This window comes from Micromonospora sp. NPDC048170, from assembly GCF_040652795.1.
Taxonomy (GTDB): Bacteria; Actinomycetota; Actinomycetes; order Mycobacteriales; family Micromonosporaceae; genus Micromonospora.
On sequence record NZ_JBEZMR010000006.1, the window covers coordinates 170,785 to 228,455 of the forward strand.

43 protein-coding genes (1 of these 43 running past the window's edge) are annotated in these 57,671 nt (G+C 68.5%); 20 read left to right on the forward strand and 23 right to left on the reverse strand.

Going from position 1 to position 57,671, the window contains the following annotated elements:
* Positions 1 to 1,494: 1,494 nt before the first annotated feature.
* The 4 genes from AB0D32_RS12520 to AB0D32_RS12535 form a co-directional block, all read right to left on the reverse strand.
* Positions 1,495 to 2,376, reverse strand: a complete 882-nt coding sequence (locus tag AB0D32_RS12520) for a PfkB family carbohydrate kinase (protein ID WP_051611164.1) — start codon at positions 2,374 to 2,376, stop codon at positions 1,495 to 1,497.
* Positions 2,373 to 3,878 (reverse strand): helix-turn-helix transcriptional regulator, encoded by a 1,506-nt coding sequence (locus tag AB0D32_RS12525; protein ID WP_046569661.1) that lies wholly within the window; start codon positions 3,876 to 3,878, stop codon positions 2,373 to 2,375. The genes AB0D32_RS12520 and AB0D32_RS12525 overlap by 4 nt, the downstream gene beginning before the upstream one ends.
* A 305-nt stretch (positions 3,879 to 4,183) precedes the next feature.
* Positions 4,184 to 5,497 (reverse strand): reverse transcriptase family protein, encoded by a 1,314-nt coding sequence (locus tag AB0D32_RS12530; RefSeq protein WP_357088449.1) that lies wholly within the window; start codon positions 5,495 to 5,497, stop codon positions 4,184 to 4,186.
* Between the two features lie 398 nt (positions 5,498 to 5,895).
* On the reverse strand, positions 5,896 to 6,114 hold the full coding sequence (locus AB0D32_RS12535) for a hypothetical protein (RefSeq protein ID WP_357088451.1): 219 nt from the start codon (positions 6,112 to 6,114) through the stop codon (positions 5,896 to 5,898).
* Between the two features lie 99 nt (positions 6,115 to 6,213).
* Here AB0D32_RS12535 and AB0D32_RS12540 point away from each other — a divergent pair, with 99 nt between their 5' ends.
* Positions 6,214 to 6,702, forward strand: a complete 489-nt coding sequence (locus tag AB0D32_RS12540; protein WP_120723800.1) for a VOC family protein — start codon at positions 6,214 to 6,216, stop codon at positions 6,700 to 6,702.
* Here AB0D32_RS12540 and AB0D32_RS12545 read toward each other — a convergent pair.
* Genes AB0D32_RS12545 through AB0D32_RS12555 form a run of 3 tightly spaced genes read right to left on the reverse strand, consistent with a single transcriptional unit; the run spans position 6,699 to position 8,681 of the window.
* Positions 6,699 to 7,319, reverse strand: a complete 621-nt coding sequence (locus AB0D32_RS12545; protein WP_186832190.1) for a transposase — start codon at positions 7,317 to 7,319, stop codon at positions 6,699 to 6,701. The genes AB0D32_RS12540 and AB0D32_RS12545 overlap by 4 nt on opposite strands.
* Positions 7,283 to 7,774 (reverse strand): winged helix-turn-helix domain-containing protein, encoded by a 492-nt coding sequence (locus AB0D32_RS12550; RefSeq protein ID WP_186832191.1) that lies wholly within the window; start codon positions 7,772 to 7,774, stop codon positions 7,283 to 7,285. Before AB0D32_RS12550 ends, AB0D32_RS12545 begins: the two co-directional genes overlap by 37 nt.
* Positions 7,775 to 7,805: 31 nt before the next feature.
* On the reverse strand, positions 7,806 to 8,681 hold the full coding sequence (locus tag AB0D32_RS12555) for a hypothetical protein (protein WP_357088455.1): 876 nt from the start codon (positions 8,679 to 8,681) through the stop codon (positions 7,806 to 7,808).
* Between the two features lie 525 nt (positions 8,682 to 9,206).
* Between AB0D32_RS12555 and AB0D32_RS12560 the strand changes: the two genes are divergently transcribed.
* Genes AB0D32_RS12560 through AB0D32_RS12590 form a run of 7 tightly spaced genes read left to right on the forward strand, consistent with a single transcriptional unit; the run spans position 9,207 to position 14,626 of the window.
* A complete protein-coding gene (locus tag AB0D32_RS12560; protein ID WP_357088457.1) occupies positions 9,207 to 9,743 on the forward strand; it encodes an RNA polymerase sigma factor in 537 nt (178 codons plus the stop codon).
* Positions 9,740 to 10,525, forward strand: coding sequence for a zf-HC2 domain-containing protein (locus AB0D32_RS12565; RefSeq protein WP_357088460.1), 786 nt, complete (start codon positions 9,740 to 9,742; stop codon positions 10,523 to 10,525). Before AB0D32_RS12560 ends, AB0D32_RS12565 begins: the two co-directional genes overlap by 4 nt.
* Positions 10,522 to 11,277 carry an ABC transporter ATP-binding protein gene (locus AB0D32_RS12570; protein ID WP_357088462.1) on the forward strand — a complete coding sequence of 252 codons (756 nt, stop codon included), beginning with the start codon at positions 10,522 to 10,524 and terminating at the stop codon, positions 11,275 to 11,277. The genes AB0D32_RS12565 and AB0D32_RS12570 overlap by 4 nt, the downstream gene beginning before the upstream one ends.
* On the forward strand, positions 11,274 to 12,548 hold the full coding sequence (locus AB0D32_RS12575) for a hypothetical protein (protein WP_357088464.1): 1,275 nt from the start codon (positions 11,274 to 11,276) through the stop codon (positions 12,546 to 12,548). The genes AB0D32_RS12570 and AB0D32_RS12575 overlap by 4 nt, the downstream gene beginning before the upstream one ends.
* Positions 12,545 to 13,165, forward strand: coding sequence for a hypothetical protein (locus tag AB0D32_RS12580; RefSeq protein ID WP_357088466.1), 621 nt, complete (start codon positions 12,545 to 12,547; stop codon positions 13,163 to 13,165). Before AB0D32_RS12575 ends, AB0D32_RS12580 begins: the two co-directional genes overlap by 4 nt.
* Before the next feature lie 37 nt (positions 13,166 to 13,202).
* Positions 13,203 to 13,784, forward strand: coding sequence for an RNA polymerase sigma factor (locus AB0D32_RS12585; RefSeq protein WP_357088469.1), 582 nt, complete (start codon positions 13,203 to 13,205; stop codon positions 13,782 to 13,784).
* Positions 13,781 to 14,626 (forward strand): hypothetical protein, encoded by an 846-nt coding sequence (locus AB0D32_RS12590; RefSeq protein WP_357088471.1) that lies wholly within the window; start codon positions 13,781 to 13,783, stop codon positions 14,624 to 14,626. Before AB0D32_RS12585 ends, AB0D32_RS12590 begins: the two co-directional genes overlap by 4 nt.
* 40 nt (positions 14,627 to 14,666) lie before the next feature.
* Here AB0D32_RS12590 and AB0D32_RS12595 read toward each other — a convergent pair whose 3' ends face one another.
* Positions 14,667 to 14,924: a hypothetical protein gene (locus AB0D32_RS12595; protein ID WP_357088473.1), complete on the reverse strand. Its 258-nt coding sequence runs from the start codon at positions 14,922 to 14,924 to the stop codon at positions 14,667 to 14,669.
* A gap of 122 nt (positions 14,925 to 15,046) precedes the next feature.
* The gene (locus AB0D32_RS12600; RefSeq protein ID WP_357088476.1) at positions 15,047 to 15,226 is read right to left on the reverse strand and encodes a hypothetical protein; all 180 of its coding nucleotides are present in this window, start codon (positions 15,224 to 15,226) and stop codon (positions 15,047 to 15,049) included.
* A 460-nt stretch (positions 15,227 to 15,686) separates the two neighbouring features.
* Here AB0D32_RS12600 and AB0D32_RS12605 point away from each other — a divergent pair, with 460 nt between their 5' ends.
* The 8 genes from AB0D32_RS12605 to AB0D32_RS12640 all read left to right on the forward strand — a co-directional run bounded on the left by AB0D32_RS12605 (position 15,687) and on the right by AB0D32_RS12640 (position 27,539).
* Positions 15,687 to 16,889, forward strand: coding sequence for an IS110 family transposase (locus tag AB0D32_RS12605; protein WP_357088479.1), 1,203 nt, complete (start codon positions 15,687 to 15,689; stop codon positions 16,887 to 16,889).
* A 973-nt stretch (positions 16,890 to 17,862) separates the two neighbouring features.
* The gene (locus AB0D32_RS12610; protein ID WP_357088482.1) at positions 17,863 to 19,326 is read left to right on the forward strand and encodes a tetratricopeptide repeat protein; all 1,464 of its coding nucleotides are present in this window, start codon (positions 17,863 to 17,865) and stop codon (positions 19,324 to 19,326) included.
* A gap of 3 nt (positions 19,327 to 19,329) precedes the next feature.
* Positions 19,330 to 19,659, forward strand: a complete 330-nt coding sequence (locus AB0D32_RS12615) for a hypothetical protein (protein ID WP_357088485.1) — start codon at positions 19,330 to 19,332, stop codon at positions 19,657 to 19,659.
* A gap of 16 nt (positions 19,660 to 19,675) precedes the next feature.
* Complete coding sequence (locus tag AB0D32_RS12620) at positions 19,676 to 21,934, forward strand: CHAT domain-containing protein (protein WP_357088488.1); 2,259 nt, start codon at positions 19,676 to 19,678, stop codon at positions 21,932 to 21,934.
* A 739-nt stretch (positions 21,935 to 22,673) separates the two neighbouring features.
* Positions 22,674 to 23,369, forward strand: coding sequence for a HEPN domain-containing protein (locus AB0D32_RS12625; protein ID WP_357088491.1), 696 nt, complete (start codon positions 22,674 to 22,676; stop codon positions 23,367 to 23,369).
* 173 nt (positions 23,370 to 23,542) lie between these two features.
* A complete protein-coding gene (locus tag AB0D32_RS12630; RefSeq protein ID WP_357088494.1) occupies positions 23,543 to 24,901 on the forward strand; it encodes a hypothetical protein in 1,359 nt (452 codons plus the stop codon).
* Between the two features lie 379 nt (positions 24,902 to 25,280).
* Complete coding sequence (locus AB0D32_RS12635) at positions 25,281 to 26,429, forward strand: hypothetical protein (RefSeq protein WP_357088497.1); 1,149 nt, start codon at positions 25,281 to 25,283, stop codon at positions 26,427 to 26,429.
* Positions 26,430 to 26,438: 9 nt separating this feature from the next.
* Positions 26,439 to 27,539 carry a hypothetical protein gene (locus tag AB0D32_RS12640; protein ID WP_357088506.1) on the forward strand — a complete coding sequence of 367 codons (1,101 nt, stop codon included), beginning with the start codon at positions 26,439 to 26,441 and terminating at the stop codon, positions 27,537 to 27,539.
* Here the strand turns inward: AB0D32_RS12640 and AB0D32_RS12645 are convergent.
* From AB0D32_RS12645 to AB0D32_RS12660, 4 genes are all read right to left on the reverse strand, one after another.
* Positions 27,536 to 28,552 (reverse strand): hypothetical protein, encoded by a 1,017-nt coding sequence (locus tag AB0D32_RS12645; protein ID WP_357088509.1) that lies wholly within the window; start codon positions 28,550 to 28,552, stop codon positions 27,536 to 27,538. The two genes, AB0D32_RS12640 and AB0D32_RS12645, sit on opposite strands and share 4 nt — an antisense overlap.
* A 112-nt stretch (positions 28,553 to 28,664) precedes the next feature.
* Complete coding sequence (locus AB0D32_RS12650) at positions 28,665 to 29,618, reverse strand: hypothetical protein (protein WP_357088512.1); 954 nt, start codon at positions 29,616 to 29,618, stop codon at positions 28,665 to 28,667.
* A 297-nt stretch (positions 29,619 to 29,915) separates the two neighbouring features.
* Positions 29,916 to 35,249: a DUF3883 domain-containing protein gene (locus tag AB0D32_RS12655; protein ID WP_357088515.1), complete on the reverse strand. Its 5,334-nt coding sequence runs from the start codon at positions 35,247 to 35,249 to the stop codon at positions 29,916 to 29,918.
* Between the two features lie 24 nt (positions 35,250 to 35,273).
* Entirely contained in the window at positions 35,274 to 35,936 is a 663-nt protein-coding gene (locus AB0D32_RS12660) for a hypothetical protein (protein WP_357088518.1), read from the reverse strand.
* Between the two features lie 380 nt (positions 35,937 to 36,316).
* Between AB0D32_RS12660 and AB0D32_RS12665 the strand changes: the two genes are divergently transcribed.
* From AB0D32_RS12665 to AB0D32_RS12675, 3 genes are read left to right on the forward strand one after another with little or no spacing between them, the layout of a single operon-like run.
* Positions 36,317 to 37,357 (forward strand): hypothetical protein, encoded by a 1,041-nt coding sequence (locus tag AB0D32_RS12665; protein WP_357088520.1) that lies wholly within the window; start codon positions 36,317 to 36,319, stop codon positions 37,355 to 37,357.
* Positions 37,354 to 40,689 (forward strand): hypothetical protein, encoded by a 3,336-nt coding sequence (locus AB0D32_RS12670; RefSeq protein WP_357088524.1) that lies wholly within the window; start codon positions 37,354 to 37,356, stop codon positions 40,687 to 40,689. The genes AB0D32_RS12665 and AB0D32_RS12670 overlap by 4 nt, the downstream gene beginning before the upstream one ends.
* A complete protein-coding gene (locus AB0D32_RS12675; protein ID WP_357088527.1) occupies positions 40,686 to 43,373 on the forward strand; it encodes an RNaseH domain-containing protein in 2,688 nt (895 codons plus the stop codon). Before AB0D32_RS12670 ends, AB0D32_RS12675 begins: the two co-directional genes overlap by 4 nt.
* A 201-nt stretch (positions 43,374 to 43,574) precedes the next feature.
* On the opposite strand, the gene AB0D32_RS12680 is transcribed toward AB0D32_RS12675, so the two are convergent.
* The 3 genes from AB0D32_RS12680 to AB0D32_RS12690 all read right to left on the reverse strand — a co-directional run bounded on the left by AB0D32_RS12680 (position 43,575) and on the right by AB0D32_RS12690 (position 46,233).
* Positions 43,575 to 44,684: an XRE family transcriptional regulator gene (locus AB0D32_RS12680; protein WP_357088530.1), complete on the reverse strand. Its 1,110-nt coding sequence runs from the start codon at positions 44,682 to 44,684 to the stop codon at positions 43,575 to 43,577.
* Entirely contained in the window at positions 44,681 to 45,376 is a 696-nt protein-coding gene (locus AB0D32_RS12685; protein ID WP_357088533.1) for a hypothetical protein, read from the reverse strand. Before AB0D32_RS12685 ends, AB0D32_RS12680 begins: the two co-directional genes overlap by 4 nt.
* A 218-nt stretch (positions 45,377 to 45,594) precedes the next feature.
* On the reverse strand, positions 45,595 to 46,233 hold the full coding sequence (locus AB0D32_RS12690; RefSeq protein ID WP_357088537.1) for a hypothetical protein: 639 nt from the start codon (positions 46,231 to 46,233) through the stop codon (positions 45,595 to 45,597).
* 297 nt (positions 46,234 to 46,530) lie between these two features.
* Between AB0D32_RS12690 and AB0D32_RS12695 the strand changes: the two genes are divergently transcribed.
* A complete protein-coding gene (locus AB0D32_RS12695) occupies positions 46,531 to 46,977 on the forward strand; it encodes a very short patch repair endonuclease (RefSeq protein WP_357088589.1) in 447 nt (148 codons plus the stop codon).
* On the opposite strand, the gene AB0D32_RS12700 is transcribed toward AB0D32_RS12695, so the two are convergent.
* The 7 genes from AB0D32_RS12700 to AB0D32_RS12730 form a co-directional block, all read right to left on the reverse strand.
* The gene (locus AB0D32_RS12700; RefSeq protein ID WP_357088540.1) at positions 46,922 to 48,817 is read right to left on the reverse strand and encodes a DNA cytosine methyltransferase; all 1,896 of its coding nucleotides are present in this window, start codon (positions 48,815 to 48,817) and stop codon (positions 46,922 to 46,924) included. The two genes, AB0D32_RS12695 and AB0D32_RS12700, sit on opposite strands and share 56 nt — an antisense overlap.
* Positions 48,818 to 49,245: 428 nt before the next feature.
* Positions 49,246 to 50,001 (reverse strand): hypothetical protein, encoded by a 756-nt coding sequence (locus AB0D32_RS12705; RefSeq protein WP_357088543.1) that lies wholly within the window; start codon positions 49,999 to 50,001, stop codon positions 49,246 to 49,248.
* Positions 49,998 to 50,885 carry a hypothetical protein gene (locus tag AB0D32_RS12710; protein ID WP_357088545.1) on the reverse strand — a complete coding sequence of 296 codons (888 nt, stop codon included), beginning with the start codon at positions 50,883 to 50,885 and terminating at the stop codon, positions 49,998 to 50,000. Before AB0D32_RS12710 ends, AB0D32_RS12705 begins: the two co-directional genes overlap by 4 nt.
* Complete coding sequence (locus AB0D32_RS12715; RefSeq protein ID WP_357088549.1) at positions 50,882 to 52,870, reverse strand: hypothetical protein; 1,989 nt, start codon at positions 52,868 to 52,870, stop codon at positions 50,882 to 50,884. The genes AB0D32_RS12710 and AB0D32_RS12715 overlap by 4 nt, the downstream gene beginning before the upstream one ends.
* Positions 52,867 to 53,877 carry a PD-(D/E)XK motif protein gene (locus AB0D32_RS12720; RefSeq protein WP_357088551.1) on the reverse strand — a complete coding sequence of 337 codons (1,011 nt, stop codon included), beginning with the start codon at positions 53,875 to 53,877 and terminating at the stop codon, positions 52,867 to 52,869. Before AB0D32_RS12720 ends, AB0D32_RS12715 begins: the two co-directional genes overlap by 4 nt.
* Positions 53,874 to 56,588 (reverse strand): Z1 domain-containing protein, encoded by a 2,715-nt coding sequence (locus tag AB0D32_RS12725; protein WP_357088554.1) that lies wholly within the window; start codon positions 56,586 to 56,588, stop codon positions 53,874 to 53,876. The genes AB0D32_RS12720 and AB0D32_RS12725 overlap by 4 nt, the downstream gene beginning before the upstream one ends.
* Positions 56,589 to 57,167: 579 nt before the next feature.
* Positions 57,168 to 57,671, reverse strand: the 3' end of a protein-coding gene (locus tag AB0D32_RS12730) for a hypothetical protein (RefSeq protein ID WP_357088556.1). 1,401 nt of this gene lie beyond the right edge of the window; 504 of the gene's 1,905 nt are visible here — the last part of the coding sequence; its start codon lies off the right edge, out of view; it ends in the stop codon at positions 57,168 to 57,170.

Genomic DNA, 57,671 nt, shown 5'->3' on the forward strand with positions numbered 1-57,671 from the left:
GGCAACCCATGTAACCGCTGCGGCGATTGCGGCTACCAGTAGCCCGGATAGGGTTAGGGCGTGTCGAGCCGTTCGCTTCGAAGGCAGAAACTTTATCTCAATGGCGAATCGCCACCAGGTTGCGAAGAAATTCCCTTCCGTTGATCTTTCTGTTCGGTGATGCGCCCAGACGCGTGCCTTGTCCGACGGTTCGGACTCGATGGGGTCAGTGTGATCGGCCAGGTTGAGCTCTTGGTCAATCTGCTGGGACGGGCAACGCCCCTGGTTCACTGCATAACCCCAATCGTGCAAGCGAACAAGCTTCACTTCCTTCCTGCGTGTTGGATCGGGTGCGGTCGCTGTGCATAAAGACTGACCGACATGGGTCGTAGGACGAGACTCCTAGGCCCATTGTCATGGTCTCAACGTGCATCGCAAGACCCGTCGCACATGGTGTGCGATGTTCCAGCTTGGAGGGACGGTTGACTAGCAGCCCTGAACCCGTGAGTCTGTTGACGGGCGCCCATTGGTAACGCGAAGTGTCTTAAATTTTCCTGGGAACTGTCAGCAGCGATAAAGAGTACCGGGCATGGGAGAAGGGGATATATATGCCAGCGAAGGGGTCTGTTGAAGCGGGCAATGGCGGCGTTCCGAAACGGCGTGAGTCCGATGGCGGCATCACCCCTCCGGCAGTTGCGTCTGGAGGTGCGAGTGGGAGCAGCGGGCCGCTAACCCGTGTAACCGTCAATTTTACTCAAAGGTCAATGTTGGCGCTCGATAGTGCCGTCCGGAAGTCGGGAGATACCAGAACGGACACCATCAACCGCGCAATTCAAGTATATGATCTAGTGCAAGATGTCCTAAAGCGCGGCGATGGCCGAAGCCTGCTGATCAAGTATCCGAATGGCGAATGCGAGCGCCTGCTAATGATGTGACTAGCCGCTCGGCTCTTAACGTATTCGGGCAGATGTTGGACTTGAATGGCACCAATTCTTCCCAAGGGTAGAGCAGGAGCAGTCACCGCCGGGTATAGAAAGTAGGCAGGGCTGACCATCTCGCGGCGGCGGCCATTGGCGACACGGCTGCTGGGGAAAGTCCATTCCGTCTGTCCGTTGTAGTCGTGGCCGCGCGCAGCGCTGCATTATCCTGCCTTGGAGGCCCTCTTGCCGGCGAGACCCCTTGCGGCATCGTTGTAAACCCCTGTGCTCGTAATCGACGGAGCGTCGCTCGTCGACTTTGCCGGCTTCGTCTACGAGTTCTCGCAGCTGCTCTGTCACGCAACCCGAGCGGAAGCCTCGATGCCTTCAGCGACATCCTCTTCGAGCAGGACCCTGGGAGGCTGGCCGTTCTGCTGACCGCAGTCGGTGTGCCAGGCATGCCGCTGCCAGAGGCCTTGTCGGATACGCACTCGAGTTCGAACCGATCGTCCCTCGCGATCTTGTGGAGACTCGGATCAGTGCGGGCGTCTGGCAACCATGAAGGCCAGCGATGTCACCGTCGTCCCGACCTAGTCGCCTAGCGTCTGTCGACCTGCACGAAGGTTGTTGCGGCGGCGACGCCTTTGGCGACTGCGTGGGGTAGCGGCACGTTGTGAGCGAGTCGTGCGGCGAGGGTGCCGAGGAAGGCGTCACCGGCCCCGCTGGTGTTGATGGCCTTGACGTGTGATGCGGGGACGAGTGCGGTGTGGTCGGCATCGCTGTAGGCGGCGCCGCGAGCGCCAGCGGTCACCACCACCGCTCGTGGGCCCAGCTTGCGGAGTTCCTGCGCTGCGATCGACGGATTGGCATGGTGGCGGCCCAGTATCGCTGCCGCTTCGGCCTCGTTCGAAACGAACAGGTCGAGTGGGGCCAGGGCGGTCAGACCGAGCGAGGGATGTGGCACGAGGTTGCCGATGAGCGTCTCTGCGTGGTGATGCCGGAAGACGGCGTCAACGGCATCGGGCTGGAGATCGAGCTGGGTTACCACGATCGGAGCTCGTAGCTGCTGAAGTGCGTTGCGCACATGCTCGCTGGCGAGCTCAGTCTCTGTGGAGTGTGCGAGGACGATGTAGTTCTCGCCGTCGGGGGTGATCTCGATGATCGCGGTACCGGTCGGAGCCGATGGCACGACTTGAAGGAAGGACATGTCGATGGCCGCGTTGGTGAGGGCTCGGCTCAGGGAGGCGCCCCATTCGTCGTCGCCGACGTTGGTGATCAGGCTGGCGCGGACGCCCGCTTGTCGTGCGGCCAAAGCCTGGTTGAGGCTCTTGCCGCCCGGTGTGGTCGTCGCGGGTGACGAGGCGAACGTCGTCCGGCCAGCGACGGGCCGTTGGGGGATCCGCACGGTGATGTCGATGTTGGCGCGGCCGACGAAGGCGACATGCGGCGTACGGACCTGATCGGGTAGTTGGTGACTCATCCGCTGGTGGCCAGCTGGTCGAGGAGCTGTCGCACTTCCGGCTGGCTGGAGAAGGGTTCGAGTCGCCGGGCCAGGGTGGTGACGTTTCGGCGGACCCGAACCGAGCCCGTCGTGGTAGCCGTGGTCAACGCTTCAGCCGCGACGGTGGCGGCCTGGCCTGGTTCCGAAGCCGCCAGGTAGGCGTGCGCCGTGCGGGAGAGGTACACGCCCCGTTCGCGTCGGTAGCGGTCGGGCCACGTGTTGACGGCGTTGGTGAAGCTGTCGATGGCCCGACGCGGTTGGTTGAGGCGGAGCCATCCCTCGCCCTCCTGCGCCGCAAGGTACGGCCGGGTGCAGAACGAACCGAGGGCACTGCTTCCCCCGCTCGGCGGCCTGGCGGTCGCCACGAGTGTGTGGGCACGCTCGACCGCGGCCTGGAAAGCGGAGGCGTCCTGCGCGATGGCGCTGCCGTGCGCCTGCTGGATGGCGGCGAAGGCGTGCAGGAGCGGGGGCGTGTCGGGCAGGCGGGAAGCGGCACGGGCCAGCCCGACGACACAGTCCTCGTCCCCGGTTCCCACCATCCGCTGTGCCTTACGGGTCAGGACGTACGCCCAGAACTCCTGATCGTCGGCTTCCTGCGCCATGCTTCCCGCGCGGTCCAGCCAGCGGTCGCCCGCGGCCCGGTCGCCGAGATCGTCGCTGAGCCAACCCGCGAACTCGCTCCACCGTGCCTCGGTGCTGAGAAGCCGGTTACGAAGCTGTCCACGTGTCTGCCGACGCAGGGCGGCGATCAGCGCGATCTGCTGTTCGACGGTCGACAGGATGGTGAGGCCACCCAGCAGGTCGTCCGCTTGTACGAGGAGCGCGCGAAGCTCCGCGAAGTGATCGACAACGGCAGGGTCGACGGACCGTGGGTGAGAAACGCCTGTGGTGGTGACAACCGGCACGGCGGTGAGGCCAGCGGCCAGTTCCAGCAGAGCCCTCCGGCTTACCCGCAATGACATCGCCTGCCCATCGGACATGACCGCAAGCGTAACCGCGTCACCATCGTGAAAGTCCGTCTCACCTGCCACCGCGGCACCGGCGACCCGCGCGAGTGGTGCCGTCAGGCCGTTCGGACCACCGGCCGTCAGATCCGTGGCGGCGAGGTCGCGCAACGACTCCCGTGCCGGATCCGTCACCGGGACACCGTGAGTGCCAGCCGGTAGTGAGCGGTCCTCGACTTCGCCCCACCGCATGCGTTGTGCCGCTTCGACTTTCTCCTGATCAAGCTGCTGCTTCAGGCGCCGATAGTCGTCGTAGTCGGCCAGCAACTCTCCACCAGCGGCTAGGGCCGCTTCACAGCGCTGCCAGAAGATCCGGTCCGGGCATTGCTGCCCGCGCTCGACGCCCGCGATCGTGGTCCGGGAAACCGGCACCCGCCTCGCCAATGCCAACTGGGTCAGCCCACGCACGTTGCGCCAGGCGGCAAGCCTTGCACCCAGTGCCCGCTTCGCATCGTCTACCCGCTGCGGATCGATCATGACGCCCGTCCCTTCACAACCCCGTACGGACACGACGGCTGCATTGACGCAAAGCGACGTTACCGTAACCGATCTCCGCCAGAACCGGCCAGCGCCTCAACAACCCCGGCGCCGACGTCCTTGTCCGCGCCGAGCAACGTCTATCGGCGGGCGACCCGAGACCCGACTCCGGACCTTCGATGATGTGCGCGGTGTGTGCTCGAGAGCGGATCAGCAGACAGGCGTAAGTCCTGTTCAGAGCATGCTTCGGTCGGTCCGACGTGTCCTTGCCGAGATCCGGCGCGAAGCTGCCGCGCCGCGTCAGTCTACGGTGCCGCAAGAGCTTGGGCCAGCAGCGTGGCGAGTTTGGCCGCGCGTGCCGGATGTTGGTGGCTGACCCAGGTAACTCGTCCGATGAGGTATTGGGCGAAGTCGGGGTGGCCGGCCCGGTTCTGCCTGGCGAGGCCGGTGTGGGCGGCGTTGTGGAGGATGGCGCGGAGCTGGTCGTATTCGTCGCGGGGTGTGGCGGGGTGTTGGTTGACGACGAGTCCGGCGAGGAGTTGCCGGTCGGCTCGGCCACGGACGCGGGTCTTGGCCGGGTGAATCCGGAAGCCCTCGTCGCGGGCGATGTCGGTGACAGCGGCGAGCAGGTCGTGAATGCGTCGGATGGTGAGGTCGCCGGAGAAGGCGAGGTCGTCGGCGTACCGGGTGTAGGTGATCTCGAAGGCGTCGGCGAGGCCGGTGAGGCGTCGGTCGAGTCGGTAGGCGCACAGGTTGGCCAGTGCGGGTGAGGTGGGCGCGCCTTGGGGCAGGTGGCCGGTCCGCAGCGCGGCGAGCCGCGTCGCTCGGCGCGGTAGGTCGGCTGGTGCGCGGCGGAGGACAGGGTGCGGGGTGCGGGTGGTGCACAGTCCGGTAAGGGTGTGGGCAACGGGTTCGGGGTAGCCGGCGGTGCGGAACAGTCCGTAGACGCGGGTGGCGGGGACGTGGGTGAAGAAGGCGAGCAGGTCGATCCGGACGACCACCGGCTGCGCGGCGTGGGCGGCGGCGAAGGTGTGCGCGGAGCGGCCGGGGACGAAGCCGTGCGCGGCGGGGTGGACCGGAATGGGGCCGAGGACCTCGGTGAGGAGCCGGCGTTGCAGGGCGCGGAGCCGGGACTTGGGTGCCTCGATCAGCCGGCCGCCCTCGGTCCAGCGGTAGTGGTAGTGGTGCAGCCGGTGGGCGGTGGCGCGTCGGTTCATAGCGCGTCGGTCGGCGTACCAGTCGAGGTGGGCGATGTTCAACTCGAGCATCGCGGCCAGGTCGCCGACGGTGTCGATGACCGGGGTGTGCCAGGGACGGCGGACGGTACGGGTCGGCGTCACGGGCCGCGTGTGGATGACGATCGGCCGGTGGTGCTGGCGGGCGGCGGCGACTGCCGCGCGGAGCGGGTCGAGGGTGCTCAGGAACGTGGCCAGTTCGCGTGGCCGGTCGGTGGGTGGGTGCGGGTAGGCGGCCAGCATCGCGTCGACGACCGGCCACAGCCATCGCCGCCGGACCCCGAGGACGAGCCCACTCTGGTCGACGAGATCGGCGCGGCGCCAGTCGTCGCCGGCGAGGAACGCGTCGGCGAGCGCGGTGGCGAGGGCGTGGATGGTGGTCACGGCCAAGCCGGGATGGATGGCGGCGTGTCCCGACGATGCCCGGTCGTGCGGGTGCACAGGCTCGCGGAGCGTGCCGACGCACCTGTGGTGTGGTGCCGAGGTGAGTGTGACGTCCCCGGGGTTGCCCCGGAGAGACCGTGACCGCGCCCCGCTTGGGGGAGCGGCCTGGTCAGCTCGGGACACGCTGCCATCCGTGCAGCGTAACTGTCTTTGCCGCCGGCGTTGCTTATGCCCCAAAGGCCCGCCGCCCCGAACTCTCCGTCCTCCCTGACCGGCAGTCTTCGGAACAGCGGTGGCGATGTCGTCAGAGATCAGCAGGTTGCGCAGCTCGGGAACATGCACCCGGCGGTTTTCAGCGTGCCGCCGACATCCTGCTGAAGCCCCTCGCCGAGCCCGCCTTATTGCAGGTGGAACCTCTCGTTCAAGGCGAGGGCCGCGAGCTGCTGCACGGAGAACGGCAGCGTGGTCAGGCCCGGCCGTTCGTCATCGAGGTTCGCGCCCTGTGCGACGAATACCACCACGCCGTCCGGGTGCCGGTAGGCCGCCCACTGGTCGAACCGGTCGTCGCGGCCGGGTCGGACTACCACGCCGACCTGCGCCGCTGCGACGGTCTCCACCTGGCACTCACCCTGCATGCCCCAGAACTGGCGGGCTACAGATCTTGAAAGGTCAGGTTGGATTCCGCGCGGTCGGAGCGTTTCGGTAGGGTCGCCACTGTGAGCGATGAGCCTCCGGTGCGGGTCGGGCTCCGGGTCGAGGACGTGGGCGCGGCTGCGACGTTTTACGAAGGCTTCGGTTTCGTGCCGGTCGGAACGGTGCCGGGTCGGGATGGCAAGGTGCTGATGGCGATCCTGCGTCGGGGCCCATTGCAGCTGCTGGTCGATGCGTTAGTGGGCATGCCGTTCCCAGACAGTGCGCGGGAGCGTCAGACGCTGGCAGGGCCGCGCGGTCTGGGCGTGGTCATCGGTATCGAGGTAGAAGACGTTGATGAGATGGCCCGGTGGTGCCGCGTCGCGGGCTGCGTGATCGGGGCTGGCCCGCTGGATGCTGTGTGGGGCGAGCGGTACGTCGAGGTCGAGGACCCATACGGGTATGCCTGGAAGTTTTTTCAGGTGCTGTCCGGTGTGCGAGACGACGGGCTGCAGGCGACGGCTGACGCTTGGCTTGAAGCCGGCAATGACAAGTGGGTTGGCCGTTCAAGTTAGGGCCGGTGCGGCAGGAGGGTCAGGCCGGTGTGGGTGAGGAAACCGTCGAGTAGATCGGGGCGGTACTGGATGCGTTTGAGTCGGTTGCGGATGATCGCCAGGAGGTGGTCCAAGCCGCAGACGGCGAGGTTGCCGATGCTGCGTTTGAGGTGAGACCAGACCTGCTCGGTGGGGTTGAGGTCGGGGGCGTAGGCGGGCAGACGGATCACGTGCAGCCAGTCTCGGGCGGCGATCATTTGCCGCATGGCGGCGCTGATGTGGGTGTTGAGGTTGTCCCAGACGAGCACGATCGGCCCACGGAGCTGCTGGTGGGCGGCGTCGAGCAGGCTGATGTAGTCCCGTTCGCCGAAGCTGCGGCGTTCGTTCTTGCGGCCGCGGTGGACGATCGTGCGGTAGATCAGCCGGGGACGCCGGCCGGGTTTGTAGCAGGCCAGGCCGGCGATCGAGATCCTTCCGGATCCTTTACCCGACACGGGGACTTGTGGAGTGTGACCGCGTCGGCCCCAGGTGCGGGCCTTCGGTGGGCGCAGCGTCTGACCGGCCTCGTCCTCGAAGCAGATCCACGCCTGCCGCTGCGCCGCTACCGTTTTCCCGCCGGCCACACCTCCCGCCGCCACGTCGCGACCGCACCCTCGTCGCGCTCGACCGGCCGATGCGACGGGACCTGCACCGACCAGCCGATGCGATGCAGCAGGTACGACGTGCCGCGCAGCGTGTAGCGGATACGGAACATCCGGACGATCAGATCCGACACCCGCACCAGGGTCCACCGCTGATCATCACCGAAGCCGTGCGTCGCCGGCCCCTCGTCCAACGCGTCGGCCAGCCGCCGCAGCCGAGCCTCATCCAGCCGGCACCGAGATCCACCAGGCCCCTTTGACGCAAGGGCGTCCTCGCCACCGGCCCGCCACCGCTTGCGCCACCCGTACACCGCAGTCTGCGACACCCGCAGCCTGGCCGCGACCTCCGGCACCGACACCCCCGCAGCGAACCACCCCGCCGCCTGCCGCCGCACCGCCTCCCGCTTCGCCCGCCCCCGCGCGGACAACCCACCTCCATCGGCATACCTCATCACCCCGGCCTACAGCGATCGACGGCAAAGATCACGCCGACACACCGGGCCACGGTGGATCAACCTGGCCTTTCAAGATCTGTAGCGCGCACGGCTCGGCCGGTAGCTGATTGCCCGCGGTGTGCACCTCGACGAGCAAAGACCCCATCCGCTCACCCTTGGCCAGGGCGGCCGAGGACATGTAACCCCACACGTCGACACCGTTGACCTTGTCCTCGAACTGCGCCTGGTGCATCCGCAGCGGCACCTGGTCAGTGGGCTGGTTCGCCGGGTTCTCCGGCGCGGTGTAACCGGCGGGCACGACGGAGATGATCTCGTCGAGTAGCCGGATTCCCTGGTCGTATCTGGAGCCTGCTCGCGCGGTGCGGTCCTCCTGCGGGTGGCCGTCCGGTCCGGTCGGCCACGGCTGGGCGGTGTCCTTCGATGACGGAGGCGGGGCGGCCTGCGGCGCCGGACCTGCTGGGCTGTGGCCGCCGGCATCGGGGGTGAACATCGTTGCGGCGCCAGCGACCGCCAGAATCGTCGCCGCCGATCCGGCGCAGGCCCACAGGGTTCGGCGGCGGCTGCGTGCGCGTCGGGCGGTGCGCAGCGTGGCGGTCGTAGCCATCGGTGGCGGCGGGGTGCTGGTCGCCATCTCGCTACGTAGCGTCTCGCGCAGGTCGTCCTCGTTCATCGTCTTCCCTTCTCGATTCCCGCTGTGGGTGGGTGACAGGAGGCCCCGCAGCATGTCCAAGCCGCGGGAGGCGGCGGCCAGTGCCTGGAGCATCACTAACCGGTTCTCTGGCGAGTCCGGCGGTGCCGGTCGCTCGGCGTCGTCCCCGCCCACCCGCTCCCGCCGCCACCAGCCGCGGCGCCGGCCGTCGAGGAAGGTCCGGATCAGGATCTGGCGCACGTAGGCGTCCAGCACCTCATGGCGCGAGACCCGGCTCCAAGACAGCTAGAGCTTGGTGAACGCGGTCTGAACCAAGTCCTCCGCCCGGTGCCAGTCGCCGCAGAGTAGATACACGGTGCAACGCATTGCGTCCGACCTCGCCGCGAAATACTCCGCGAACGCCGCGTCGCGATCACCCATCCAGGCCTCCGATCCCCCATTTGAGATAGTCACGTAAAGTCCGGCGCCCAGGGTTGCTCCTGGGAGGGATTTTCTCCGTGCCGCCAGGTCTGGCCGGACGCGGGAGACGGAGCGATGCCAGGCAGGGCGCCTTGAGCGCATGCTGTGAGAGATGAAGGTTCACCCGGCGAAGCCCCGGACTGGCTGGCCAAGGTGGGAAACGGCCGTGATCAGCGCGGACAAGCTGCCCCGCATGCAGCCTAACGAGTGACTTCCTGACAGAGGTGCCTTTCGCGCCATACTGCCTAGCTGCGTCAGACTCTCGCGGCACGCGGCTCCTGTCAGAGAACCGTTTCGCCGAGTGATGCGTCCTAACCTTGCGTGATGGATGTGGACGACGAGGAGCTGTTGCGCCTCGTCGGGAGGGGTGACCGCGGGGCGTTCGACGTGCTGTATGCGCGTAACGCGCCGTGGTTGGTGTTGCGTCTGCGCCGCCGGTGCCGGGATCCGGAGTTGGTCCGGGAGGTGGTGCAGGAGACGTTCCTGACGGTGTGGCGGGCTGCGGCCGGCTACCGCGGGGACGGTGCGGCGGTGGGTTGGCTGTGGTCGGTGGCGGCCGGTCGGTTGATCGACGCGCGGCGGCGTGCGTTGGTCCGTCCGCAGAGTGTGGGGGCGCCGGGCGAGGACGTGTTGGCGTTGTCGCCGTCGGCGGAGGACGAGGTCTTGGCCGGTGCGTACGACGCCGAGTTGGAGCGTGCGCTGCACCGGTTGGCTCCGGAGTTGCGGGCGGTGCTGCAGGCGACGGTGCTGGACGGCTTGACGGTGCGGGAGGCCGCGGTGCTGCTGGGTGTGCCGGAGGGCACGGTGAAGACCCGGGCGATGCGGGCACGCCGCGAGTTGCGGGAGGCCCTGTCATGACCGGGTTCCACGTCGACGCCGCGGTACTGGCGGCGTACGGCGAGGGGCGTCTCGCTGACGTGGACGCGTGGTCGGTGGAGGCGCACCTCGACCGCTGTGCGGCCTGCCGGACGAGCATCGCATCGGACGCGTCGACGGCTCTGGTGGTGGAGGCGGTCGCGGTAACGCTCGGCAACCGGTTGCCGCGGCAGGGGCGGGTGCGGCGGGCGACCGGATGGCGGCGGGTCAGGGTGTTGGCGGGTGCGGGGCCTGCAGCCCGGGCGGCGTGGTTGCTGTCGGTGGCCGTCACCGGGGTGCTCACCGCGGGGTTGGCGGTCAGCCCGACGGTGGTCCCGCCGTGGCTGCTCCTGCTGATCGCGCCTGCGCTGCCTGCTGGCGGTACGGCTCTGTCGTACGGGCCGCGAACTGATTCGCTGCACGAGTTGATCGCGGGGACACCGCAGGGAGGCCTGCGGATTGTGCTGTGGCGCACGCTGGCGGTCCTCGCGGTCGCGGCGCCCGTCGCGGTCCTCGCTGGCGTGGTGACGGGCATCGGTACGCCGGGGCTGTGGCTGCTTCCCTGTATCGCGTTGACGGTCCTGACGCTGGCGCTCGGCTCGCTGATCGAGCCCGCGTACGCCGCGCTCGCGGTGGCGAGCGCGTGGACGGTGGTGGTGCTGGCACCGCCGGTCGGAGGTGTGGCAGTCCTGGTGTCGAGCGGTCCGGGGTGGCTGGGCGTCACCGCGGTGGCCGCGGTGGTGGTGTATGTGCGTCGGGAACGGGTGGGGAGGCAGCCGGCATGACGATGGTGAGCGTCGACGGCCTGCGGGTCAGCTACGGCAAGCGAGTCGTCTTCGACGGCCTGGACCTTGAGCTGGGGGTGGGGGTGCACGGGTTGCTCGGCCCGAACGGCGCTGGCAAGACCACCCTGATGCGGGTCCTGGCCACGGTGCTGCGACCCGACCGGGGCGAGGTCCGGCTGCTGGGCCACCACATCGGCGACCCTGCGGCGTTGCGGCAGGCGCGCCGCCAACTGGGGTACCTGCCGCAGACGTTCGGGTTCTACCCGCGCTTCACCGTGCGCGAGTTTGTCGAGTACTTCGCCTGGCTGAAGGAGATGCCGCCGGCGCGGATCCCGCTGGCGGTGGACCGGGCGATCGAGCGGGTCGGCCTGCTGGAGCGCGCCGACGACCGGATGAAGCACCTCTCCGGCGGGATGCTGCGCCGCGCCGGCATCGCCCAGGCCATCGTGAACGACCCGCGGCTGTTGCTGTTGGACGAGCCGACCGCCGGTCTGGACCCGGAGCAGCGGGTGCAGTTCCGGGCGCTGCTGCGGGAACTGGGCCTCGATACGGTCGTTCTGGTCAGCACGCACCTGGTCGAGGACGTCGTCGCGGCGTGTACCCGGGTGAACCTGGTCGACGGCGGGCGGCTGGTCTTCACCGGCCTCCCCGACGAGCTGATCGCCGCCGGTGGAGACGGCGACAGCGGCGACTCCCCCATCGAACGCGGCTACACGACGGTGTTGCGCGGTGCGCGGACGGCACCGCGGTGAGGCGCGCGCTGAGGGTGGAGCTACGCCGCGGCACGGCGCCGTTCGCCGCTGCGGCGATGTTCGGCGCCGGAGTGTGGATGCTGGCCGTGCATCCGGACGACTGGGCCGGCCGGTGGGCGGGCCTCGCCAATTACCTGCGGGTGTCGCTGCTGATCCTGTGCGCTCTGATGATCGCTGCCGGGGCGTGGCAGGCCGGGCGGGAACGGCGGCGCGACATCGACGAGCTGCTCGCCTCCACCCCCCGCCCGGGCTGGCAGCCACTGGTGGTGGCCTGGCTCGCCGTCACCGTGGCGGGAGTCGCCGGACTGCTGGTCGCGTTCGCCGGAGCCGGGGTGCTGATCGCCCGGGTGGCGACGTACGCCGGCGGAGGCTGGTGGTGGACGCTTGCCGTCGGTGTCCTCGCCCTGGCCGCCGCCGCCGCGGTCGGAGTCCTCGTGGGCCGGCTCGTTCCGCTGCGGGTGGCGGCCCCGATCGCCGGCCTCGCCACCTACCTGGGCCTGGCCATCGTCACCTACTGGGATGGCACGCCCGGCGCGTGGCTATCGCCCGTCTACGGCGGCTGGGCGGTGTATTCACTCGTCCCCGGCCGGGTCACCGCGTTGCAGGCAGCCTGGCTGGTGGCCCTGACGGTCCTATTGCTCGCCGCCGCCGCGCGGCAGCGGCGAGCGTCCCTGCTGGCTGGCGGACTCGCCGTCGCCGTCGCGGTGCCGATCACCACCGGCCCGGGCACCTACCGCCTCCCGGCCGATCCGGCTGCGGTCGAGTTGGTGTGCACGAGCAGCGGCCCGCAGGTGTGCCTGTCCCGGATCAACGCGTTCCTGATCGACGACGTCACCGCGGTGGCCCAGCCGATCCTGGGACGTCTCGACGGGATACCCGGAGCGCCCCGTCGGGCCGCCGACCAGGCCGCTCAGCCGGCCGGCCAATCTTTCGAACGGGATGACGGCACAGTCTGGCTCAGTCTCGACTACCAGTCCACCGCGCTGGGCGGCTTGGTCAGCCGGAAGAGCCTGCGGGCGGACTTCCGGCAGGTGACCCGGGCCAGATGCGAAGACCCGTCCAGGTCACGCAGCATCGACCAGCGGGTGTACCGGACCGACACCCTGGCCACCGACTGGATGCTCGACGAGGCAGCCACCCCGGACGACGTGCCCCTCACCAGGCTCCGCGCACTACCGGAGCCGGCGCAGCGTTCCTGGTTCGCCGCCTACCTCGACGCCGCCCACCGATGCGACATCCCGGCGCTGATTCGCCTCGGCGAGCAGTCGTGACCGGCCGCCTGCTCACGCTTCATCTGCGCTCCCGCGGCGCGACCATGTTCGTGGTCGGTGTCGGCGTCATCGCGCTGCTCGCCTGGGCCGCCGGAACATGGCTCGCCAGCCGGCCCTACTTCGACGGGCCCGCCGCCCGCGTCCCCGTGGTCGCACTCGCACCGCTGCTGGCCGCACTGCTGCTCGGTCCCACCCTGGCGGGTGCCGACGAGGACCTCGACCGCAGCACACCCCTGCCGTGGCGGGCATGGCGGGCCGGTCACCTTCTCGTCGCCGCCTTCGTCACCGCCATGGCGCTCAGCGTGGCCGGACTGCGGGCGCCCGACACGTACGGTGCACACGCCCTGGTCCGCAATGCTCTCGGTTGTATCGGACTGGTCGCTGGCGGGGCGGTGCTGCTCGGCGGGCGGCTGGCGTGGCTGCCCGCCTTCGGCTACGTGTGCGCCGTGTACGCCGCCGCTCCACGCCAGACCAGCGTCGTCGTTGCGGCTTGGGCTTGGCCGATCCAGCCCTCCACCAAGACGGCATCCTGGTTGACCGCTGCCACGATATTTGCCGCCGGCACGGCGGGATACGTGCACGGCGGGTGCCGCGCTCGTTCAACAGGCGCACCGTGAGCTGCAACAGAGTCGGCGTGGGCGGCCATAGTGTGGTGTGAGGCATCAGGTACGGCCATCGGACGAGGAACTGTGGTCCTCGATCGCCGCCGGTGACGAGTTGGCGTTCGGTCGGCTCTTCGACCGGTACTCCCGTGCGGTCTACAACCACGCGTTCCGGCTGACCGGGTCGTGGTCCACGGCCGAGGACGTCACCCAGGCGACGTTCCTCGTCGCGTGGCGCCGCCGGAACGACGCGCGGCTCGTGGACGGATCGGCGTTGCCGTGGTTGCTGGTCGTCGCCACGAACGCGGTCCGCTCCGAGTGGCGGTCGGCGCGCCGGTGGCTGGCGCTGCTCCGGCGTCTACCCACGGAGCGCTGCGCCGATGGTGACCTCGCCGACGAGGTGGCCGCACGGCTCGATGACGAGCGGCGGATGAGCGAGGTCCTCTCGGTGGTCCGCCGGCTACCGCCGGCGGAGCGGGAGGCGGTGGCGTTGTGCCTGTGGTCCGGCGTGTCGTACCCGGACGCGGCAGCCGTGTTGGGCATCAGCGAGGTGGCGGTGCGGTCGAGGGTGAGTCGCGCGCGCAGCCGCCTGGCGCGGCTGCTGCCCAAGGAGATTCAGGAGGGGAAGCGGTGAACAACATTCTCGACCTGCCCGCGGAGCGGGACCTGCCGCCGAAGGCGGCGCACGCGATGCGGGCCCGGATCCTTGGTTCTGTGCGCCCGCACCCCGCTCGTCCGCCACGACTGCGAGTCGCCGTGGCGGGGGTGGCGCTGTTGGCCGTGGCGTCCGGTGTAGCGGCGGTGGTGTGGCAGCGGCCGGTCCGGGCGCCCGTGCAGGTGCTGGCCATGGGATCGGGTGAGTTGTCGCCGGCCCTGCGGGACGCGGCGCAGCGGTGCCTGCAGTGGAACTCGCCGCATCGGCAGACCCGGCAGGACGAGAGCGAGCGCCCTGTCCCGGTGTCCCTGGCCGACCTGGCGGTGGCCATCGAGCGGGGTGACCGCACGCTGGTGTTGTTCATGAACGACGTCGGCTACGCGACCTGTGACGCGGAATCGGCGGGTACCGACCAGGAGTCCGGCGGTCACGCCAGCGAGCCCTGGCGGCACGGTTACTGGTTGCCGGGGCCGGTGCAGCGGCTGCTGCTGACGTCCACCGAGCACGACGGCGGGGACGTCAATGTCAGCGGCCGGATCAGCGGGCGCGTCGACCGGCTCGTGCTCGACCACGGCGACGGGCGCAGTACAACAGCTCGGCTCTCCGGGGGAGCGTTCGGCCTGATGACCAGCGATGCCCGCCTCAAGGCCGGCAACGATCCTGAACTGGTTAGCTACGACGCCCACGGAACGGAGATCGACAGGCGTCCGCTGTTCCAGGCCGAGGACCAACTGGAGCGCTGCTATACGGGCCCGGACGGGAAGCGGATCTACGGCAATCCCACCAGCGACTGCCGTCCTGCCGAGAAGTGGGGGCGTTAGCCATGATCGGAGGCTGACCGCTGCCTGCGGCGTAGGGTCGTCACTCGCGGGTCAGCCCCGGTGGCAGCGCATCTTCGTCAGATTGAATTTGGCGGGCATTGACCACGGGGTCGCGTTGGAGAGTGTGGATCACGGGTGCCGGGCCGCCGACGCAGGTCCAGGTGTCGTCCCAGAGCGCGGAGACCAGCCACGACCGGTCGGCGGGGAAGAACAGGTCGGGTAGCGCGCCGTGCGGGTGGCGGATGTGCCCACCGGTGCGCCAGGTGAGGGCCTGCTCGGGGCCGGCCTGGACCAGCACGTACGGCCAGTTCCAGTAGAGGAAAACCCTCGGGGCGTGGGGAAAGACGACGTCGTGGGCGCCGGTGTCGAGGTAGGCCAGCCACCAAGGCTGGTCGGGCGTGTGCGTGGTGAGGTCCTCGATCAGGGCGTGCTCGTAGGCGGCGGCGGTGAGTCGTCGACCTGGTACGTGGTGGCGTAGGCGGCGAAGACCGGCGGGATGGCGGTGGTGATCGAGACACCGGCAGTGGTGCGCCCGGCGATCCAGCTCACGTCGGCGGCGGCGCCGATGCGCCAGTCCCGCCCGTCCTTGGTGACCTGCACATCGCTATTCAAGCCGCTGTAGCGACGGCTGGCGTGGGAAGCAGGCTGGTACCGCACATCGTGTCCGGGATGCTGGCCGGCGACGGCGGCAGGCTCAGGGTTGCCGCGCCCGCGGAGCCAGGGGGTGGGGATGGCTGAAGTGTGTTCCGCCGTGATCGTGGCTGAGCCTCGAGGTGCCACCCACTTCTCGCTCCGCGGGCCGGTTGGTTGAACGGGCGCGGCCCTGCGGGCCGTAGGCCCTGATGCCAGGAGGCGGTGGGTATGGCTGCGTGTGTTTCGTCGAGATCGCTTGGCTCACGGTAGGAGATGCCACCCGCTGCTTCGTCGTCTGCGAGATTCGGTAGACCGCTGATGGAGATCCGCGACCTGCGTTCGCCTCGTGAGAAGGTGCCGGCAAGTCCGAACCCGCAGACCAGGGCCATTCGCAAAAAACAGACCGATCATGTGAAGGGGCGCGAGGGTGGCGAAGTTGTGGATCGGCGTGGACATCGGCAAGACCCACCACCACGTCGCCGCCATCGACGGCGACGGCCGGCTCGTCTACTCCCGCCGCGTCGCCAACGACGAGACCTCACTGCTCACGGTTATGGCCGAGGTGTCGACGCACGGCCGGCCGGTCTGCTGGGCGGTTGACGTCACCACCGGCCTGTCGGCGCTGCTGTTGACCCTGCTGTTGACCCTGCTGTGGCGGCGGCAGGTTCAGGTTCGCTACGTCTCCGGGACCGTCGCGTTCCACATGGCCGCCGCGTTCGCCGGGGAGAACAAGACGGACGCCCGCGACGCGGTGGTCATCGCTCAGACGATCCGCATGCGCCCCGACATCCCGATCCTGGAACCCTCCGACCGGCTCCTGGCCGAGCTGACCGTGCTGACGGGCTACCGCGCGGACCTCGTCGGGCAGCGCGTTGCGACCCTGTTCCGGCTGCAGGAACTACTCACCGGGATCAGCCCCGCCCTCGAACGGGCCGTGGAGCTGAACCGGAAGGCCCCGATGATGGTCCTCGCCTGCTGGCAGACCCCGGCCGCGATCCGGCACGCCGGCGTCGACCGGATCACCGCCCTGCTCCGCCGCGGACACGTCAAGAACGCCGTGCAGGTCGCCGAGGCGATGGTGGCCGCCGCCCGGCAGCAGACCGTGAACCTGCCCGGCCAACGTGCCGCCGCCGTGGTGGTCGGGCAGATGGCCACCGAGATCCTCGCCCTGGAGCAGCGCATCGCCGCTGTCGACGACCTCATCGCCGAACAGCTCGACCAGCACCCGCTGGCGCCGATCATCGGAAGCCTGCCCGGCATGGGTCCCCTGCTCACCGCGGAACTGCTGGTGCACACCGCCGGCATGACTGAATACGACAGCCCCACCAAACTCGCGGCACATGCCGGCCTGGCACCGGTTTCCCGCGACTCCGGAACGGTTGCCGGGAACCATCGGCCTGCCCGCCGATACCACCGAAGACTGCGGCACATTCTGTGGATGGCCGCGTTCACCGCCGCCCGGGAATGCCCCACCTCACGCGCCTACTACGAGAAGAAACGCGCCGAAGGGAAAAACCACCGCCAAGCCGTGCTCGCCCTTGCCCGACGACGCGTCGACGTCCTCTGGGCACTCATCCGCGACCGCAAAACCTTCACTCGCCCGGCACCCACGGTCCGCGCCGCGGCCTGAACCAGCCCGCTCCACGCCGTCGCGAACCCATCGCACCGGCCGCTTCACCCTGCCCGCCAAGATCAACCAGAGTCACATAGAGACTCCTCCAGCGGATGCCAACCCGTGCCAACCGGTGCCAACGCGGGTCACCGTGGCCGACCGCCGGTCGCAACCCGGGGTTCGTGTGCTCCGGGTGTGCTCCTGGGCTGGGAGAACACGGGTCCGGGTGACGTGGGTGAACGTGGGCCACTCCCTGCCACCCCAGGTGAACCCGCAGGTCGCTAGACTAGGCCCTCGCGCCCTCGTAGCTCAGGGGATAGAGCATCGGTTTCCTAACCCGAGGCTCCGCCCGTGTCCGCAGGCTGATGACCTGCGGCTTCTTCATTTCCCAGGTTGGATGCCGGTCGCGATGCGGCGTCGCTGTGCTCGCTTGCTGAAGATCAGCAGTTGGCTATCTGGGGTCTCGGCACTTGAGCAGCTCCTCCACGAGCTCCCACGCCGGTCGCGCCCCGCCAGCGCGCAGGTCGATCAGGTCGGTTTCTGGGCTGTCGTCGGCTGCGGCTTCCCCGACTGCGAGGTGGGCCGTGAAGTGGTCGGGGGCAACGCCACGCCAGTGGCACCTCCGGGCGGCGTCCAGAACGTGTCGCCGGGTGCGACCTCGACGACCTCGCCGTCGCAGGACTGGTTCAGCCCGCGTCGCTCGTGCAATGCCGAGCCGCGGGACCGAGACCTTGATTCCGGGTTCTCGCACATCGTGTCCGAGGTCTGGAATGTGGTGGCCGTTCGGTGTGTGGCTGTGGGCCGTCTGCGCTGGGCGGTGTGTTTGGTTTGCGGTTGTTCGATAGTGACCCGGTGTGTCAGGCTGCATGGCTACGGGTGATGCTGCGGCGTTCGCGGTTCCCCGAGCCGCCTCGACGTTTTTGGGTGGATGCGTTACGGAGTAGAGCTGTTCGTCGATCGCAGAGCCGAGGCAGGGAGGGCGCTAGGCCTGATGAACGATGCAGGGCTGGCGGGACCGGAGTCACTCGATCGAGGCCAGCCCGCCGTCATCTTCACCCGGGCCGTGGAGGTGCACCGGCTGGCGGTGGCCGGTCGGGAGCCGGTCATCGCCCGGGACGTCGGGGATCGGGTGGCTCGGGTGTGGCTGCGGATGTCCCGGTTCGCGGATGCTGCGGCGCTGGCCAGCGCGACCCTGACCCTGGGCCCGGATGCCGGCGCGTTCTACCACCGCGGCTGGGCCCGGTTCGCCACTGGGCAGCCCCAGCTGGCGCTGGCCGACTACGAACAGGCACTGACCCTGTACCGCAACGTTGGCGACCGCGCCAATGAAGCCGCCGCCCTCAGCAATATCGGCCTGGTGTATGCCGGGCTTGGGGATCGGCAGCAGGCTGCGGCCTACTTCGAGCGGGCCCTGCCCATCACGCGGGAGGTCGGCAACCGCGCTGGCGAAGCCACCACCCTCAACAACATCGGCCTTGTCTACGACGGGCTCGGGGACTGGCAGCAGGCCCTGGCCTACTTCCAGCAGGCTAGACCGATCCAGCGGGAGGTCGGCGATCGCGCCGATGAAGCCACCGCCCTCAGTAATATCGGCGCCGTGTACGCCAGGCTTGGGGACCGGCAGCAGGCCCTGGCCTACTACCAGCAGGCCCTGCCCATCACACGGGAGGTCGGCAACCGCGCTGGCGAAGCCACCACCCTCAGCAGCATCGGCTTGGTGTACGCCGGGCTTGGGGATCGGCAGCAGGCCGTGACCTACTTCGAGCAGGCGCTGCCCATTCGGCGGGAGGTCGGCGACCGCGCTGGCGAAGCCACCACCTTGAGCAACATCGGTGGCGTGTACGCCGGGCTCGGGGAGTGGCAGCGGGCCCTGGCCTATCACCAGCAGGCCCTGCTTATCCAGCGGGAGGTCGGCAACCGCGCCGGCGAAGCCACCACCCTCAACAACATCGGCCACGTGTACGCCGGGCTCGGGGACTGGCAGCAGGCCCTGGCCTACTTCCAGCAGGCTAGGCCGATCCAGCGGGAGGTCGGCGATCGCGCCGGTGAAGCCACCACCCTCAACAACATCGGCGCCGTGTACGCCAGGCTCGGGGACGGGCAGCAGGCCCTGGCGTACTTCCAGCATGCCCTGCCCATCCAGCGGGAGATAGGAGACCGCGACGGCGAAGCCAGCACCCTCAACAACATCACGAGCATCAGGGTTCAGCAGGGTGATCTGACGGGGGCGATGGACGCGCTGCATGAGGTCCTTGGCCTTGTGCGCGCTGTAGGCGACCGCAGTAAAGAAGCGACGGTGAGCTTCAACATGGCTGTGCTGCTCGCGCAGATGGCGCGCGCAGATGATGCCGTCGAGATCCAGCGCCAGGCGGTCGCGCTGGCCGAGGCGACAGAACATCCGTCGCTGCAAGCGATGCGGGCGTTTCTCATGCACCTCCAGGAACAGAAGGGCTAGGCAATGGGTACTGCCACACTTGAGGTTTCAGGGGCGCAGGCCGCGCAGTGGGCCGCGGATCTGCACGCCGTGCTGGCCGCGAACGCCGAAGCCGGTGACCGTGTGTCGCCGGTCGAGGTGGACCGGTCGGCTGCGACCGTGATCGCCGTGATCGGGCTGGTGTTCTCCGGCGTCGGCACGGCCAAGACCATCTGGGAGTGGTGGCATCCCAAGCGCCAGGAGGGTGGGACCGTGAAGATACTGTTCGGTGACGGTACCCAGCTGACCCTGTCCGACGTCAGTCAGCAGCGGTTGGAGATCGTCTTCCAGCAGGCCGAAACGCCGCAGCGCTGACGGCCGGAGACGATCGGTGAGCCAGTTGAACCCGTTCGAGCTGGAGATCTTCGAGCAGACCTCCAGCTACTGCGAGGTGCGCCTATCCGCAGAGGGGAGCGTGCCGCGAACCCGTGGCCTGGACCGGGCGGCCGTCGACCAGCTGATCGACCTGGTGGAGCGTGACTACAGCCAGGACGCGGTCGCGCAGCGGGTGTACGGCTCGCCGCGGTTGCGGGATCTCGGCGCGAAACTGGCCGCGTTCGTCGACGGTGATCAGCGATGGCTGACCCCGATCCTGGACCGGCCGCCCGGAGCCATCCTGCGTATCACCGCAGAGCAGCGACTGCGGCATCTGCCCTGGGAGCTGTTGTGCCAGGACGGCTCGTTCCTGACTGTCGCCGGGCCCGCGCCGCTGCTGCCGGTCCGGGCCGTCGGCACTGGCGCGGCCCTGCAGGCTCCCGTCACGCCGGGGAATCGGCCGCTGCGTGTGCTGTTCATGGCGACCTCCCCAGAGGGTGTCGAGCCGGTGCTCAACTATGAGGCGGAGGAGGTGGCCATCCTGGCCGCGACCTCGCGGACCGGCACCGATCTGGTCGTCGAGGAGAGCGGGACCCTGGAAGGATTGCGGTTCCTCGCCCGCGACTACGGTAAGGGCTATTTCGACGTGGTGCATCTGAGCGGCCACGCGACCACCGCTACGGGACAGCCCACCTTTGTGGTGGAGAACGAGTTCGGCAGGTCCGCCACCGCCACCGCCGATCAGATCGCCCAGGCGATGGCCGGGTACTGGCCCCGGCTGGTCTTCGTCTCCGGCTGCCTCACCGGCGACGCCCCCGACCGGGGCGCGTTTCCCTCGATGAGCGAAAGCCTGGTCCGCGCCGGGGCGCCCGCGGTGCTGGGCTGGGCGCTGCCGGTCGGCGACGTCTCCGCGACCGAGTTCGCCGCCGAACTCTACCGGGCTCTCGCCGGCGGCCAGGCGCTTGACCAGGCTGTCATCGAGGCCCGCCAGCACCTGTACACGAACCAGCGCGGCAGCTGGCACCTGCTGCGCGTCTACGCCGACCGCTCCCCGCTCGCCCCGATGGTCACGCCCCTCAACACCAAAGGGCGGACACGGATCCAGGTCCGGGCCGCCGACCAGGAATTCCTGGATCCGCAGACCCAGCTGTCCCGGGTCGCCGCCCGCGCCGCGTTCGTCGGCCGCCGCCGCGTCATCCAACGCTGCCTGCGGACCCTCAGACAGCCCCTGCACGAGCCCGGCGGGGCCGAGGCCCTGGTCCTGTCCGGCATGGGAGGGTTGGGCAAGAGCAGCCTCGCCTCCCGGCTGCTGGAGCGCATGCCCACCCACCAACGCGCCGTGTGGTTCGGCCGCGTCGACCTCACCAAGTTCCGGGAGCTCACCACCAAGGTCCGGTTCCCGGCGCTGGAGCAGCAGGCCGAGGCCGACCAGGTCCTGGGCAACGACCAGGTTCCCTTGGCCGTCCGGCTGCGATTCCTGCTCGACATCGACGGACCGCTCGGCCAGACCCCGTGCTTGTTCGTGTTCGACGACTTCGAGGACGGCAACCTCGACGAACGCGACGGCGGCCACATCCTCTCTGCCGCGATGGCCGAGATCCTTCCGGCCCTGCTCACCGCCATCCGCGAGACCGACAGCCCGAGCCGGGTCATCATCACCAGCCGCTACCGGTTTCCCACCCCCACCGGCACCCGCGTCGCCGCCGAGGCACTGGAAACCCTCATCGACGTCGAGCAGGCCAAGAAGATCGCCAATCTGCCGAACCTGCGCTACGGCTCGCTCCTCGACCCTGGTATCCGGGACCGCGCGATCGCGGCCGCTGCCGGCAACCCGCGCCTGCTCGACTGGCTCGACCGGATCGTCGCCGACCCCACCCTCGACATCGACGGCCTCATCGCCGCCATCGAACACGAAGCCGACCGATTCCGCGAAACCATCCTCGCCACCAAACTCCTCGGCTCCCAGGACCCCGAGCTTCAGCGGATGCTCGCCAAACTCAACGTGGTCGAACTGCCCGTCCCCGGCGAGACCGTCCACGCCATCCACGACCACCCCGACACCGCCCGGCACATGCAACGCGCCACCCAACTCGGCCTCCTCGAAGCCGGCACCGACCCCGAAACCCGCCAACCCCGCTACTACGTCTCCAACATCCTGCGCCCCTTCCTCCGCCTCCTGCTCACCGACGACGAATACATCGCCGCCTGCGCCGCCGCCGCCCGATCCCTCCACACCCTCTGGATCACCGGCCCCCAGCCCGGAACCCCGTCATGACCTCCCTCGCCCGGGCGGTGGAGGTGCACCGGCTAGCGGTGGCTGGTCGGGAGGCGGTCATCGCCCGAGAGGTAGGGCGTCGGGTGGCCCAGGTGTGGCTGAGTACGTCCCGGTTCGCTGAAGCCGCGGCTCTCGCCAGTGGAACTCTGACCCTGGGCCGGGATGCCGACGCGTTCCACGACCGTGGACTGATCCAGGCGCTCGAAGTCATCGCTCACGCGGCCCGAACCCCTACGGGGGCGATGGCCGCTCAGGTCTGGCCGTTCGGGCTTGACAACCCCCGCGGCATTCATCGAGCGCAACAGATGGCAACGCCGAGGTGTCCAGTCGGATACACGGCGGCGCGGACGGACGGTTCCGAGGGCGGCGTAGGCCTGCTGATTCGGCGCCAGTGGCCCATTCATTGGGACAGGCCACTGGCGCCCTTCAGCGGGCTCGGGCGGTGCTTCCACGGATACCCTAGAGACAAGAACCGCACCTCCAGTGGGTTTCGCCCTGCCCGCAGGCGTGCACCAACGCGTACAACAAGTTGGCCCCACTGCACGCGCGGACCGTGCGTAGATGATCTTGGCGTGCGGCATGCGAGCACCCCTCGCGCCGGGCTCGGCCACCCATCCGCGCGACCTGACGCGTTGCGCCATAGGAGTAGGACACGAGACCGGTACGCAGGCGCCTCGCCCCGTCAGACGGGGTTGCGCCGGGTCCCGCACTTCCGTGCTTGACCGGCACAATGTTGGCCATGACGCTGGCGTATGGGCAGGCGCACCGCACGTTCCTCCAGGAGGCTGTGCCGGACATTCAGCGTCTGATTGACCTCCACACGTCGGAGACCGGCGCGGGGCCCGGCCGGCGCCGCACCGACATCCAGGTCGTTACCCGCTCGGCGATCGTCATGACGTGCGCGTCGTGGGAGGCGTTCTGCGAGGACCTTGCCTCGGAAGCGCTGCGCAAGATCGCGATCCGCACGAAGGACCCAGCTGACCTGCCCGCCGAGATCAAAAAGACGTTGAAGAGGAGTCTCCTCGCCGAGAAGGACGACCTCGCAATCTGGTCCATCGCCGGACGAGGTTGGAAAGATCAGCTCAAGCTACGCGCCGACATGATGGTTTCTGACGAGGATCGATCGCTCAACACACCGAAGCATCGGCAGGTCAAAGCCTTCTTCCGCGAAAACGTCGGCATTGGGGACATCACCCAATGCTGGTCGTGGGTCCGCTGCCAGCCCGATACCGCATGCCGGAAGCTGGACGAATTCGTGGCGCTACGTGGTTCGATCGCCCACCGCCGAGCCCCTGCCGGGAGCGTGTATAAGCGGGAAGCGGTCAACTCTCTGGACCTCGTGCAGAGACTCGCTTCGTGCACTGCGAAGCAGGTCGACGAGTTTCTCGCCAAGACGACCGGCCGCGGCCTGATCAGACGACACATCAACGCGTAGCTGCGGGGGAACGAGGGCCATCGACGCGGCTTGGGCCAGCCGGCGGAACGGCGAAAGTTGGCAGCGTTCTGCCAACGCGTCTCCGCATGCCCGAACGGAGCGGCGGGCGGCGCCTCAGGCCGGTCGTCAGCGTGGAACTATGTGCGACGCGCAGGACGGGACTCGGAGGGGCGATGCGAAACATTGAGGAGCAGGTTCACCGGGTGTGGAACCCCGAGGTGCGGCCCCTGGTGGGTGAGGCATGGCGCTGCTACAACTCGGGTACGACACGCGCGTGCATCGTCGCGACGTGGGCTGCGGTGGCCGCCGATCTCATCGAGAAAATCGTGCGGCTAGCTGACGACGGCGAGGGCGACGCGCGGGCGTTCCGCACGAAGGTAGAAGACGCCCAGAGCGCAGGGCTTACGGTCGCGTCGGTCAAGACGATGCAGGAGGTCGAGCGGGACTTGCTCGACCACGCTGTTCAGCTCGAACTCATCGACACGATCACCCAACGGGAACTCGCCCGATTGCGTGAGGACCGCCATCTGTGCGCCCACCCATCGCTGCGCAGCCTAGGGGAGGCCTACGACCCGCAGCCCGAGGTCGCCCGGGCGCACCTAGCGGTGGCGCTGGACGCGTTGCTGACTCAGCCGCCGAGCCAGGGCCGACGGGTCGTCGAGGAATTCAAGCAGCACCTGTGCGACCCGCTGTTCTCCCCAAGCCCCACCCACCTGACCGCCACGTTCCTGCATCGAACCCGCCGCGTTGCCCGACGCAAGATCGTCGACCTAGCCGTAAAGCACGCGATCCGGGAGCTACCGCCCGACCCTGGGACCCCCGTCGACCCGATAATGCTCGCTGACCGCATGGCGCAGTGCCTTCGCGCCTTCGCCGAGGCCGACCGGGACCTGGTCCGCGACATGCTCACCAAGTCCCTCGATAGCCTTGCCACCCTGCCGGGCGCCCAGGTACTGAGGGCCACCGCGCGGCTCGGTGATCTCGACGTGTTCTGGGAGCAGCTCAACCACCCACTCGCCGACCGCCTCGACGAACTCGTCAACGGCCTGGCCCCGAGCGGGCACGAGGCATTGCCGGAAACGCACGCCGACGTACTCGCCCTGGTACGGGTCGACCCAGCACGCCAGCGCCTAACCCACATCGAGCACGCCTTCGAGCGACTCGTGTCGAGCAACCGGGCGGCCGTAATGGCGCGCAAGCCCCACCGGTACTTCGTCCGGCACGTACCTCGGCTTCTCGCTGAGGCTGGCGGGTGGCGGCAAGCCGAACACCTGACCCGGCTGGCCGTCGTCCCCTATGGCCCTCTACTCGACGCCGAACTCCTGGGTCAGACGCTGACGAACTGGGCAACGAACACCCAGTGCCGCACTGCTGGCGAAATGCTGCAGCTCGCCGTCGACCTTCATCGCGCTACCGCACACCTCGGCGCTGCCGGTGAGGCGGAATGGCGCAGCTTCCTAGAACACGTTCGGACCCTGGAGGATGCCGAGAGCTACTACCGCTATACCGAGCTTGAGGCGGCGATGGCCTAGCGACCCGGCGTGTTCCGTCCATGCGGGCGCGGACGGGGGCGTGAGGCGGCATTCGGGCCAGCTGGTGCACAGGACTGTGGTGCACGAAGGCCGCCCTACCTCCTCCGCAAACCTCGGTCCCGCGCTCGCGACAGAGGAGCGTTGCACCGCTCATCACACCGCACACTCTGATCGCGCACGACGAGCCCGCACGCTTTCTCCGGCCAAAAGCGTCGCGGGCGGCCCGCCTGCAGACTTCTAGGTCGAAGACATCCAGGTCCTGTTCGGCATGCCGCTGGCTTCCGGATGCCGGGTCAGACCTGGTGGCCGTCGCCGATTGGCGGCAGGGTCGTTGCCTGATGTGCCGCGACAGCAACGCTCGCTCGCCGAGGAGATGCACATGTCGAACGCTGATCCCCCTCGCGAAGCTGAGGAGCCCGTCGTCGTTGAGATCGACGGGCTGTTGTGGAAGCCCTGTCCTGGGGCCGAGGCGACGGCGGCGGAGTTCGAGGTCGCGAGGTCGCTGTTCATCGAGGCACACCGCGAGGCCAGGTGGAACCAGTGGCTAGAGGCCGAGCGTGCCGCGGACCTGAAGGCGGCGACGGCGGTGATGGGGCAGTGGACTCGCGCAGAGCCGGGCTTCCGGCACAAGACCCCACAGGAGGTTGAGGAGTGGCTCGCCTCCTGGGAAGCGGAGTACGAGGCAGAGCGGGCTGAGCGGGAGCGGCAGCGGCGGGCACGAGCAGCCGAGTACGACGAGCACCGTCATCAGGCGCGCCTCGCGCTGGTAGAGCAGCAGTCAATCCTCAAGGCCCAGCTCGCCGAGCGGACCGGGCTGCAGGAGAAGACACACTTCCCCGGTATGGAGGAGCGACGTCGAGCAGCGAAGACCGCGAAGCTGGACGCAGACGTCGCCGAAACCGAAGCGACCATCATTGCCCTGATGGACAAGGTGGGTGACCCTGAGACGGTCGTGGACGTCAACGGGTGGCTGCCGTCCCATCGGCGGGAGCTGGCGTTGACTGACTTCATCTACTGGCGGTGTGACGAAGTGCAGCGGCTTCGGGGAGAGGTGGACCGGCTCACCGCCGAGGTGGGGGCGGCTGACCGGACACAGCGGCGGGAGCTTCGGGCGCAAGCTGACCGGGTCAGACGCAGATTCGATGCCCTGCGAGCCATGACGCCTCTCCAGGCGAAGGACATGTGCCCCGAATGCTTCCGGCCCGCCGGCTGGCACGGCTGGTCAACCTGTGGCGACCCGGCCTTCCTGGGGTGTGGTCCGTGCCCTGCATGGCCACGCTGGTCGGCGCGGCTGCACCGTCTGCACGAGATGCTTTCGTCGTCTCAGAAGCATCCTGAACCTGCGGCCGTGCCGAAGCCCCAGCCCTTGGCGGTCATTTCCTCCGGCAAGTCGATCGACGAGGTCGTCGAGGAGCTCAGCCGCATCCGTGCTGAGCATCCGGGGGCCGAGGTTCGCCGCGGCAGCCGCAACCGGTGGGAGATCTGGCCCAGCGAGAACGCCGCCTTGCACAGCGGGTTGGATCGCTAGGAGATGGCGGTGGAGGTGACACCGGAACTGGTGCTCGACCGGGTGAGTTCGGCGGGCGGCCGGCTCAAACTGGAGGGCTCGGACGAGGAGTCCCTGGCCGCGTGGCAACACGCGGCGAAGGTGGCCAAGCTGCGGCTCCTACGAGCCGGTCCGCAACGGCTACGCACCTGGTCGTTACCGGGTGGCATGTCGCTGCTGCTGCTGGAGGTCGACCGCCAGGGCGTCGAGTTGCCCGCGCTGGCGCCGCCGGATCAGCCACCCCGGGAGTGGGTTCCGCCTCCGCGTCCACGGCCCCGCACGCAGGAGTTCCTCGGCCGGATCGTCCCGGTTCCCTCGAGGGTGCGCCGCTCACACCGCATCGTGCAGGATCTCACCGAGGCGCTTGACTACCCCGAGCGGATGATCTACCAGCACCGGCCCTACCTGATGCCCAACAAGCGCCGGCCCGTGCAGCGGATGCGCCAGATCTGGCAGGCCATCATTACCGAGGCCGAGTTCCGCGGGTACGAGCCGCTGTTCCGGCACAACCGACGGGACCACTACGACAGCGGCCAGCTGATCCTGCGCATCGACCGGGACGAGTTCCCGCTCCAGCTCTACGGGGAGCGCGGCAAGCCGCTGCAGCTGACGATCAAGGAAGTGCACCCGGCGCGGCGCCGCGGCTACGACACCTGGACCGACACCCCCGACAAACCCCTGCACAGGCAACTCGGCGAGATCTTTACCCATATCGAGCGGTGGGCCGACCTCCTGATCGCGCGCCGCGAGGCCGAGGAACGCCGCGAACAGCAGCGCCGACGGGAACGGGAGCGGCGGGAAGCCGAGGCTCGACGCCAGTTCACCGAGGACCACCGCCGCAAGACCATCCAGGCGCGCATCGGCGAGCGGCAGTTCGCCGACGACGCCCGCGCCTACGCGGCAGCGCTATCGGCGGTCGCTGACGACTTGGAGCCGGACCGTGCGCAGGAGGTGCGGGCCTGGGCGACGTGGATCCTGCAGCATGCCGACCGCGTGGATCCCCGGCTCAGCCGGGAGGGCATGCCGACGACGCCGAAACCCGAGCGGGATGACCTGCGGCCGTACCTGCCGGCGGGGCACTGGTACTACTAGCCGTGGTACCAGCGGCGGTTCGGATGCCACGGCTGATCGGGCGGCGCCGCAGAAGCAGTTCTCTCGGCGTGCTGCTGTCTCGGTGTCCGCACGGCCGCCGATGGTGGTGGATCGCTCGGGATTCCGGGCGGGTCGGCCAGCGGGTCAAGGTCATCGGCATAGGTGTGTGCCCACGCCAGCCACGGGTCGTCGATCCGCATGCCAGCGGTGACGAGATCTGCCCAGTAGGAGCGGATGTCCTCGGCCAGCAGCCACGCAGCCACCTGCTGCCGCAGCATCTGGTCACGGTGCGCCGTCACCACCCGGTCGCGTTCCTGCCGCAGCCGCAACTGCTCGGCCCGCGTGGCAGCTTCGCGACGGTCACGTAGCCGCCGGCCACGCTGGCGCAGGTCCGTCAGGATGGCGGGCAGCTCGCCCTCAAGGCGCTTGCGGGCGTAGTCCTTCCACTCGGCCACGCCGGTGTCTGCATCGGTGACTGTGAGCACCAGGCGCAGCGTCCAGCGAGCTCCCTTCTCCTCCCGTACCCGCACCTCGAGAGGCTGATCGTCGACGACCACGCTCAGCAGCGCCTCCGTACTGGACCTGACGGCCCATTCCCGCTTCTCTGCCTCCAGGCATAGCGCCTGCAGGAGCAACAGCGTCCGGGAGCGGTTCTCGTCGGACTCCGGTAGGCGGCTGGGCTGCTCACGCAACCGGTCGATGACCGGATGAGGATTCACCAGGAGCTCGGAGACCGGCACCGATGAGTGACTTGCCCGCTGATACTGCTTGCTCGGGTGGCGGCCCCGCCGTAGCTCGATCACTAGATCACCGGTGTCGCGGCCGCGGTGAACCAGATGCCAGCCCTTGGGCACGTGCCCGCCAAAGCGCACCGCATGGATCAGCCGACGCCACGCCGCCCTCACCGGCTCCGGCGGGTCAAGAACCTGCACAGACCCCTCGGCCTCCTCGAGCAGGTCCAACAACCCCTGCACTGAGGCGGGCGGCATCGTGGAGCCGGGCAGGGCATCCATGCAACGATGCTTGCACAGCTGCTCGCGACGACGAAGGAGGCTGGCGGCTGCTCCGCGACGCCCTCTACGTAAGGCAGGCAGATAAGGAAGCGGGCGGACCCACGCGGTCGCCCTATGCGTGATGATGAGCTCCCGCCTCACCGCCGATTGGGACCGTTAGGCCGCCGTGGCGATCGGGCTGCGGCGGCTGATGATGCTCGGCCCGGATGAGGGCGGCGAGGTGGTTGCCAGCTTCGGTGGTGTCGACAGGTCCACCGGCCAGCTCAGCGGTGAGTGCATCAATCGGGTAGCGGGCAAGCACGTGGTAGCGGGCCAGGTACACCGCGACCGCCGCGACCTGGTAGCCGCTGACGGCGGCGAGCAGCGCGTAGGTCAGGACTTGGTCGATGAGACCCTCGAACTGGTGGGTCTCGATGAGGTGGCCGGTCTTGAGTTCCACGATCGTGGCGCCGGCGAGCATGTCGGCGACCCTGAGGCCATCGAGTAGCGCGGGCCCGGCGGTTGCGGGGCCGTAGCTGCGCAGCGCAGCGCGGAATCCGCTGAGGTAGCTGGCCCAGAAGGCGGCAAATGCTGGTCGGGCGGCACGGGTCGCGGCCGCGCAGACGGCGATGGTGCGGCGATCCCGCAGTGGACCTTGCAACGTGGCATGGGCCTCGTCCGGCGTGGTGACGGGAAGCTGTCGCAGGGCTTGTTCGAGGATGCTGAGCACGCTGCCCACCGTGAGCAGGCGAGCCCCTGGCACGGCAGAGTTGGTCCTGCGCCACGCCGCGTCACCTCCCGGCTGGTCGGGCCGGTATCCGGCCGTGGTGAGGAGGGTCCGGCGTCCGGTCTCGGGCAGGCTCGCGAACAGGTGCGGGTAGGGCGGGGTGTCGCACAGGTCGAGTGCGAAGGTCTTCTCGATAGCGCGGCCGAAGTGTCGCGGATTCGGCGGGCACACGGTGATCGGCGCAGGGGAGCGGTGGGTGCGTTGCCGCAGGTCGGCGATCAGCTCCTCGCGGTATGGGAAACGGCGGGCCAGCCACCGTTTCGACGGCAACGGCTCGAGGTCGGGGCGGAACACATACATCGGACACTCCTCGGCAGGAGGGCACACCAGCGCGGCTTCCAACACGGCCTGGTCAGTGACCGGCAGGCAGCCTGCGGCGGGAAGGGTGGCAAGAACGACCGGCTCATGCGTGAGCGCGTGGAAGAGGCGTGAGAGGCGCCGCTGGCGGAGGTCTCAGCCCTTCGGCATCATCGGCCTATGTCGGGCTCCGCTACTGCAGGGCGGCGTGGTTAAGAAGCGTTCGGTCACACGAGCCGAAGCCGTTCGGCAACTCTACGCGACAACGAAGTTTAGGGGTGCCCGTGCAGATGCCGATGGTCACGACCAGCGGTACTCCAGGCGTAGGCCGTGGCCAGCGAAGTGGTAGCGGCCGCGGCTTGCGGGGTGAAATGGGTTCGGCAGCATGTGGATGCGGCGGTTCTCGTTCATGACGTTGGTGATCACGAGGAGCCGCCATCGCTGGTTACGAGCGTTCTCCTGCGCCGCGATCACCTGGGTCTCGCCTAGCTCGATGCGGCCGCCCTCGCCGAGCGTGGTCTTGACCTCGTAGTACCGGCTGCCGCGCCGAGCGGGGATTTCGAAGTCCCAGCCCAGGTTGTCGTCACCAGCGCCGGGGAAGACCTGCTCGCGGTACCTCGACACCCAGCACTCCGGGGTGAAGCCGACCCCGTAATGCCGCTCCAGCCATCGATACGCGAACCACTCGCCGGCGAACCCTACACCCAGCTTCTGCAGGCTCGACAGCTCGGACGCGAACCCGCCGCCGAAGCCACCGCCGCCGCCCCGGCCGCCCTGGCCCGGCCGGCCGTCGATTTCCTGAAGGCCAGTGAACCTGCGTGGTGTCGTCAGGAAATCGGGCGCCTGGTCCAGTGAAACGTCGAGAGCCGCGCGTAGCGAGGCGAAGCCGTCATCTAGATCGAACGGTTTGTCGTCGATGTTCACGGTCCGCCGCTGCCGCGCCCGTTCGGCGCGTTGCTGCCGCTCCTCCGCCTTCTGTCGGTCGAGGTCGTCGGGGGTAAGACCGAGCGCGTCAGCATCGTCGGTCGCCTGCATGTCCGCCGGCCAGACGCCGAGCGTTTGCAGCCAGCGCAGTACGTCCGGAAGCGTCAGCACGGCGAAGTCGAGCGCGCCGGCCGAGTCGAGCGCTGCACGCAGCGCAGGGCCCACCGACGCCTCGTCCGTCCACGGCGCGGGGACCGGCCGGCTGTGCCGATCGAGCCAGGCGCGTACGAGCTTGGCCAGCCTGCCGGCGGCGGTATCGACCAGCTCGGCGTTGGCCTTCGCGCAGTCGCTTTGCCGCAGGAGGGGTGGGCCGCTGATCGGCGGCCGTTCGCCCAACCGCGCGGCGAGTTCCTCCTCGACGCGCGCCGCTATGAGATCGGTCGCAAGCACGTCGACTGTGGTGCCCCATTCCGGGTCCGGGCTGAGCAACTCAACGCGCCGGAGTTGGGGCCAGTCCGGCTGGGGCTCGACGGCCGCGAAGCGGTCCCACCGATGCCAGCGCAGCCGGTCGAGAAGGGAGTCGCGATGGCGGCGTACGTGGTCGGCGAAGTCCTCGGAGTGCTGCGCGCCGTAGTCGATGAGCGGATAGCGCCCGCCGATGCCGGACAGGGTGGCGTTGAGTTCGCGTACCGGGAGCTTCAGCTGTTGCTGGAGCGCCGCGAGTGTCGGTGCGTCGAGCGCGGCGACGAACAGCTTGTCCGGGTCGTGCTCGAGCCTGTCGGCTAGGGCAGTGAGCCGGTCTCGGACCTCCTGCTCACTTTCCACCGACGGCGAGTCGGGGTCGAAGGGCGCGGCCGCCTCGCCGTCCAGGTAATGAGCGACGACGGGATAGAGCCGATGTAGTACGGGTCGCAGCGAGGACTGGATGCGCCGCGCCGTCGTCCGGACGTCCTCGGCCGTGACGTCGCATATCTCGGCGACGTCGTCGTCGCCGAGCTGGGTGACCGGGACGCCGACCCGCTTGGTCCGCTCCGCGGCCCACCGGAGTGTGCGGCCGTAGTCCCGCCGGCCGATGAGGTATGACAGCGGCTCTGCCATCGCCTCCAGCATGTCCCAGTTCAGCTCCGTCTCCGCACCCTCGACGATCAGGGTCGGATGCTCGGCGTGCGGTACCGGCAGCACCCCGTGCAGCCGGTCCGGGATCCGCCGTGTTTCCTCGCCGAGACGTACCTCGACTGTGTCAGCGAAGGTGATCCGCACTCGCCGCAACACGTCGAGAGCATCGTCGAATGCCCGCTGGCCGAGGCGGCTGAACTGGCTGCGTTGGTGTTCGAGCAGCGTCGCCACGAACAGCGGCAGCCACGGCAGGATGCCGACGATCGGGCGGGCGCCGGCGACGGCCGGCGGGCTGAACTCGTCGCCGTCGAGCAGCACGACCGGCGTGACGCCGCTGGCGCGTGAAACTCGGTCGCCGAGGCGGCGGCGCAAGATGGCGGTCACCGTCTCGGGGTGCGCGTCCACCTCGAGGACCCGCCACCCGAAGTCGGCCATCAGCCGGAGCAGGCTCTGCTCGTCCTCCCGCGATGCGACTACCACGTCGGGCGGTTGCTGGTCGCCACCGGCCGGCTCGAGCGGCAGGGCTGTTGACGAGCCGCCGATGTTGACAACGAGGTAGCCCTGGGTGTCCGGCGGGAACGGCTCAGCCTCGGTGCCACGGCTGGCACAGGCCGCCCACGCCGCCCGGTACGTGTTGTGGAACTGTGCCGCGTGCATCTCGGTAACCGCGCCGGTGTGAAAGAGCGTGCCCAGGTGGCGCACCAGGCGCGGGGCATCGCCGCCCCGGCCCCACACGCCCAGACCCAGCTCGGTCAGCCACCGCAGCGCCATCGTGTCGTCGTCGAGCAGGTCCCGCATCGGCTTGGTGAGCAGCGTCGCGAACCGCGGCGGCAAGTCGTCACTGCGAACCGGGAACATCCAGCAGTCGGCCGGCCTCGCGAATGCCCCGCCGCTCTGGCCGGGTCGTTGTGTCGGCATCCAGGCCACCGTACGTAGGAACGCGCCGAGCGGCGTGCATCGCTGTTGCGGGTTCTTGTCGCCGAGCCGGTCGCGTTCCCAGACGGTTGCCAGGGCGTCGGCCGGCCAGGTGCCCTTGAGTCCGCGCAGGATCTGCCGCGCCAGGTGCTGGCGCACTCGGTCGGTCAGCCGTTCCCAGTCGGCCTGTCCCGGCATCCACCAGAGCGGGCTTTTAGCCACATAGGGGGTCTTTGGTGACCACGCGAGCGATGCGGTCGGCAGGGCGTTCGCCCACTGGTCGCGGACCGGATCGGGCAGCCCGCGCACAGTCGTGAGCCGATCACGGGTCAGCTCACGGCCGTTGATCTCGCGGCTGTCGCGTACCGATGAGAGCGGAAGCACCTCGCGTACGCCGATGCGCCGCAGGAAAACCACCCAGTCGGTGACGCGGTCGCCGGCTCGCATAACCTGCGCCGGAGATGCCAGCAACCGGCCCGCGAGCGAGTACAGCTCGGCCGACCGGTCCTCTGGGGTGGCCGCAATCTCGGACAGTTCCTTGCCGGTGGTACCCGGCCAGTCGGACGAGAACAGACAGTCCTCGGCGACCAGCCAAGCGCCGTTCGCAGTCGGCAGTCGCAGGCCCAAGGCGGCTAGGTCGGTCTTGATGCGGGCACCGCTGCGGCTCAGGTTGAAGATGAACGTCAGCGCGTCCCGGGCGACCCGCTGCGCGCGGCTGTCGGCAAGCACGGCACGGATGTGTTCGAGGATGCCCCGCGTCTCGAAGCCGCGCACGAGCCGGTTCTCCTGCAGGAACTTACGAGCCGGGGTCTGTTGCCGGTTGACGTGCCAAGTCAGATCGCCGTGCAGGTAGAACAGCCGGTTGGACAGGCTTGCCGGCAGCGACAGGTCGGCGCCGGGGTCGACGTCGTCCTCGTCGGCGATCCGCTGGGTCGTCGGCGGGAAGAACGGCGCGGCCTCCCGGCTCGCAGATGTCTCGCCGGTCCGCCGGCCGGCGCAGGGCGCTAGCTCGTCCGAGTCGGTCAGCAGAATGCGCCGCGCCCGCAACGCCTCGGGCGCCTTCTCGAAGAGGCGCGCGATGTCTGCGTAGGCCTGGTCCCAGTCGCTGATCGGGCGGGGGTCGCGCTGCATCACCGCCATCATCTGCTCAACCCAGCCGGCCAGACGTTCCGGCTCTGGCGTCACGTCAAGTCCGAGCCGCGACAGCAGGCTCCTCAGCCGCGCCTGCCGGCGCGTCGGCAGTTCCCGCAGGAACTCGGCGCCGCTGGCTGCTGTCGCGAGCGCTGCGGTCAGCATGCCTGTGTCGGGTACGGGCCAGCGCCACGCCGCGGCTGGTGTGAGCCAGCGGCCGGGCGCCTGTGCGGGCAGCAGTGGACGTTTGCCCAGCGGTCGGCCCTGCTCCTCGGCGCGAGAGGTGAGCAACCCTAGACGGTCGTCGTCCCAGCACAAAAGATCGAGTACAGCGGTGGGGGTGGCGTTGTCCGGCCAGCCGGTGAGCGCCTCGGCCGTGTGGAGGCAGAGTTCTGCCGCCGAGGTGAGCAGCAGCCGGTTCAGCGGGTTCGTCTCGTCGATGTCCGTGCGGGACAGGTCGGTGAAGAAAGGCGCGTTGAGGTGCCCCGCGAACGGCGACGGCGCCTTACGGCCCATCGGCAGGAAGGTGTAACACCGGCCGACGTGCGCGTCCGCAGCCCCGTACGGCACCGCGACCGAGACTTCGACCGCCGCCGTCGACTCGGCATACCTGGGGTCGAGCTGACGCCGGTCGATCGCCTCCTGCACCGCGCGCCGGTAGGCGGCCGGATCGACCCGCCGAGACAGCACCAGATATGTGCCGTCCTCGTCCAACGTCACAAGGTCGCAGGTGAAGTCACCGGCCACCACCGGCGCGCTGCTGCGTACCCGGGTCAGCACCCGCTCTTCGCTGGCGGAACCGTCCTCTCTCCGGACCGTGACACTTTCCAGCCGCTTCAGGAACAGCATGAGCGGCACCTCTGACGCTTCGAGCTCGTCGAGGCGCTCGGCCACCGCATCGACGGCGCCCTCGTCGAGCGGCAGCCGCACCACGGTGGCATAGCCGTCAGCCCAGAGCGTGGCCACCCGAGCGGGCGTTCCCTCGGCCGGCAACGTGATGCTGTAGAGCGAAACCTCGTCGATGATCTGCCGGGTGAGCACCGGATCTGCGCCAACCAGCCCTGGCACGTCGTCCTCGGTAGCAAACCGGAAGCAAAACCCCGGATCTCCGTTGTCCAGAGTGCTGTAGACCTCCGGAGTCGCGCATATCTGGAGCACGCTCTTGAAGCCGACACCCTTGTTGCCGATGCCCTCGCCGATCGGCTTGTCGCTCAGCCCGAGTGAGCGGATCCGCCGGGCGTTGCTGCCGGTAAACCCGCGTCCAGTGTTGGCGACGTAGAGAGTGCCGTGTGTGCCCTCGCCGCGCGCCAGCACCACCGCGATGCGCCCGCTGCCGGCGTCCGGCGGCTGCGCGTCGTACCCGTTCTGGATCAGCTCGAACAGGAAGCGGCCGCCGTACTCCCGCATCGTCTGGCCGATCATGCTCTTCTGGCTGCGCGCGAAGTCCTGATCCTCCCGGGTCATCAGCTGGGCCCGGACGAGGCGCGCGGCCCCGTCACGCAGCTGCGCGTCGGCCTCGGCGCGTGAAGCCGGCTCGGTACCTTTCATCTGCTCTGTCTCCCCGGGATGGAACTACCGCCTCTTGCGTTCCAGGCTGCTGCGGAGGTTCTTCGCGCCCACCTCCGAGACCCCGGCATGTGCCAGGGCATACCCCACGGCAGTGTCGACGTCGATCAGCCCGCCGCGCAGCACGGCGTCCAATACCTTGCGGGCGTGCTCACGCTCGTGACTTCCGGTCCAGTTGTTGCGCCCGCCGAAGAACACGGCCCGGTCGAGGGCCTTCTGCGCCTCGGGATCCAGCGCCGGCACCTGCGGATACACCCCGGACAGATTCTCTGCCCGGCTCCCGGCAGCCCATCCGGCCAGCGGGGTCATCGCACTCTCCAGGACCACCAGCGCCGACCCGCGCGCCAGGCCAGCCGCCTGGCGCAGCGACCGGGCGTCCGGGTGGAACGCCACCACAGCGCCACGTGGCCGGCTTCGGTCGAGCGGGTAGCTGAACCGGTAGCGGTTCGCCAGTCGGTGGACCGGGCCAGGGCCCCCGTGCGCCTTCGCCGCGTTGTAGAACACCACCGGGGTCACCCCGTCGGCGGCAGCCTGCTCCTCGATCCACTGCACCGCAATCTGCTCGAGTTCCTCCCACCGCTGCAGATTCTCGTCGACGGCCGGGATCCACGCGGCCACCCGCAGCAGGCTCGGGTGCTGCCGCCACGGTTCGTCCGGCTGATTGGTCACTCCACGCCTCTTTCGTCAGTCACCTGCGGCCAAGTGAACCAGCAGGGTCCGACATGGAGCCAGCCGTCGAACGGCCTGAGGTTTCCCGATGCCGTCGAGGGCGGCCGAACGGGAAGCCGCGGGCGTGTGGGCCCCGAGAGTGTCAGGGGCGGGGTGTCTACTGGAGCCGCCCCTTGCACGGGGAGAACCGGGTCGGACTTTAGCTGTGAGGAACGGCTCCAATGGACGTTCATGCTCAGGCGCCAATCGTTGGCGGGCATCTCGGACGGGTTCGGACCCCGGATGACGATTACCTGACGGTGATGATGTTGTCCGCTGGACTGGCGGACATCGTTCAGCGGAGGAGACAGGCGGCGGGCGGGTCGGCGAAGGAGGCGGGGTTGTTGCCGGCCCCGTGGCGGGTGGGCTTCTCGCGTCTGTGGTGGCGTTTCGCCGACCAGGGTCTGCAGCCGCTCGACAGCGACCTCCCCCTGTTGGAGCTCTGTGCGCAGCCGCTGGCGACGTGGCCCGTGCAGCTCGACCTGTCGATCACTGACCTGCAGAACAGTCTGCTTGCCGACGGTGACCTGACCGAGTTCGCGGTGCAGGGCTCTCGGCTCGCGCGGCACGACGTGGAGGCCGAGTGGACCGAGAACCAGGTGCACCTGGCACTGCGGGAAGCCGCGGCCACGAACGGCTCCTCGGACGAGGAGATCGGGGAGGCGTACGCGGTGCTGCGGCGCTACCTCATCGATCACGCGGTCGTCGCCGACCGGGAGGTCCGTGGCCTTGAGCGGCGTTTCCCGGCGACGAACAACAGCGGACAGACGTACGTCCACCGGCTGATCAGCCTCGCCTACCACTCGAGGCCCGCCCGGGAGCCGCAGGAGTACCTCCTGTGTCCTTCGTGCCGCAACGTGCTGGCCGATCCATCGGCGTGCTGCGCGACCGCGGGTTGCCCCGGGGGTTCACCGGAGACGTGGACGGCTGTGCCGACGGTAGTGGTCTACGAGCAGCACCGGGCGACCCGCAAGTACATCCATGATCCGGGCCTGGTGGAGGCGCGGATCATCGACGCGCTGTCGGTCGACTCGCTGGCGCCGGTGGTCAGGGTCACGCCGTACCCGGGAGTCGACGCGCTGGACGTGTTGATCGAGTTCCTGCGCCCAGGCGCGAGTGGCGTGCCGGAGGTTGCCGAGACCTGGGGCGTGGACGCGAAGGACCAGGTCAGCGCGCGGCTGTTGGGCCGGGGCTTCACCTGGCCGCAGGCACCGGCGTGCGACCGGCGGTACCTGGCGCTTCCAGCTCACCGGGCGGTGCAGCCGGGCTACATCAGCGACCTGGAGGCCGAACTCGACGGGCGGGTCGCGGGCGTGCGCGTGATCGACGAGAACCAGCTGGTGGCTCGGGTCAAGGAGCGGGTGAAGGAGTTGGCCGCGTGAGAGAGACCTCGTCGTGGCGCGACAGCTTGATGAAGCAGATGCGCCGGGAGCAGTTCCCGGAGGCAGTGATGGCTCGGGACGCGTTCTGCCGGGTCGAGCTGGGGCTGCACTTCCTGACGAAGCACTTCCCGGGCGAGCCGGTGGGGGCGCTGCAGCCGCTGCTGTCCGGGTACGCCGACCTACCGCCCGAGCTGGTGGCGGCGTGCCGGCGGGTGCGGCACCGCATGGGTGACGTGGCCCGGCGCGGCTACTGGCGCAGGCTGCTCAACCACTACCTGCGGGTGCCGCAGGAATGGCGGCGCTTCGCCCGCACGGACGCCGCGGACGGGCAGGTCAACGACAACACGGTGTTCAACGTCGCGGGCTCGGCGTTGTGCCAGGACCGCGTGGCGACGTACGACGCGGCGCTGGCCGATCCGCTGCAATACAGGCTGACCCCGCCACGGCCACCGGCACCGGTCGGGCGGCGGTACGAGTTCCGCACCGGAGACGGCGTCGAGGTGGTGCACCTGCCGTCGACGCTGCCGCCGGCCCCGCCCGTCGCGCGGCTTCCCCTCGTGCCCCGCCGGCTTCGGGAACCCTGGACGGTGTCGTTCGAGAAGGAACTGCTGGAGACGGCGAAGGAGATCGACCGAAGGCTCGTCGGCAAGCCCCACATCACCAACCGGAACTGGCACAAGCGCCTGACGGAGAACATGCGCTTCAGCTCCGTCGACCGCAACGGCCCCGGCCTGGTCGACGGACCCGAGACGTTTGTCCTCGACGGCGTCTCCCACATCGTCGGGCTCATGAACTCGGGCAAGACCACCCTCACCGACGTGTTGGCGGTCAACCGGGTGCTGAAGCACGGCAACAGGGTCGGGATGGTCCTGGGCTCGGTCGGTGACGTCTACGCCAAGGTGTCCTTCCTCCGGTCGATCGGCATCGACGCCGTACCCCTGATCGGGCGCAGCAACCGAGCCGAGCACGCTGCACGGTACTGGCGCTCCGCGATCGAAGAATCCCCCGTTCTCGTGCCCGACGACGACAACCCTGCCGACCCGGCTGCCGCCTACGCCAACGCCTCCTGCCTGCTGGAACCCTTCCGGCGCTCGGCCAACCCCGACTGGAAGCCGCTGGAGCCGAACGAGTTCCCGTGCCACGGCAAGCTCCGCGACGCTGAGGCAGACGAGCTGGCCACCTACGACTGCCCGTTGCTGTCGATCTGCCCAGCGCAGAAGGCTCACCGCGAGATTGCCAACGCGCAGGTCTGGGTCACCACCGCGCAGTGCCTCATCGCCAGCCGCGCGGAACCCGCTGACGCGTCCATGCGCTGGTTCGAGGCCTTCCAGCCGCACACCGACCTGCTCGTCATCGACGAGGCGGACGCGGTCCAGCAGGTGCTGGACTCACGGTTCGTGCAGACCGAGCCCTTGGTGGCCGCGGGCAAGGGCTGGACGCACCGGATGGTCCAGTACACCAACGCTGCCCTGGACAACCAGAGCATGGCCCCGGCGGCCGATGACGAGGTCGACCGCTGGCACACGCAGCTGCAGATCCACCAGAATGCGGTCTTCGTGCTGAACCGGCTGGCCCTGTCGCCGTCCGGGCAGCGGCTGAAGGAGTTGCTCGGCGACGCGCCGTTCACGGCGCACTCACTGTTGCGCCGCGTTGCCCGGACCCTGTTCGGGCTGCCCTCGCGCGGTGACGGGGACAAGCGCGTCGAAGACCTCGCCGACGACTTCTACCGTCAGGAGCTGCAGGAGTTCGCGGAGAGCCCGCTGAGCGAGCAGCCGCACAGTCTCGACGACGTCGTCGCCCAGGTGACCCGCCAGCCGCGGACGAACGCCGCGGTAGCGCTGGCCATCGACGACTGGCTCGACCGGTGGCTGCAGCCGAACATCGACGCAGGGCTCGTGCGCCGCGAATGGTTCGACCAGCGTCGCGGCCTGCTACGCCTGGTCGTCGAGGCGGCGATCTGCGCCGGCCGCATCACCACGACGTTCTTCGCGATGACGACGATGTACCCATCGGTGCGGGAGCACCTGCAACTGCCCGACGAGGAGACCTTCTGGGCCGACCAGCCGCCCCGCGACTACCGGCCGCTCGTCCCAGAGGCACCGATGGGCAACATCCTCGCCCTGCGGTGGGCCGACAGCCGCAACGGCGGAGCGTCGCTGCAACTGCTGTGGGTCCACGGTGTCGGCCGGTGGCTGCTGCACCACGCGCACGACCTCCTCGCCTGCGAGGGCGTGCAGGGCCCCCACGTGGTGCTGACCTCCGCCACCAGCTGGGCGCCCGGCTCGTCGTTCTACCACATCCCCATCGAGCCCACCGCCGTGCTGCGCCCGCCCCCCGAGGACGAGGATGCCCTGCGCCAATCCCACATGGCAGTCAAGTCGCAGAGGAGCGGCGCTGACCCGATCTTCGTTTCCGGCAAGACCGGCAGCCGGCGACACGACGCCCTGCGTCTGCTGGTCACCGCGCTGTGCCAGCCCGTCGACGGCCGGACGCGCAGCGTCGTCGACGAACTGCGGGCGAAGCTGCCCGAAGACCGGCGCAAGATCCTGTTCGTGGTCTTGTCCGGCGACGAGGCACGTACCGTCGGCGACCACATCAACGCCCGAGTGCCCCAGCTCAGCGCGCGGATCGTCGTACCCGACGCCGCCGACCCCGGCGTCGGCGGCATCCAACGCCGTCTCGTCGGGCGCTTCGGCACCGGCGAGGAAGAGATCCTCGTCGCCGCCGAGATGTCGATCCAGCGCGGCTACAACATCCTCAACGCCAACGACACCGCCGCCCTCGGCGCCGTCATCTACCTGACCCGCTCCCACCCGCCGCCCTTCGACCTGGCCTTCCCCCTGTCACTGGTGAGCCAACTGGCCATGGACCACCTCCAACGGCCGCCAGCCGCCGCCCCCGGCGAAGTCGGCAGCCTCGTGAAGCAGCTCCGCTCCACTGCTCGCAAGGTCTGGTTCGACGCCATCGGCCGCCCCATCCAGTTCCGCGCCCTCGACCCGCAGGACCGGCGCGTCTTCGTCGCCAACAACCTCGTCCCCATGAGCCAGACCATCGGACGCAGCATCCGGGGCAACCAGCCGACCACCGTGCTGCTGTGCGACGCGGCCTTCGCCGAACGACTCGCCGACCCCGAGGAGAAAACCGCGGACACGGCGCGTACCAGCATCGTCGTGGCCACCGACCAGTACCTTGGACAACTGCTGGCCACGCCCGTTGACGGCGCGAGCCAGCACCGCCTGCGAGAGCACGCCGTCAACACCGCCGTGTGGGGCCTGATGGGCCACCTGGTCCGCACCAACGAGCCCCTGGGATCGAGGAGGACCCGCCGGTGACCGACACCGAGACCAGCGAGAACACGGCCAAGCCGCCCCGCAGGACCACCGGCGACCACCTGCGGCTGCTCGCGTTCGACATCGAGCCAGGCACCCGCTGGGACGTGGAGTGCGACGTCGCGGCGATGCCCGCCACCTGGTTCACCGAACTCGACAAGCAATGGCGCACGAGGCCGTTCGGCCGGCCTGGCCACTCGCTGCCCACCAGCAGCCTCAAAGAGCTCCTCTGCGGCATCGACCCGGCGATCATGTACATCAACTGGGACCTGAGGTCGGACGACTTCATCGTCGCATTCCCCGGCATCGACACGTACGTGGTCACCGACGCGATCGCCAGCTGGGCCACCACCGAGATCACCGACCAGGTCGACTGGTACCAGATGCTCAAGCCGGCTGACCTCGTCTTCGACCGCCGCTGCTTCAATCTCCTCGAATACGCCGTCCGCGCCAACGGCACCGCCGCGGTGGCCCCGCACGTCTACCAGATGCTGCCCTCGTTCCTCGCCAAAGAGGTCGTCGACAAGAAACTCGACCTGCTCGGCAAGGCCCGGCGCGACTTCATCCTCGGGCCACCGAGAAGCGACGGCCGGCGCAGCGCCGTCCTCTGGCCGCCCCAGCGAACCGACGACGACCGTGCCGGCCCCGGACTCGTCACCGCCAAGATCGACTTTCACCTGGAAACGGCACCCAACTTCCCAGTACCGCGCATCCACGCCGACGTCAGCATCAGCCGCTTCCCCCTCATGCCCGTGGCCTACGTGCCGTCGCGCGGCAAAGGCCCCACCTCGGCCACCATCTGGCTCCACGGGCCCCAAGGCTTCCTCGGCCGCGACGACGAACCCCACACCCTGCTGTCCGCGCTGGCACGCCAGATGCGGATCCCCGGCGGAGGCTGGCAGTGGCAGTGGAGCCCCGGCCTGGCCCGCGCCCTCGCGAAGCTCACCCAACTCTCGTTCCCCGACCCGCACAAGACCCTCGCCGACCCGGCGGCAGCCGCCGACGTGCTCGCCGAACGGGCCATCCGCGCCTACTTCCTGTACAGCGAAGGCACCAAAAGCCAGGCGGCGGACGCCGACGCCGCATCCAGCGTGGACGCCGACGGCAACGAAACCAGACGAGCCAAGACGCTCGCCCACGCCGCCAACACAGGCCTGGTCCCAGGAGACCACGTCGACGTCCACGACAGGCTGCGCAGCCTCCTCACCCGGCGCGGGATCCGGCCGCTGCCCGACCTCGAGCGTGTCGGCTCCCGCGCCACCCGCAAGATCAAAGCCGCGTTCGACCCGAACACCACGTACACCATCGAGCTGTGGACGCAGAGCGACATCACTCGCGAGGCCGTACTTGCGACCCTGGAGCACCACTTCGGCCTCGCACGCGAGTCCGACCCGGCCGACAACATCGTGGTCCGCTTCACCGGCGACCTCAACATCACCGTTCGCCTGCGCAACGGTGCCGAGGTCGGCGTCGGCGTCCAACCCGACCCGGACAAGAAGAAGACCAACGACGCCATGCTCCAGCTGCACACCAACCGGCTCGCAAGGGATGTTCTCGGCAGGAGCACCGACCGCCTGGGGGCCATCGTCGAACTGCAGGACGCTGCCTTCTACCAACGAGCCAGGCTCATCGACCCGAAACCCGGCCTGAAGAGGGCCTTCGCCCGCACCAACCGGCGCCTGCAGTGCCTGCGGCCAGCCCAGCTGTTCACCGAGCCGAGGACCTGGCCCGAGAACGCCAAACGGAAGAAGCCCGAGCCCTACCCCGGCACCCGGTTCGGGGCCGGCACCATCCTGCGGGTGGCGTCCGCCATCAACGACTGCCTTCGCCAGCTCGGCCGTTTCGGCCCCTACCAGATGCCCGTCGGACTGCCCGACATCGAGCAGGTCGGGATCTGGCTACACCACGACGGTCCCACCTGCATCCCGATCGTCATCCGCCAACAACCAGACGGCACCGCAACCGCCTATCTCCCCGGCGCGGAGGGCAGTCCCTCCCACACGGTCCCCTACGCCGACCTACCCGCTCTCCTTGCCGACGGCAAAGGACGCATCGGCCCCGGCAGGCAGCAGAAGCAGATCCTGGCCGGCTTCCTCGTCAACGTCCTAGGCATCGGCGGCGCCGCCGATTCGGCAACCCATGACCGCATCGTCATGGTCAGAGCTGCCGGATTCCGGAACTGGGGCTGGGACTGGATGCAGGACAAGCACCTGCGCCCCGACCAGCTGATCCTGCCCGGCGCTGACATCGAAGACGACGCCGACCTCCCCGAGACCATCGGACCGGACAAGACACCGGGCCTGCGCATCGTCCGCATCCGAGACCGCTCCAGCACCATGGAAGTCCCCCGCGGCTTCGCCAACGACCTCGACAAGCACCACCCCAGGGTCAGCGGACTGTTCCGCGCCAGCGAGCGCATCTACTACTCCGTGAACCCAAAGTCCGACCAGATGCAAACCCCGCACGGCCGCACCAAGCTCGACCCCGACGTCCTCACCAACTTCTCGGTGCAGGCGTCGAACCCAGTGCCCCTGGAGATCTGCGTCGCCCACCAACGGCCCGACGACGATCCGGCAGCCCTCGCCACCCTGGTATCGCTGCTACGCCGAGCCCATGCCCATACCGACCAAGCCACCAAGTACCCGGGTGTCCTGCACCTCTGCTCCCTGGCAGACGAGTATCTGTGAGGCCCGAGCAGCGAGGATCTTGCGCAGGTGCAGCTTGGCAGGTAGGGGCGGGCGCTTGCCCCGGTCTTGAACGCGGTGTCTTGGTGGCCGGGACCAGCGGTGCTGGTGTGGTGCGGGTGTTCTCGTGGCATTAGCGACCCAGCAGGGTATTCAGCCCACTGGCCTCCCTTCGGTCACCGTGCTACTCGATCGCGTTGTGCGTCAGGCATGGATGACCACCCGCTCGACTCTGTCTGAGCCAGCAGCGATCACGATGTCCAGCAAGTCGTCCGACATTCCGGCCTGTTCCGCGACGCTCGCGCCACTGGACTGCTGTTCGGCTAGGAGCGTCGCTGCCTTGCCGAGCAGGGATGGCTGCTCGCAGGGTCCCAGGTCGCCCGGCTCCGGGTATCCCCAGTCGGCGAGTAAGCCCATCGCCCGACGGTAGGTGCGGTCGCGATAGATGCCCAAGGCGTGTCCTCGATAGATCAGCGCCTTGAGAGAGATACCCCAGCGACCCTTCAGCTCCTGCAGGCGCTCGAAGTCGAGGCGGCCGGGCAGCTCGTCGCGTAGGCGGCTGCTCGGCGCGAGGAACTCCGAGCCGAAGGCGGTGGCCTGTCGCTCGAGGATCTGACTGCCGGGCTCGGCGTCGTGATGAAGCAGCAGGTGCGCAAGCTCGTGGGCTCCGTCCATGCGGGAACGGGCCTTGTCGTTCTTGCTCGGGCTGATGAGCACGAAGGGTCGCGCCCCGTACCAGTGCGAGAAGGCGTCGACTTGGTCGGAAACGTCGGGTAGCGCCAACACCACAACGCCTCGGGATTCAAGGAGGCGCACCATGTGCGGCACGGGTTCGTCGCCTAGGTCGAAGGCGCGGCGAGCATCGAGAGCGGCCATTTGGATGTCGCGGCTTGCCGCGTCCTCGGGTAGATCTACCAAGGGCAGCCGCAGCTCGGGCAGTTCGAGGTGTCGTTCCATGACATCGACGACCCGCCAGGCGATCTCCCCGAAGGCGAGCGCTTGATCGCGCTCGGCCTGCGTGGTGGCACGTAGGCTGCGGAAGTGGGGCTGGCCTGCCATGGCTGGGGCAGGAAAGCCGGCGGCGAAGAACTGGACCGGCATGGCCAGGGCTAGGGCTAGGCGCGCCAGCACCGCACCCGACGGTCGTGACTGCCCCAGCTCGTACTGGCTGACCGCCGCTGCCGTGACGCCCACCCGCTGAGCCAGTTCCTTCTTGCGCATCCGGCGCCACCGCCGGGCCAGCGTCAGCGCGTGCGGCTGAAATGCCGCGACTGCCAGCGCGGGCGCGTCCCCCCGGCTGCTGGCGGCCCTCACGCGCGCACTGACAGAAGCCTGTCCGCACCACTGCGCGGACGGACCTGTACGTCGAGCTCAGGGATCGGCAGCTCGCCGGGAAGTCGAACGGAATCCCCACCCCGGCTCTCCCCAGCTGCGGACACGGTGAGCCGGGCGGGTTCTCCGATCCACAGCTGGACCTCGAACCAGGGTGAACCGCCATCCCGGTTGTCCCGAGGCACACCCAGATAGGCCACCGCCTCGCCAGTCTCGATGTCACCCGCGTGCGCCACCCGCAGGTGCCGCCTGCGGGGCAATACCCCGGCGAAGGCGTCAGGGAACTGCTCCTCGTCGTCGAGCGCGAGCTGGCCGTGGCGGCTGTTCTCAACCGCGCCGCCGAGCCGGGCCTCGCTGCCCTCCCAGCGGATCGACTCGACACTGGCACCGGTACCGCCCTGCAGGGAGTACAGACGCAGGATGTAACCCGCGCAAAGGATCTCCAGCGAGTTGTCCTCGACCCGCGTGTCGACCCCAGGCAGCCCGGCGAACTGGCCTGCACCCAGGTTGGTCAGGTTGCGCCAGATCGTGGTCCCGAAGCTCATCGCGTCGTCACCGAGTTCCGGCTCGTGTCGGTCGGCCGCCCTCCGGTACACCTGGCGGATCAGGTCGGCGAGGAGGGGCAGGACGTTCGCCCTGTCGAGGGCCGTGACTGCGGTACTCAGGTAGTCCACGGTCGAAAAGATAGCAGGAGCGGCAGTTGATGTTGAAAAAATCAAGTGCCGACTTTCCCTGGATCAACCAACCCACACCCACAGCTTGCTTCGCCAACCCTGACGTGAACGGCGAGTTCGACGGCCGTGACGCCAGATGACATAACCAAGCCCGACTTCGGTGCTCTCACGTGAGGACTGTCGCCATCGCCGGGTGGCTGCTGGTCGAGGTCTCGGTTTCAGGGCATGCCGTTTCCGACTTCCGGCCCGGCGGGCTCGTATGATCGGCTCAAGCCGGCCGGCCAACCGGACCCGGCTTCGTGCAGGATGGCGGCGGTTAGACGGGTGATCTCGACGACCGATGGCGCCTCGATCAGGAGGAAATGGGGACGCCCATCATCTGTCGCGAATCCGCACCCGGATCGGCGCACCAGCGGTTCGAGCCATCTCCCATGAGGTTCGTCGGTCGCGACGTATACCACCGGCCGGTCCGCCCAGGAATGGGGTGCGACATGGCTTCGACAACTCGCGACGGGGATGCAACCGACCGAAGCGAGAGCGTGCGCGAGCCCGGAAACACCGAGTTCGAGCCCCTGCAACGGGGACCACTCGTCGAGGTGCGGGTCAAGACGTTCCAGGGCAGCCGGTGTCGCTCCGGATGACTCGGCGTCGTCTGGATCGTAGAACTCCACCAGGTTGGCTAGTTGTTCAAAAGTGATGCCGTCGGGTGACAGTTCATCAACAAGGCGGAGTATCTGCCGCTCGTCCTCGGCTATCTGCTCCGCCTCGTCTGGGGCGACGTTGACGATCAATCTAACGTTGTGGAAGAAGCCGATTCCGGAGCCTCCCTCGAAGTCGACCTCGTCTGCCGAAGGCATCCAGTAACTCGCATCTGGAGGAAGCCCGCCGGACAGCTCTAACTCAGAACGTGGGATCACTTACACCTGACCGAGTGGCATGGGCCCGCAGGCCCAGAGGAGATCGGAGACAAGGAATATAACGACATCGGGCATTGCGTGACCAACTCCTGCTGCATCGCCGCGCATCCAGGCGCGCGAGACGGCCTGCCGGGACGGCCGTACGCCGCCGGCCGTCGGTTGGTCAGCCTCAGGGAGCTTCTTCAGGGTCCCGATGGCGGCTGGGTGGTCGGCTACGCCGATCACTATCCTGGTGGCATGGGGCAGGCAGGCTCTGACGGCGACACCAGCTCTCGTGGTTGGGTCTCCACCGAGGCCGGCGCACATCTGCGGGGGCGCCGGGTACGCGACACAGGACCAGAGATCGCCCTCCGGAGGGCTGTGCACGCCCTCGGGATGCGTTTTCGTCTCCAGCGACCGGTAGTCGGCCGCTGCAAACCCGATCTCGTGTTCGCGGGGCGACGGTTGGCAGTTTTCGTTGACGGCTGCTTCTGGCACGGTTGTCCTCAGCACGGGCCGCGGACCTTTCGAGGACCCAACGCGGATCGCTGGCGTCAGAAACTGCGTGACAACCAGGAGCGGGACCGCCGCAACGATGCTGCCCTAGCCGATGCGGGGTGGCGCGTGGTGCGGTTGTGGGAGTGTGAGATCAAAGCCGATCTGATGGCTGCGGCCCGACAGGTGCAGCGGTCACTTCAGAGCTGATCAAGCGAGCGCCGAAGTAGCAGTTGTTGCGAAGGGGGCAGGCCCGGCAGAGACGCCTGCTGGGCTCAGTCCGGCAAACGGTGGCTCCCAGTAGTCGCACGGCCGCCATTCGCGATGCAGCGTGTACTCCAGACCCGACGAGCAGCGCGAGGTCGAGCCTGCCGGCGGTGAGTCGGTTTGTCGTGTGTGAGTCGCTGCCAACCACTCGTGCTGCCACTCGGGTCGCCGTCTGGTTGGGTACCAGGCGGTCCTCGCCGAGGAGTAGCCGGAAGAGGTCTGTCTCGGCTGCCCGCAGTCCGAGTTTGATCTCCAGCTGGTCGGGATCGTGAGCGACGTCGGGGTCGTCCAGTAGCGGGGCGAGTCGCTCAACGGCGTTACGAAGCCTTGACGTGGTCCTACCGTCGAGGACGCGTTCCAGCAGTTTTCGCGTCAGGGGGGCTGTGTCTCGTAGGGGTTCCAGCGCGGCACCGAGTCCGGGCTGACCACCGAGCATCGCCACCAGCGCCGCCAGGGCCGGTGGGCGGCCCTGCGAAGGCAGCAGGTACCAGTGATCGCCCCGGCGCTGACGGGTGGCGTGCTGAGCGAGAATCTTGCGGACGGTACTCCACCCGCGGAGCTCTTCGTCAGCCTGTTCCCCCTGCGCCATCAGCGCCAGCGCGGCGGCCTCACCGAGCATCGGCGGTACGGCGTTGCCGATCTGCCGGAAGGCGTCGCTGCGGGTGCCGGCGAAACGGAAGCTGTCGGGGAACGTCTGGATGCGTGCTGCCTCACGGACAGTAAGGGTGCGGTGCTCCTCCGGGTGGATGTACCAGTAGCCGTCCTTGGCGATGTGCGCGGTGATCGACCGACTGCGGTCGTTCCAGTCCAGGCGCTTGTACTTGTCATCGAAGGTGTCGGCGGTGTACCGACGCAGGCTCGGGTCGATGGCGGAGTAGAGGGTTCTTGACGTCATCAGCGCGAAGACCTTGCGGTCGTCGTCCCGCACGGGGCGGGTCATGTGATCGAACACGAGGCCGTGTTCGGCACCGCGTCGCATGCGTTGGGCGAATGGGCTCAGATGCTCTGACGTGTGCTCCATCCGGCGTCCGCCAGTGCCGAGCTGAAGCCGCGGCAGGTCATAGATGGCCTCTCGCAGAGTCGTGAAGTGCTCGACCTCCTCGGGCCAGGTGAAGGCCCCATCGTCTCGGCGAGCGAGCAGGATCAGCCGCTGGCGGTGTTGGGGAACTCCGTGGCGCCATGCGTCGACCAGCCGGACCTGCGTGCGGTACTCGGCCTGCTCCAACATTGCGACGATGGTTCGCACCACGAACATCTCATCGCCAAGTGCCATGTCCGGCACGTTCTCCATCAGCACCGCTCGTGGGCGGACCTTGAGAACGACGTCGACGAAGGCACGCCACAGTTCCTTGCGGTGGTCTTCTGCGTCTCTTTTGCCCGCTTCGACCAGGCTGCGGATCTTGCTGCGTCCCGCCCGGCTGAACGGCTGGCAGGGCGGCCCTCCGGCCACGAGGTCAATGTTGACCTTCCGGAGGAGTCGCACGAGACCTGCCCGGGCGGCGTCATCGCCGAGGTCGACGTCCAAAGCCAGCCCTGGAAAGTTCGCCCGATGAGTGTCCAGTGCTTTGCGGTCGTGGTCGACAGCGGCGGCGACGGTCCACCCTGCGTCGGTCAGGCCCTGACTCAATCCGCCGGCCCCGGAGAACAGGTCGACCGCGAGGCGCCCGCCCGCAGCCAGCCGTTGTTCACACCACTGCGGGAATGACTCCAGGCTGCAGCCGTCCTCGCGGGGGAGGAGTCGAAGGTCGTCGCTCCGCTGCAGCTTCACACCGTAGGTGGCCACCCGGACGCCGTCCCCCCATTCGAACCCTCACGGAAACTTCGGTCGCACGCGTGTATGAACGACCGATCAGGCACACTGTACGACGATGATCGCTTTTCGTCACGTCGCAGCGCTGCGCTGTCCGGGGCGTCCCCGTCAGCTCCCGGCAGTCTCGCCGGTTTGGACACTGTAGGCGGCCCCTCCGCCGACTCCCTCGGCACCCCCGATTGTCACGAGGTCGCGGCGTCGCGCTGCGGGCTTACCAGCAGACTCGTTCATGATCTACCGTTGTGGGGCGCGCTTTCGCCACTGGTGCGTGTCCGACTAGTCTCAATGCTTGGCGCAGCTTCCCGCTTGCGGTTGACCCTGCAGCCGTGGAGGGCGACGTGCTCTTATGGCGGGCCGTGCGGTGCCAATCAATTTGTGCTGTCGTCGTTGCCTTTCGTCGCTCATGAGGATTGAGCCCGAGAGCCGATGGCCTCGAGTGTGTCGCGGTACACCTCTTCAAGCAGGCGTTGCAGCTGCGCCCCGTCCAGCGCCGGGAAGTGCACTACGACGGACATGCGCCGGATGCGCTTCATCGCCTCCCGGAGGAGATCGGTCCTGGACACCGGCAGCTCTTCCGCGACGGCTGAGAGGTGCGCCGCAGCCACGGCCTTGGCGACGCGTGGGTCGCCGGCGATCGAGGTCCGTTCCATGATTCCGGTGAATTCATCCTCCAGTAGTTGGGCAGCAGCGTGTTCACCGACCGCGTACGCCCTAGACCACAGTCGCCGGAAGGTGTCGCGGTGCTGACGACCGGTAAACCGGTCCCGGTGTCGGTCGGCCGCCCATCGCCACACGGCGACGTCGGGCAGCAGGACGAGGGATATGAACATCCAGACACCGGGGTGGGACGCATCGGCGGGCAGGATGTTCATGCGGCGGAGGAGTTCGGGGCTGACGCGTTGGTCGAACCCCGCGTAGCGGCGGGGGGTGGGAACCGGGTAGCCCTCGTCCCTCGCAATGTCGAGTATGACGAGCCGGAGCTCGCGCAGTTGGTTCTCGCTGACACGGGATGTGGCGGTCTCGTACCACGACACGCGAGGGTGCGACGTCGCGGCGAGGGCGGCGATCGCCTCGATCTCCAACGACGCGTGGTTGCGTATCAACTCGTCCGCAGCTGCACTGTCGAGGCGGGGGTAGACGTTACCGGAGGCGGTCACCTACCTGACCCCCATGCCCGAGCCAGCAGTTCCGCCTCGATCTCGCCCGGATCGTCTTCGTATTCCCGCTGCAGATGGTCCAGGGTCCGCCCTGGCAGATGCGTTACAAGAAGGGTGAGGAAGAGGTCGCCGAGCGTGCCCTCGTCGTATCGGTGCCGCTCATCAAGTTCGTCGTGCTGCAAGGCCCGGACAACGAGCTGGCGGGTGACGTCGTAGGCGATGAACCGCGCCAGCGCTCCAGCCGCGGGGTCGGCCGGCCGGTTCAGCAGGCTCTGCACGTCGGAGTGCGCGGTGTTGAGATACAAGAGCAGCGCGCCAGCCACCGAGGCGGTGAGGTCGTGATCGCACTCGAGGAGCCAGACACCGTGTTCCCGGCCCCGTCCCGTGGCGGCGAAGTCGACCGCCATCACGGGCATTCTCGCTGCCGCCCCCTCCAGCACCACGGAGGACCGCAGCGACCACAACGGACTCCCGGGCCGGCGTGGCGCCAAGACGGCAGCCCCGAGACCGGCCTCGCCGAGAGTGACAGTGACGGTCAGGTTGAGAGTCCCGCCGAGTACCTCCCCCGGAATGTCGATGCCGAGGTTGTTCCTGCCGTCGACGAGGGCGGCGATGGTGCCCGCCCCACGAAGGTTGGTCCACGTCGAGTGCCAACTGATTACGGCATCGACACGAGCCCCGTCGCCGAGCCCACAGTCGGAAAGGATGCCTGCGAGGTCTACGGTGATGCTCCATTCGACCCGCACCCGGGCGTGGTAGTCCCACTCCATGGCTCGGCCTTGCACCACTGCCAGGCCGTGGCCGTAGGTGACCTCGGGCTCGACGGCGATGAGCCGCGACTGGTCCGGCTGTAGAAAGCCGAGGCTGACAGGAGCCGTGCTCATGGCGTGGCCTCCCTTGCCTCCAACCGTAGGCTGACCGCCGTGTCCGGCGGCTGGGAGACAGTGACACTCCAGTGACTTGTGCCGGGTTGCGACAGTACGACCTGGTGGCCGTGCTGGATCTCCTCGGTCGTTGCCTCGCGCCAGCAGATGACGTGTGGGACGTCGGCGCCCGCGGGTGGTTCGCTCTCCTTGCCGCCGTCGACCAACACGTACGGTTCGGCCCTGACAATGGCACCTCGAGCGCCTTCGGGCACGACCACGGTGGCACTGAACTGAACTGCGGTAGCGCCGTCCACGGTCATCATCATGTTCACTGTCGGGTCGAGCCAGGCACGGGGTCGGCGGGCCGGGTTGCGTTGTCTGATCCAACCGTCCTGGGCGCCGAAGGAACCGGAGCCGGCGTGCGCCGCACGAGCATCGGCGCCTTCACCGGTGGCGTTGGTGCCGGCCGGCGCGTTGCCCGGCTCCCCGGTCCGATCCGAACCGTTGTGCGGACCGAACTTGGTGCTACCGCCGGTGGCGCTGCCGACCGAACCGCCGTGCTCGGGGAATGCGGGAATCCTGGGGTCGGTGCCGGCGACGGTGCCGTCGAGCAGGCGACCGAGGCGTGACGCGAGGCTGACCGTGCCCGGGTGGTGCGTGGCCTGCGTCGCGGTGACCGGGATGGTGTGACGGCGGAACCGTGCCTTGATCTGTTCCAACGCCTGCCGCACGGGGTTGCGCTGGTTGCGTGCAAGGCCGAGGTTTGCCGGGCGCCACTCGTCGTGGCTCGCGGGTTCGGACCTGGCGAAGTCGCTGTCAAGCTCCGGAGCTGCGAGGAAAACCCCGGCGGTGGCCTGGCCAGAGGGGGCCGGCTTTACCGGCATGTACCGGACAACAAATCGGGGCGAGCGCATGAGCGCGACCTCGGCGGGAACTGCGTCGTGGTTGCCGTCGGGGTTGTAGGGGTAGTCGCGGTAGGCGATGACTCCCAATCGCCGGTCGGGGCGCTGTGAGCGGACCTCATCGACTGCCCATGGCCAGGTGTGTCCGGGTGCTCTTCGTCCGGCAAGAAGGTCCTCGCAGCGCCGGTATGCCTCGACGTGGTGGCGTAGTCGCGGGTCGGTGGTGGGGTCCGGCGGGGCGAGCGTCTCGCTGTCGCACGTGAAGGTGCATACGATGTCCGGCTCGCGGATCGCGGTGGACACCATGTGGGGCCAGGCGTGTGCCGTAGCGGCCTCGGCGAGTCGGGCCACGACGTCGCGTAGCGGCGCGTCATCGGTCGACGGAGCGAGCACCATGAGGGAGGTGCCGGTGGCGCCGTCCGGTAGCCGGTTGAGACCAAGCGCTGCTGCTAGTTCCTCGGCGGGCGGACCTTCGAGGGGTTCGACGAGGTTCCTACCGGCCACTCCCCACCAGTGTCGGCCCGTATAGCGCCGTCCGGCGTCCTCGTACGGGTTCCCGAGCGTCATGGCGATGAGGCGGGCGATGGGGGCGCCGCCGAATATGGTGCGCGAGTAAACAACGACCGTAGAGCAGGCGGACGCCTCGAAGAGCACGGCCTTCCCAAAGCCGTAGGTGCCGCTCGCCAATCCCTTCCGCTCGTCGCGTCCTGTGTTGCGGACCAGATCGATGAAGTTGGAGTCGACGCCGGTGGCGAGGTCGGCCCGGGTAGGCCCGGTCAGCCCGCGGGTGCCGGTGTCCGTCACGACGAGGACGTTGATGTCTTCGCAACGAAGGATCTCGCCAGGGCCCGCGAACGAGGGAGCCGTCTTGAAGACGAGGTCGCGCAGGACGCTTTTCTGGCCTGCTGTCGTGCGCCAAGCGTCGATGCTGAAGTGCACTGGCCCTTCGCCGATCCGGGCGTCCCAACTGTTCTGAAGTGTCTCGCGTAGGAACAGGTCGAAGAAGTCCAGGGCAGGTCGACCGAGGGTACGCCGCTGAGAACGGGCATCGATGCCGCCTTCGGGACGGTACGCCTCGGACTGTAGGTGCAGCGGCCTCACTGTGGAGTTCCGATCAGGTGCATCACGGCCTGGTCGACGCCGTCGACGAAGCCGGGCACAAGGGTGGCGCCGGTCAGGTCGATGGTGTATCGGACGCGGCTGATCCGGTCGGGCAACGTGGGCTCTCGTAGGTCCGCCGGGACGAGGCGCGGGAATCCAGGGCTGGTGGTGCGAAAGGTGCGCTGCTGGAGCCGCCGGAAGCGCACCAAGCGGTAGGACTCGGCGGCGGTGTGGCGATACCCGGATCGGGCCAAGGCCTGCAGCAGTCGGACGGTGTCGACGTTGGCTAGGCCGAGCCTTTCCACGGCGTCCGGAACGCAGTCGCCGCCGAAGGGTACCGACTCGAGCTGCTCGACGTACAGGTACAGCTCGTCGAGTGGACCAGGGTCGAGCTGGCGGAGACCGTGGATCTCCACCCGTAGCTGCTCCCTGGCGGTGGTGGCCTTGACCTCAACGCCGGCGCTGTTGCCGATGAAGTCGATGCGGGCGTTGTCTGGCCCTGTCCAGGTAGCCAGGGCGAGGTCGGGATCGATTGCGGCGGCAAGTTCGAGGAAGTGCAGTTCGGCCAGCAGGCCGGCTAGGCGGTCCCGGCCCAGAAGCTCGCCGGCTGCGGGCGCCAGTAGTTCCCGCCAGCGTTGCAGCACCCCACGGCACACGGGACCCGGCTGGATCCCGGGGGCGGCTTCGAGGCGTTGCAGCATCTCGTCGCAGACCTCGGCGAACAGGTCCCGCATCTCTGCCAGTTCACATGCCACGTCGAGGAACACGCTGGAGCGGCCGTTGTCAGCCAGCCGCCGCACGGTGATCGTCACGCCGCGGCTGGTCCGGTCCTCGGTCCGGTTGTCGCCGGAGGCCAGCGGGACGAGCAGGTGCCGACGCCCGTCTCGCCCGACGGCGTGTCCGACGCGACCGCCGGGCACGTGCACGTTGGTGTAACGGATGCGGATGTCTTGCAGCGGTGCGTTGTCCTCAAGAAGCGCGAACAGGTGCTCGGAACGTTCGGTCACCGTCGAGCCGCCGGCGGACGTCGCTGGGACGCCTCCTGAGCGGAGGCGAGTACCTCGTCGGCGTTGTCGAGCGCCTCGACGAGGCTCTCGTCAGGCTGCTCAGGCACCAGAGCTGAGAGGTCCGCCGACAGGTACCGCACGCCGGATGCGGCGCGCCTGGCGGGGAAGAACAGACCCACTCCGATCACGTCGTCCGCGGCGTCGAGCGGGACACGCCGCTTGGCCCCCGGCTTAGGGGCACGATCAGGACGCAATGGCACCGAATCGGCGGCGATCGGGTACAGGCACAGCAGACCGACAGCGCCGAGGAGGTCCTCACGCAGGGCGCGCAGCTTGCCGTCGTCGTCACCGCCGGCCGCGGCGACCGCCTCGGCCTTAGCCATGTTGAGGTCGGCGACGCGGTCGATGCGAGACACCAAGGCCTTGATGTTCGCGTGGCCGATGGTAGGCATGTCCAGCCGGCTGCGGTTGATTCGATTGGCCGCGATGCCACCGCCCAGCGAGAGTGGGTCCCTGGCACCGTTGCGTTCGCCGCTGCGGTCACCAACAATCACAACGCTCCAGCTCCGCAGAGCACCGAGCGCGTTCTCCGAGCTGATGTAGCGTTCCAACAAATCGGGTCGCAGCCGGTGGCTGTCCTCGTGGAACCGGTAGTCGTGCAGGAACTGCAGGATCAAATCCACCGGCACGCTACGCACCACGTACCGGCCGTCTTGCATCGCGACCGGGCTTAGGCCCGTCCGTACGGCGGCGTCGAGCAGCTTGCGCGTGGCCTGAAGGTTGGGCCGCAGCCAGTCCTGATCGCGATGGTGAAACAGAATGGTTTGCTGCCTGGAATTGCCAAAGCTGACCTCGGCCTCCACTGCGGAACGCATCTTGGCGGCGGCAGTGACGATCATGGCCGGGTGGGTACGGATCCGAACGGCCAGTTCGTCGGGCCGGCAACCCTCGATCTCGTAGCGACGGATCTCCTGGCGGATCTCCTCTTCGACGGTAGCCAAGTCGTAGAACCAGGACTCGAGATCCTCGGTCATCCAGATCCGGACAAGATCCCCGTAGCCAGGTCGGTAACCGAACCAGCGGCCCATCTGGAGCAGGGTGTCGTAGGCGTTGGTGGCCCGCACGAAATAACTGCAAACCAGGCCAGAAAGGGTGAGGCCACGGGAGAGCGTGTTACCGCCGATGGCAATCACCGGGCTCGGGTCGTCCGGCTCGTACGCCAATCGCTGCCCCGACTGGGAGTTGTCGATGACAGTCCTGACGCCGGCGACAACGTCACGAAGGTGAAGGCAGATGTCCGTCCAGTCCACCGGCGTCTCGCCCAGAGACTCCGCCGGCATTCGCGCCGTCTCCGCCTCCCAGTCGTCCCGCAGCGCTCGCAATGTCGCACGGTCCCCGACCATGACCTCCTGCCGGAGGGCCGTAAGGTGGTCTTCGACCTCGGCGGCCAAAGCGTCATGACCTGCGGTAAGCATGGTCGTGTGGATCAGCATCGTGGAGTGCGTCGCGAATCCGTCACGGACCCGACGCGCTGCGGTCGCCAGCACGAACCACCGCAGCGCCGCGGCGAGTGAGTCGGGCATCGACGGCGACCAGCCGCCTGCGGCGCCGCGGGCGGGCGGTGGTTGAACGGCGGTGATGTCAGCGGGCGGCACATGCCTGACGATGTCGAGCCCATCGTCGATGTCGGCGCCCGGTTCGTCGGCGGCCAGCGGTTCGCGCCCGAAGATCTTTTCTGGCCCGAAGTAGCCAACGGGCCGGTCAAGGCTAACGATGAAGTCTCGGGGGTAGAGCCCTTCAAAGTCCGCGGGACGTACCAGCAAGTTCGCGAAGGGCGTGGCGGTGTAGGCAATGTACGCCGCCTTCGGCTTGCGCAGGATCTGCCCGATGAGAGCGTTGATCCGCGACTGCCGGCCATTGCGTCCGATATCGATGCTTGCCTGGTCAGCCTCGTCGTCGATGACCAGGATCGGGCACTCCTTGAGCACACTATCGCCTGCCGCGTCGATGAACCGCACGAGCCTGCGGAGCCGGGCCGGATTTTTCTTCACCACTGCAAGAAGGCGTTTGTGTGGATCGCGCAGCAGGCCACTGGCGTTGCGAGGCGGCTCGTTGAAGTCGGCGTCATGATAGGTGAGCCAGTGCCAGCCTGCGTCGTCCCCAACGAGTACCTCGTCGAGGCGCTGCTGCGTCTGGGCACGCAGGCTGTCGGTGATGCCCGACAGCACGATGACCATCCGATAACCGACGTCGGCGGCCTTGCCGACCACCGACATGAAGCTGGTCGTCTTGCCGCTCTGCACGTAGCCGAGCACCAAACCGCGCGACCTGATTTCGTCGGCCCCCGGGGGACGTAGCAGGGAAACTATGCGGCTGGAGGCGCGGTCGATCGCGCCCACCGCGCCGTCATCCAGTCCGTCTGACAGCCGGTCGCGCAGCGGCCACCAGAACCGATCGTCCGGCCGCGGGCCCGTGTACCAGCCTCCCGTGCGGTACTCCGCCTCGACGAGGGCGAGCGGGTTACGCAGTTCGCGGATCAGCCCGACCTGCCGTTCGTAGCCTCGCCGCCCTGCATCAATGAGCTCATCAGGGATATTGCCCCGGCGCCGCAGGCGAGCCACGGCACGTTCGATGCTCTCCCCACCGCGGACGTAGATCGCAATCTCGTCGACCAGCTCGGCTACTTGGTCGTCGGCGATGTCAGTGCTCATCGGGGAGGCTCCCAATCAAAGATCACCCAGGGGTGTTGACTGTGCGCGGGCGGTGAATGCGTCGAGAGTATAGGAGTGGACACCGGCACTGTGTCGCCCGGCCGATGCGGTGTCCGGCGTCCAAGCGCATCGACAGCCGGAGGCAGTTATCTCAGTCGATGGCTGCGTTGTGCGGGTGCAGGTCATGGCGGCGGACGGTGCCGGTACGCCGGGACGCAGCTGAATGCGCGCGTCGCTGGTATGCACCAGCACGATCCGCTGGACGGGCTGATGGATGGTCAGGGCGTTTTCCCACTCGATGATCGGGTTTCAGTGGATGGTGCGTCGACGCGGTGCCGACGTGGCGGTGGCCGGGGTTTGCGGTGCAGGCGCCGAAACTCGGTTCGGTGGTTACGGACGGATCCGCACCGGGTGCAGGCGGCCCTGGTGTCCTAGCCGTGCCCGGCCCATCGACGGCGCCTCGTGGTGGCCGATCTCGTCGGACGGCGCAGACCGTGCACGCGCCGCGTCAAGGCTTCCACAACCATGCCGAGGAAAGCCGGGTCACTCACGTCGCCATGCTGCCAGGGGCGGGCCTTATCACCGGATGGCGGGGGCGGTTTGGCTGAGGCCCGCGTCGGCGAGTCTCTGGTGGTAGCGGGCGAGGAGCGCGTCGGCTTCTTGGGGGTTGCCGAGTGTGGTCAGGATGCCTGCTGCTTGGTGGTGGAGGTGTTCGTTGTGGGGGTCGAGGCGGAGGGCGTCCTGGAGGTGAAGCAGTCGGGTGTTCGGGTCGGGTGTGTTGTTGGCGAGGGCGGTGTGGGCGTCGATGACGTGCCGGCGGGTGCTCTCGCGGAGGGGGTCGAGCCAGGGCCAGGTGTGGTTGGCGGCGATGTCGTCGATGTAGTGGTCGATGATCGATTGGTAGGCGTTGGTGCGGTTGGTGAGTGCGGTGGCGGCGTGGTCGATGGTGGCGTTCAGCCGCCAGAGGTCGACATCGATGTGCAGGTGGTTGAGGCGGTATCGGTCGTCGGCGCGCTCGATGGGGTGGGGGTGTCCGGTGGCGATGAGGTCTTTGCGGAGGTCGCTGAGGGTGGTGTAGAGGCG

Coding starts and splice junctions, on each gene's coding strand:
- AB0D32_RS12520 (WP_051611164.1), bottom strand. CDS start 2,376: ATGAGTCACCAACTACCCGATCAGGTCCGTACGCCGCATGTCGCCTTC.
- AB0D32_RS12525 (WP_046569661.1), bottom strand. CDS start 3,878: ATGATCGATCCGCAGCGGGTAGACGATGCGAAGCGGGCACTGGGTGCA.
- AB0D32_RS12550 (WP_186832191.1), bottom strand. CDS start 7,774: ATGAGGTATGCCGATGGAGGTGGGTTGTCCGCGCGGGGGCGGGCGAAG.
- AB0D32_RS12565 (WP_357088460.1), top strand. CDS start 9,740: ATGACCGGGTTCCACGTCGACGCCGCGGTACTGGCGGCGTACGGCGAG.
- AB0D32_RS12570 (WP_357088462.1), top strand. CDS start 10,522: ATGACGATGGTGAGCGTCGACGGCCTGCGGGTCAGCTACGGCAAGCGA.
- AB0D32_RS12610 (WP_357088482.1), top strand. CDS start 17,863: ATGAACGATGCAGGGCTGGCGGGACCGGAGTCACTCGATCGAGGCCAG.
- AB0D32_RS12615 (WP_357088485.1), top strand. CDS start 19,330: ATGGGTACTGCCACACTTGAGGTTTCAGGGGCGCAGGCCGCGCAGTGG.
- AB0D32_RS12625 (WP_357088491.1), top strand. CDS start 22,674: ATGACGCTGGCGTATGGGCAGGCGCACCGCACGTTCCTCCAGGAGGCT.
- AB0D32_RS12630 (WP_357088494.1), top strand. CDS start 23,543: ATGCGAAACATTGAGGAGCAGGTTCACCGGGTGTGGAACCCCGAGGTG.
- AB0D32_RS12635 (WP_357088497.1), top strand. CDS start 25,281: ATGTCGAACGCTGATCCCCCTCGCGAAGCTGAGGAGCCCGTCGTCGTT.
- AB0D32_RS12645 (WP_357088509.1), bottom strand. CDS start 28,552: ATGGATGCCCTGCCCGGCTCCACGATGCCGCCCGCCTCAGTGCAGGGG.
- AB0D32_RS12650 (WP_357088512.1), bottom strand. CDS start 29,618: ATGTATGTGTTCCGCCCCGACCTCGAGCCGTTGCCGTCGAAACGGTGG.
- AB0D32_RS12655 (WP_357088515.1), bottom strand. CDS start 35,249: ATGAAAGGTACCGAGCCGGCTTCACGCGCCGAGGCCGACGCGCAGCTG.
- AB0D32_RS12690 (WP_357088537.1), bottom strand. CDS start 46,233: ATGCCTTCGGCAGACGAGGTCGACTTCGAGGGAGGCTCCGGAATCGGC.
- AB0D32_RS12695 (WP_357088589.1), top strand. CDS start 46,531: ATGGGGCAGGCAGGCTCTGACGGCGACACCAGCTCTCGTGGTTGGGTC.
- AB0D32_RS12710 (WP_357088545.1), bottom strand. CDS start 50,885: ATGAGCACGGCTCCTGTCAGCCTCGGCTTTCTACAGCCGGACCAGTCG.
- AB0D32_RS12725 (WP_357088554.1), bottom strand. CDS start 56,588: ATGAGCACTGACATCGCCGACGACCAAGTAGCCGAGCTGGTCGACGAG.